The sequence below is a fragment of the Nocardioides sp. T5 genome (genome assembly GCF_048161455.1).
In the GTDB taxonomy this organism is placed as follows: domain Bacteria; phylum Actinomycetota; class Actinomycetes; order Propionibacteriales; family Nocardioidaceae; genus Nocardioides.
Genome location: NZ_CP182415.1, coordinates 3,539,763 through 3,595,665, shown reverse-complemented (window position 1 = coordinate 3,595,665; position 55,903 = coordinate 3,539,763). Strand labels below are relative to the sequence as shown.

Genomic DNA, 55,903 nt, shown 5'->3' with positions numbered 1-55,903 from the left:
TAGCCGGCGAAGGCGAAGAAGAGCAGCCCGGCTGCCTGCAGGACGCCCCAGGCCCCACCGGTGGCGGTCAGTGCGCCGACCGGCTCGGCCTCGCCCGTCGCGGCCAGCACGAGGAAACCGACGAGGACCAGCAGCGTCGCCGCCAGCAGCACCTTGGCGGCCGTCGCGGTGCGGGTGACGCCGCGCAGGTTGAGGACCGTGAACGCCACCACCGCGAGCGCTGCCAGCGCGCGCTGCCACGCCCCGGCACCGGGGGCGGCGTAGGCCGCGAAGGTCATCGCCATCGCGGCGCACGAGGCGGTCTTGCCGACGACGAAGCCCCAGCCCGCCAGGAAGCCCCACCAGGGGCCGAGGACCTCGCGTCCGAAGAGGTAGGTGCCGCCCGATGCGGGGTAGGACGAGGCGAGCTGGGCCGACGCCACGGCGTTGCAGAACGCGATCACGGCCGCGACCGCGAGCCCGGCGAGGAGTCCGCGTCCGGCGGCCTCGGCGGCCGGGGCGAAGGCGACGAAGACGCCCGCTCCGAGCATCGCGCTCAGCCCGACCACCACCGCATCGGTGGTGCCGAGTCGACGGGCGAGCTCGGGCTGGGCGCTCACGCCGGCACCTGCCACTCGACACCGCACGCACGGAGCCGGGCGCGTGCCAGCAGGAGCGTGCCGTCGGCGTCGGTGAGCGTCCGGGCGACCATCGTGCCGAACGACGTCGCGGTCGGCTCGGGTCGGAAGGCGTCGACGAACGCCTCGTCGAAGCGCCCGGTCGCGCCCAGCAGGGCGACGGCGTCGACGAAGTCGGGGCCCACCCGGGCCACCTGCTCGCGCAACGAGGCGAGCGGCTCGTCGTCGGCCGGGTCGTCGACTCCGGTCTCGCGGACCAGGGCGGTGAGTGCTGCCAGGTCTGCGACCGCCGACGTGAGCGCCGAGCGCAGGGTGGCGCCGTCGACGGGTCGGTCGAGCTCGGGGTCGGGCACCTGCCCGGCCGCGTCGACGAGGCCGGTCACGATGCGCACGTGGCGTCCTGCCATGTCGACGACCAGGTCCACGGAGTCCATCCTCCACCGTGCGGGCAGCCGCAGGCCGTCGGGTGGGTGAACGTGGGCGTCACCGGGGGCGTCGATCAGGTGGGACGTCGGGTCGGCGCGCCACTGCGACGGCAGCGCGCCGAGCTCGCGCCGGAAGGCGCGCGCGAAGACGTCGTAGCCGCGGAAGCCGGCCTCGGTCGCGATGTCGTGGAGGGTGCGGTCGGTCGTGGCCACCAGGTGGGCCGCCCGCTCGAGGACGAGGCGGTCGACGAACCTGGCGGGGGACTCGCCGGCCATCGCCCGACGCAACCGCTGGGCGGTCGTGTCGGTCGTGTCGGTCGTGTCGGCCGTGTCGCCCGCGTCGTCCCGGACGGCTCGCTCGACGAGGTCGCGGAGGTGGTCGGCGGGAGTCGGCACGCGACGCACGCTAGCGGTGGCCGCGGACACCCCGGCGACGTCGGCGTACGACGTGGCTAGGCTGGCGCTGACCCAGGACGTCCCCTCTTCAGGAGCTCTGCCATGTCGATCATCGCTGCAGTCGGTGCCCGCGAAATCCTCGATTCGCGCGGCAACCCCACCGTCGAGGTGGAGGTGTTGCTCGAGGACGGAGCGTTCGGACGCGCGGCCGTGCCCAGCGGCGCCTCGACCGGCGCCTTCGAGGCGGTGGAGCTGCGCGACGGTGGCAAGCGCTACCTCGGCAAGGGCGTGCAGAAGGCCGTCGACGGCGTCATCGACACGATCGCCGGCGCGGTCGTCGGCCTCGACGCCGACGACCAGCGCCTGATCGACCAGACGATGCTCGACCTCGACGGCACCGCCAACAAGGCCAAGCTGGGGGCCAACGCGATCCTCGGCGTCTCCCTCGCCACCGCGAAGGCGGCCGCCGAGTCGGCCGGGCTGCCGCTGTTCCGCTACGTCGGCGGACCCAACGCCCACCTGCTGCCGGTGCCGATGATGAACATCCTCAACGGTGGCTCGCACGCCGACTCCAACGTCGACGTGCAGGAGTTCATGATCGCCCCGATCGGCGCGGCGACCTTCCGCGAGGCGCTCCAGCAGGGCGCGGAGGTCTACCACGCCCTCAAGGCCGTGCTGAAGAAGAAGGGCCTCTCGACCGGTCTCGGCGACGAGGGCGGCTTCGCCCCGAACCTCGAGAGCAACCGTGCCGCGCTCGACCTGATCGCCGAGGCGGTCAAGTCCGCCGGCTTCGCCCTGGGCAAGGACATCGCGCTCGCGATGGACGTCGCCGCCAGCGAGTTCTTCGACAAGAAGTCCTACACCTTCGAGGGCAAGAAGCTGAAGAGCGACGACATGGTCGCCTACTACGCCGACCTCGTCGCCAGCTACCCGATCGTCTCCCTCGAGGACCCGCTCGACGAGGAGGACTGGGACGGCTGGAAGGCCATCACCGAGAACCTGGGCGACCTGACCCAGATCGTCGGCGACGACCTGTTCGTCACCAATGTCGAGCGCCTCCAGCGCGGCATCGACGGCGGCCAGGCCAACGCCATGCTGGTCAAGGTCAACCAGATCGGGTCGCTCACCGAGACCCTCGACGCCGTCGAGCTCGCCCACCGCGCCGGCTTCCGCAACATGATGAGCCACCGCTCCGGCGAGACCGAGGACACCACCATCGCCGACCTCGCCGTCGCCACCAACTGCGGCCAGATCAAGACCGGTGCACCGGCGCGCTCGGACCGCGTCGCGAAGTACAACCAGCTGCTCCGCATCGAGGACGAGCTGGGTGACGCGGCTCGCTACGCCGGACGGGGTGCCTTCCCGCGATTCGGCGGCTGAAGCAGGCAGACTGGGCGGCATGCCTTCCCAGCGCCGTACGCCTCGGGGCGGGCCCGGAGGGTCGCGCGGTCCGAGGCAGGGCTCCAGCACGCACCCCGGCTCCCGCGGCTCACGGCCGCGGGGGGCCGGGACGCGTACGTCGTCCTCCCGCACCGCGGCGCCGGTCGCCGCGTCCGTGCGTCCGGCCGCCCCGCGCAGCACGGCGCGTCGACCGCGGTTCACCGGTCGCGCCGCGGTGCTGGTCCTGGTCCTGGCGGTGCTGACGGTGTCCTACGCGTCGTCGCTGCGGGCCTACCTCCAGCAGCGCTCCCACATCGGCGACCTCAAGGCGCAGATCGCCGAGCGCGAGGCCAGCATCAACGACCTCGAGCGGGAGAAGAAGCGGTGGGACGACCCGGCCTACGTCAAGGCGCAGGCACGTGCGCGGTTCGGCTACCTGATGCCGGGTGAGGCAGGGTTCGAGGTCATCGGCCCCGACGGCAAGCCCCTCGAGGCGCAGGCATCGCTCAACGACCCGGACGACGTGATCAAGACCGTGCCCAAGGCCTGGTGGACCGCGGCCTGGGAGTCGATGGAGCTGGCCGGCAACCCGCCCCCGCCCGACCAGGAGCCGGTCGACCTCATCGACGGGACGAAGCAGTGAGTGACGACGAGACGCCCCGCGACAACCCACGCATCGACGCAGCCGACGAGGCCGTGATCCGCGCCCAGCTCAAGCGGCGACCCCGCGGCATCGACTCGATCGGACACCGGTGCCCCTGCGGCAACCCCGACGTGGTGACCACCGAGCCGCGGCTGCCCAACGGCACGCCGTTCCCGACGACCTTCTACCTCACCTGCCCCCGGGCGGCGTCCCGCATCGGCACCCTCGAGGGCACCCACGTGATGAAGGAGATGCAGGAGCGGCTCGGCACCGACGAGGAGCTCGCGGCGGCCTACCGCACGGCGCACGAGCGCTACCTGGAGTTCCGCGCCGAGGTGGGGGAGCGGGCCGGGCTCGACGTCCCCGAGATCGACGGCATCAGCGCGGGTGGCATGCCCGACCGGGTCAAGTGCCTCCACGTCCTCGCCGGCCAGTCCCTCGCCATGGGGCGCGGGGTCAACCCGCTCGGCGACGAGGTCCTCGACCGGCTCGGCGACTGGTGGGCGTCGGGGCCGTGCGTCGAGCGTCCCCCTGCTCCATGACGTGCTGCACGATGACCCGATGAGCACCTCCGAGACGACCGTCGCGGCCATCGACTGCGGGACCAACTCCATCAAGGTCCTGATCGGGACCGTGCGCGAGGACGGACAGCTCGACGTCGCGCTGCGCGACTCCCGCGTCGTACGCCTCGGGCAGGGCGTCGACCGCACCGGCGTGCTGGCCGAGGAGGCGCTGGAGCGCACATTCGCGGCGATCGACGAGTTCGCCGAGGTGCTCCGCGACCACGGCGTCCCGCCCGAGCGGCTGCGCTTCTGCGCCACGTCCGCCACCCGCGACGCCAGCAACTCAGCCGTCTTCGCCGAGGGCGTACGCCGTCGGCTGGGCATCGAGCCGGAGGTGCTGTCCGGCGACGAGGAGGCCGCGCTGGTCTACGCCGGCGCCATCGCTGCGCAGGTCCCGATGCCGCCCGAGCCGGTGCTCGTCGTCGACATCGGCGGCGGGTCGACCGAGCTGGTGCTGGGCCACGGTGACGACCGGCAGGCGGTGTCCATGGACATCGGCTCCGTCCGGCTCCACGAGCGCCACCTCCACGGTGACCCGCCGACCGCCGAGGAGGTCGCGGCCTGCGTCGCCGACATCGACCGGCACCTCGACGACTCCGGCATCCCGCTCGGGCGGGCCCGCACCGTCGTCGGCACCTCGGGCACGATCAAGACCCTCGCGTGCGGCGTCCTGGGCCTGGCCTCCTACGACCGCGAGGCCTTCGACGGCGCCGTCCTGCCCAACGCCGCCACCGCCTCCTACGTCGCCGACCTGCTCGCCATGACGGTCGAGGAGCGCCGGGCACTGCCCTACATGCACCCCGGCCGCGCCGACGTCATCGGTGCGGGAGCCCTGATCTGGGCCCGCATCCTCGACCGGGTGCCGGGCCTCGACCACGTCGTCTCCGAGGCCGACATCCTGCACGGCATCGCGGCCGCGATCGCGCGATGACGGGGCCGGTCCTCCTTCCGCACCCGGTCGTCGGCGGGGCGTTCACCAGCCCGGTCGCCCCGGGTGCCGGGTGGCCCGACGACCCCGGCGCCCCCGACACGCCCGTGGCGCGCGACGCCGACGACGTACGCCGTCTCGCCCACGACGTCCCGCTGGCCGAGCTCGACGCCCGGGTGAGCGTGTGCTCGGCGTGCCCGCGGCTGGTGGCGTGGCGCGAGGGCGTCGCGGTCGAGAAGCGGGCGTCGTTCGCCGACCAGCCCTACTGGGGGCGTCCGATCCCGGGCTGGGGCGACCCCGAGCCGTCGCTGCTCGTCGTCGGGCTGGCCCCGGCGGCCAACGGCGGCAACCGGACCGGCCGGATCTTCACCGGCGACCCGAGCGCCGACTGGCTGTTCGCGAGCCTGCACCGCACCGGGTGGGCGGTGCAGGACACCAGCGAGCACGCCGGCGACGGGCAGCAGCTCGTCGGGGCCCGCATGGTGGCCACCGTGAGGTGCGCACCTCCGGACAACAAGCCGACCGCGGTCGAGCGCGACACCTGCGCGCCGTGGATCGCCGCCGAGCTGGCGCTGCTGCCCACCGTTCGCGCGGTCGTTGCGCTCGGATCGTTCGGGTGGGACGGTGCCGTGCGCTCGCTGGTCGCGGCCGGGGCGCCCGCGCCGCCCAGGCGGCCGAAGTTCGCCCACGGCGCGGAGGTGGTGCTGGGTGACGTCACCCTCCTCGGCTGCTACCACCCCTCGCCCCACAACACCTACACCCGCCGGCTCACCCGCGAGATGACCGACGAGGTCTTCACGCGGGCGCGGGCGCTGGCCGGGCCGGGGCGCTGACACGGGCGCTGCCACAATGGCGGGGTGACCCTCCATGCCATCACCGTCCTCGGCCACGACCGTCCCGGCATCATCGCCGAGACCACCGACAAGCTCGCCGGACTGGGCCTCAACCTCGAGGACTCGACGATGACCCTGCTGCGCGGTCACTTCGCGATGATGCTCGTGTGCGAGGGCGCGGCGCCCGACGCCGAGATCGAGCAGGCCCTGGCGCCCCTCACCGCGGACGGCAGCCTCACCGTGACCGTCCGGGAGGTCCCCGCCGAGCACGCGGAGGCCGGCGCCGGGACCTCGTGGGTGCTGTCGGTCCACGGCGGGGACCGTCCCGGGATCGTGTCGGCCGTCGTCGCCGTCATCGCCGGTGTCGGCGGCAACATCACCGACCTCACCACCCGGCTCGCCGGTGACCTCTACCTGCTCGTCGCCGAGGTCGACCTGCCGGCGGACGCCGACGCGGCCGCCGTCGAGGACGAGCTGGCACGCGTCGCCGCCGACCTCGGTGTGGGCGTCACGCTCCGCCCGGCCGACACCGACGAGCTCTGAGCGCCACCGTCATGGCCGTCAACACCCGGGTCCTGGAGTGGACCGAGACCGACCTCGGCGTGACCGGGGAGCAGCGCGAGGTCGTCCGCGCGCCCGCGGCCGTGCTCTCCGCCGTCGGCGAGACGGTCGACCCGACCTCGCCCGACGTCGTACGCCTCGCCGCCGACCTCGTCGCCACGATGCGGGTCTCGCCCGGGTGCGTCGGCCTGGCCGCGCCCCAGGTCGGCGTGGGCGCCAAGGTGTTCTGCGTCGACGTGTCCGAGCACCCCAAGACCCGCGGGCACCACGGCACCTTCGTGCTCTGCAACGCCGAGGTCGTCTCCGGCAGCCGCAACGAGAAGGCGCGCGAGGGGTGCATGTCGGTCCCCGACTTCACCGGCGACGTCAAGCGCCCCAGCCGGATCGTCGTACGCGGCCAGCTGCCCGGCACCGGCGAGGAGGTCGAGCTCGAGACCGAGGCGTTCGAGGCGCGCGCGCTGCAGCACGAGATCGACCACTGCGACGGGCTGCTCTTCCTCGACCGCGCGGCCGGGGCGCACGCCGTCTACGCTCGGAAGACCTACCTCTGACCTGCTCGCAGGTCACCGCCCCGGTATCCCAACCGGTAGAGGAAGCGGTCTTAAAAACCGCACAGTCTGGGTTCGAACCCCAGCCGGGGCACCGAGCGCGTGGGGAACGAGCTGCAGCCTGATCGGTCGGATCGGCATGCGTCTGGTTCCCCAGCGGGCGCGGGCCATCCGCTGCGTACATCCTGAGAAGTTGCTGTGACGGGAACAGCGCGCCGCCGGCCCACGTTTGAAGTGGTGTCACCCCGGCTAGAGTGAGGTGACGCACCCGGGCGCCGTCACTGACGGCGTCGACCCTCCGGAGGTTCCGGAGGCGGCCTCCAAGGAGAGACCATGAGAAGCAACAACCCTGTCTTTGCCCGTTCCGAGGAGTTCAACCGAGCCTCTTCCAACTCCTACGGCAACCAGACCTACGCCGCTGGTGGCTCGTCCTACCCCGGCTACGGCGACACCGGCACCGACCCCTCGCAGTGGGGCACCGGCACGCCCGGGCAGGTGGACCAGGGCCGGATGACGGTCGACTCGGTCGTCCAGAAGACCGCCATCTCGGTCGCCCTCGTCTTCGCCGCGGCCTTCGCCACGTGGTGGTGGATCGGTGACGTCACCGACAACGCCGACCTGGGACAGGTCGGCATGCTGGCGATGCTCGGTGCCGGCGGCGCGTTCCTGCTGTCGCTGGTGAACTCGTTCAAGCGGATGATCAGCCCGGCCCTGGTGATGGCGTTCGCCCTCGCCGAGGGTGTGGCGCTCGGCGCGATCAGCGCGCTGTTCGAGGCCCAGTACCCCGGCATCGTGATGAGTGCCGTCCTCGGCACGTTCGCCGCCTTCGCCGGCACCCTCGCGGCCTACAAGTTCCTCAACATCAAGGTCGGCGACAAGTTCCGTCGCGGCGTCATTGCCGGCATGTTCGGCATGGTGGGCCTCGGCCTGCTGTCGCTGGTGCTCAGCCTCTTCGGCATCCAGTCGCCGCTCTACGGCAACGGCCCGATCGGCTTCCTCTTCGCCCTGGCCGGCCTCGTGCTCGGTGTGTTCATGCTGATCCTCGACTTCGACTTCGTGGAGAACGGCGTTGCTGCCGGCCTCCCCGAGCGCGAGTCGTGGCGCGCGGCCTTCGGCCTGACCGTCAGCCTGGTCTGGATCTACACCAACCTGCTGCGGATCCTCGCGATCATGCGTGGCGACTGACCCACCTGCCACACCGCACCACCCCGCCGGCCCGCTCGAGCTCAGCTCGCGCGGGCCGCCGGCATTTCAAGGCAGTGGTGCCAAGCAGGTGCCAGCGGTGAGCCAGGCAGGTTCTGGGCGGGCAGAACCTGCGTCACTCACCGCCGACGGGGGTGGAGGCCGAGGCGGGGGCGTCGTCGCCGGTCTCCTCGTGCTCACCGGGCGACTCGGCGTCGGTGGAGGGACGGCGGCGACGGTGGCGCAGCTCGACCCAGCGTCCGCGGAGGCCGCGCTGGGTGCCGCCGACCTCGGTGCCGTCGACCTCGGTGCCGGGCGTACGGGCGGCGCGCACGGCCGCGGCCGCGACCGGGAGGATGCCCTCGCGGCGGCGCGGCTCCGGGACGGCCTCGTCGGCGGGCAGGAGGTCGAGGGCTGCGAGGCAGGAGGGGATGAGCACCGACGAGAGCTGCTTGTAGCCGTCGGCGGACGGGTGGAAGCGGTCAGGACCGAACAGCAGGGCGGGGGCGGCGTCGAACTCCGGGCCGAGGATGTCGCCGACGGACACCGACCGGCCGCCGTTCTCCACGACGGTGATGGTCTGCGCGGCCGCGAGCCGGCGCGACCACTCGCGCGCCACCTGCTTGAGCGGCTGGGGGATGGGCCGGATCGTGCCGAGGTCGGGGCAGGTGCCGACGACCACCGCGATGCCCTCCTCGCGCAGGCGTCGTACGCCCTCGGCGAGGTGTCGGACCGACGCCGACGGCAGCACGGTGTGGGTGACGTCGTTGGCGCCGATGAGGACGACAGCGAGGTCGGGGTGGGTGCCGAGGGCGGCGTCGACCTGCTCGGCCAGCGCGCTGGACTGGGCGCCGACGACCGCGAACGAGCGCAGGTGCACGCGACGGTCGGCCTGGGCCGCGACCCCGGTGGCGAGGTGGGCGCCGGTGGTGTCCTCGACGCGGTCGACGCCGTAGCCGGCCGCGGAGGAGTCGCCGAGCAGGGCGATCCGGATGGCCGGGCCCGGCCGGCCGCGGCCGTACCAGCCCGTCGCCTGCGGAGGTACGTCGGTCGCGTTGCCGATCAGCCGCCGCGCGATCTTCGCCTCGGCGACCAGGACCCCGTAGAGCCCGGCGCCGAGCACGGAGAGTCCGCCGCCGCCCAGGGCGGCGGCCGATGCCAGCTTGCGTGCTGCTCCAGTTGCCCCCACGGCCCCGATGCTACGCAACCGGCAGTGACGGCTACGGACGAGTAGACGGCTAGATTGGCCGGGTGCAGTACGTGAACTCGCTCCTCGACCTGATCGGCAACACCCCGCTCGTCCGGCTCAGCCGGACCCTCGACCTCCCCGGAGCCGACGCAGGCGGCGACGCCGACGGCCCGCTGGTCCTGGCGAAGGTGGAGTACCTCAACCCCGGCGGCTCGGTGAAGGACCGCATCGCGTCGCGGATGATCGAGGCCGCCGAGGCCTCGGGCGAGCTGCAGCCCGGCGGCACGATCGTCGAGCCGACCTCCGGCAACACCGGCGTCGGGCTCGCGATGGTGGCCCAGCAGAAGGGCTATTCCTGCATCTTCGTGTGCCCCGACAAGGTCAGCGAGGACAAGCGCAACGTGCTCAAGGCCTACGGCGCCGAGGTCGTGGTCTGCCCGACCGCCGTCGCGCCGGAGCACCCCGACTCCTACTACAACGTGAGCGACCGGCTCTCCAAGCAGCCCGGCGCCTGGAAGCCCGACCAGTACTCCAACCCGCACAACCCCCGTTCCCACTACGAGACCACCGGTCCGGAGATCTGGGAGCAGACGGAGGGGAAGATCACCCACTTCGTCACCGGTATGGGCACCGGCGGCACGATCAGCGGGGTCGGGCGCTACCTCAAGGAACAGAACCCTGACATCCAGGTCATCGGCGCCGACCCGGCCGGCTCGGTCTACTCCGGGGGCACCGGTCGGCCCTACCTCGTCGAGGGCGTCGGTGAGGACTTCTGGCCCGAGACCTACGACCGGGGCGTGGCCGACCGCGTCATCGAGGTCTCCGACGCCGACTCCTTCGCCTTCACGCGCCGTCTCGCGCGCGAGGAGGCCATGCTGGTCGGCGGCTCCGCGGGCATGGCCGCCTTCGCCGCCCGCCAGGTCGCCCACGAGCTGGCCGCCGAGGGACGCACCGACGCCGTGATCGTCGTCCTGCTCCCCGACTCCGGTCGCGGCTACCTGACCAAGGTCTTCAACGACGACTGGCTCGGACAGTACGGCTTCGCCACCGGCGCACAGGCCGACCACCGCACCGTCGGCGAGGTGCTGCGCGGCAAGTCGGGCCAGCTGCCCGACCTGGTCCACACCCACCCGGGCGAGACGATCGCCGAGGCCGTCCACATCCTGCAGGAGTACGGCGTCAGCCAGATGCCCGTCGTCCGCGCCGAGCCCCCGATCGTGGCGGCGGAGGTCGCGGGGTCGGTGTCCGAGCGCACGCTGCTGGACGCCCTCTTCGCCGGCACCGCGAAGCTGACCGACCAGGTCGAGGACCACATGTCGCCGGCCCTGCCGACGATCGGCTCGACCGAGGCCGCGGCCGACGCCGTGCACCTGCTCGAGAAGGCCGACGCCGTGCTGGTCCACGAGGACGGCAAGCCCATCGGCGTGCTGACCCGGCAGGACCTGCTCACCTTCGTGGCCGCCTCGTGAGGCGCCCCGGCGTGAGGCGTGCCGCGACCGCGCTGGTCGTCCTCGCCTGCCTCGGTGCGCTCGGCGCCTGCGGCGACGACGGCGGCGACGGCGCGAGCACCGATCCGGTCGAGGTGGAGGTCGGCAAGGCCTTCACGTGGAACGGCTTCGCCGTCGAGGACGGCTGGGAGCTCACGGCGATCGAGCGCTCGGTCAGCATGGAGGAGGTGGTCACCCCGGAGGTCAAGGGCACGATCAAGAACACCTCCGACGAGGAGCGGGCCGCGCTGTTCGAGATGGTGTTCTCCGCAGACGGCTCCGAGCTGGCGACGGTCAACTGCTCGGCCCGCAAGATGCTCCCCGACCAGTCGCAGCAGTTCGTCTGCCCCGGCCTCAGCGCCACCATGCCCGAGGACTACGACGCGGTCGTGGTGCAGGAGTACGGCCGAGACACGACCTCCAGCTGACGTGGGGCCCCGACATGGGTGACCTCTCCGTCGAGGTCATCCTCTTCCTGGTGCTGGCCGCGCTGGCCGCGGGCTTCGTCGACGCGGTGGTCGGTGGCGGCGGCCTGATCCAGCTGCCGGCCCTGCTGCTCGGCCTGCCGGGTGCGTCGGTGGTGCAGATCGCGGCGACCAACAAGCTCTCCTCGTTCTGCGGCACCTCGATCAGCGCGGCGACGTACGTCCGGCGCATCCGTCCCGACCCCCGCACGTTCCTGCCGCTGATGGTCGCCGCAGGGCTGGGTTCGGCCGGCGGCGCCCTCGTCGCCTCGATGCTGCCGCGCAGCGCCTTCGACCCGATCATCCTGGTCGTGCTGGTGCTCGTCGGTGCCTACGTGTGGTTCAAGCCGAGCGTCGGCGAGCTCACCAACCTGCGGTTCCAGGGCGGTCAGCACCTCAGCGCCGTCGTGGTCACCGGGCTGGCGATCGGCTTCTACGACGGTGCGATCGGGCCGGGGACGGGATCGTTCTTCGTCTTCGCGCTGGTGGGCCTGCTCGGCTACAACTTCCTCGAGGCCTCCGCCAAGGCCAAGCTCGCCAACTGGGCGACCAACCTGGCCGCGCTCGCCGTCTTCATCCCGCAGGGCGCGGTCATCTGGGACCTCGCCCTGGTGATGGCCGCCGCCAACGTGACGGGCGGCTACGTCGGCGCCCGGACAGCGATGGCGCGCGGCGCCCGCTTCGTGCGCGTGTTCTTCCTCGTCGTCGTCGCCGGGTTCGTCGTCCGGCTCGGCGGCCAGCTGCTCGGCTGGTGGTGACGGTAGCCTCCACCTCGTGGGAGCGGTCTCGGCAGTCGACGGGTTCCAGCGGCGGCACCGGGTGCTCGGCTTCCCGATCGCCGTCGTCTACAAGTACTTCGACGACCAGGGCCCCTACCTCGCGGCTGCGCTGGCCTACTACGCCTTCATCGCGATCTTCCCGCTGATGCTGCTCGGCACCTCGATCCTGGGCCTGTTCCTGCGGGGTGAGCCCCAGTGGCAGGAGAGCATCCTCAACTCGGCCCTGGCGCAGTTCCCCATCATCGGCGACGAGCTCGGCCGTCCCGACGGGCTCCAGGGGTCGGTCGGTGGTGTGGTCATCGGTGCGCTCGCAGCCCTCTACGGAGCGATGGGCCTCGGCCAGGCCCTGCAGAACACGCAGCACGTGGCGTGGTCGGTGCCGCGCAACAGCCGCCCCAACCCGTTCTACGCGCGCGTCAAGACCCTGCTGCTGCTCCTCACCGCGGGCCTCTCCCTGCTCGCGGTGACGGTGGTCTCGACGATCGCGACCACGACGGACGTCTTCACCGAGCTGATCGGCGGCGGCCTCAAGGCGCTGCTCCCGGTCCTGACGGTGCTGGTGGTCGGCACCGGGCTGACCTACCTCTTCCGCTTCGCCGCCACCGGCCAGCACTCCTTCTGGCGGGCGGCGCCGGGCGGTTTCACGCTCGCCGTCCTGTGGCAGCTGCTGCAGATCGGCGGCGCGGCGTACGTCGACCGCGTGCTGGTCAACACGTCCTCGATGACCAAGACCTTCGGGCTCGTCCTCGGCCTGATCGGCTTCCTGTGGATCGGCGCCGTCATGGCCGTGCTGGCCACCGAGGTCAACGTGGTACTGGCGCGACGACTGTGGCCGCGGGCGCTGCTCACGCCCTTCACCGACAACGTCCAGCTGACCGTGGCCGACCGTGAGGCCTACGCCCTCTATGCCCGCATGCAGCGGCACAAGGGCTTCGAGAAGGTGATGGTCCAGTGGGACCCCGGTCCGGCGGAGCGTCCAGCGGACGACGCAGCCGAGGAACCGGCCGAGGACCCAGCCGAGTCGCAGCGACCGGCGTGACGTCCTACCTCACCATCGCCCGCGACGCCACCGCCGAGGTCGAGGACCGCGGCTCCCGCTTCCTGTGCACGCTGCGGCGGGTCGAGACCGAGGAGGACGCCCGCGCCCTCGTCGCCGCGCTCCGCCGTGAGCACGCGGACGCCCGGCACCACTGCTCGGCCTTCGTGCTGGGCCCGGACGGGGCGGTCCAGCGCTCGTCCGACGACGGTGAGCCTGCGGGCACCGCGGGTGCACCGATGCTGGACGTCCTGCGCGGCGCCGGGGTGAGCGACGTGGCCGCCGTCGTCACCCGCTGGTTCGGCGGCACCCTGCTCGGTGCCGGCGGCCTGGTGCGCGCCTACGGCGACGCGGTGCGCGCGGCCGTGGCACAGGCCGGCCTGCTGCGTCGCACGCTGCTCACCGAGCTCGCCCTGGAGCTCGACCACGCCGACGCCGGCCGGGTGGAGGGGGAGCTGCGCTCACGCGGCGTCGTCGTCCTCGACGTGGCGTACGACGCCCGCGTGCGGCTGCTGCTCGCGGCGGCGCCCGACGAGGTGGGCCGGGTGGGTGCGGCGGTCGCGGCCGCAACCGCGGGGCACGGCCACCTCGAGAGCGTCGGGGAGCGCTGGACCGACGCGGTCAGCTGACGCAGGCCTGTTCGCTCACGTGGCGTCGACGTAGCACCACCGGCCGGCACGTTGCTCGAACCTGCTGACCTCGTGCATCTCCCCGCCCTCCCAGGTCGCGACGAACTCGACGGTGTCGCCCTCCGCGGCCAGTACCCGGAGCCCGGTCCAGCGGGTGGCGGGGTCCGGGCGTACGTCGTCGGGCCGGGTGCGCGGGTGCCAGGTGCGGAAGAGGTGGTCGGCGTCCCCGGTGACGAAGGCGGTGTAGCGCGAGCGCATGAGCCGCTCCGGCGAGGTGGCCTGCGCGACGTTGGCGAGCAGCGGTCCGCAGCAGGCGTCGTACGTCTCGCCGGTCCCGCAGGGGCATGGCGTGGAGAACACGGGGCGACGATATCTGGCGCCGTTTGTGTTGCGGTGTAATCATGTAATACATGAAAACAGATGAGAGCCGTCGCGGTCGCCGCGGCGGGTGGCAGGTCGCCGACCTGCCGGACGCCTCCGACGCGTCCGAGTGGTTCCACGGGCGCCTGCCCGAGGCATGGTTCAGCGCGGTCGACGTCACCGTCGACCGTGAGGAGATCCTGGTCGTCGGCACCTTGGTGGTGGACAGCTCGGCCGACGACGTCAGCGCAGCCGAGGCCGAGGGCCGCATCGGCCGCTTCCGCTCCGAGACCAGGGCCGAGCGCATCGAGATCGCCCGCGAGGCCCAGGCGCGCTACGAGCGCAAGGTGTCGTGGGGGGTGCGGCTCGGCGACACCGAGGCGCTGTTCACCCATGTCGCCGCGCCGGTGATGACCCGGCTGCGTCAGCCCGAGCGTCGCGTGCTCGACACCCTGGTCGACGCCGGCGTCGCCCGGTCGCGCTCCGACGCCCTCGCGTGGTCGGTGCGCCTGGTCGGGCAGCACGCCGACGAGTGGCTCGGCCAGCTGCGCGACGCCATGGCGGAGGTCGACAAGCTGCGCGGCGAGGGTCCGACCCTCTGACCCACCCGGTCCGTCCGACGGTCGCGTAACTCGATGGCGGGGCCGCTCGGCGCCTCGATAGCGTCCCCGCCATGACGATCGCGCGGCCCGAGCCGACCTACCGCAACGACGAGGTCGGGATGCTCCGCTCGTTCCTCGACCACTACCGCGCGACCATCCGGCTGCAGGCGAGCGGGCTGACCGACGCGCAGCTCGACCAGCCGCTGCCGCCGAGCGACCTCACCCTGGGCGGGATGCTCGCGCACCTCGCGTTCGTGGAGGACTACTGGCTCTCCTACAACCTCGCCGCCCACGACCCGTCGCCGCCGTGGGACACCGCCCCGTGGGCCGACGACGCCGACTGGGACTGGCACATGGCCGCCGGTCGGTCCCACACCGAGCTCGACGCCCTGCTCGTCGCGGCGATCGAGCGCTCCGATGCATGCCTCGACGCCGCCCTGGCCGAGGACCCTGACCTCGGCCGGGTCGTCGCGCGCCCGCGACCGCCCGAGAAGGGCGAGACCGCCACCCTGCGCTGGGTGCTGGTCCACATGGTCGAGGAGTACGCCCGCCACGCCGGTCACGCGGACCTCGTCCGCCAGTCCATCGACGGCGCGACCGACGTCTAGTTCTCTAGTTCTCTTGATGCAGGCAGAGCATGTTGCCGTCCGGGTCCTTGAACCACGCCGCCTTCTCGGCGCCCATCACGCACACGTGGTCGACGGTCGTGAGGTCCGGCAGGTCGTAGTCCTCGAAGACGACGCCGCGCCGCTCGAGGTCGCCGATCTCGCCCGTGATGTCGTCGACCTCGAAGCTCATCGCGGTGCTCTCCGACGGACGGCTCTCGGGACGGGGGAGCAGCACGAGCGTGGAGCCGCCGTCCAGGGCGTAGAGGGCGCTGCCCTCGTCGTTGGTCCCGGTGTAGTCGAGCCCCAGGGACTCGGTGTAGAAGGTGCGGGCGCGGTCGACGTCGGTGACCGGCATCATCATCGCGACCGGGCGGTGCGTGAGTGACATGGGGTGCCTCCCTCTCGGCTGGTCACCCCCAGTGTGCGCCTGCCGAGGCGGGGTCGGGAGACTGCTCCAGACCGGTCGGACGGACAGGAGCACGAGATGGGGATCAGGGCGGCGACCGAGGCTGACTGGCCGGCGATCTGGCCCTTCTGGCGCGACATCGTCGAGGCGGGCGAGACCTACGCCTACCCGCTCGGTGCGACCTCGGACCAGGCCCGCGGCTGGTGGTTCGACGGCAGCCGGGTGACCGTCCTCGAGGAGGAGGGCCGCGTCCTCGGCTCCGCCAAGATGGGGCCCAACCGCCCGGGCCGTGGCGCCCACGTCGGCACGGCGTCGTTCATGGTCGACGCGGGTGCACGGGGTCGCGGCGTCGGTCGGCGCCTGGCCGACGACATGGTCGCCTGGCACCGCGAGCAGGGGTTCGCCGGCATCCAGTTCAACGCGGTCGTCGAGACCAACACCGCCGCGGTCCGGCTGTGGCAGGACCTCGGATTCGCGATCGTCGGAACGGTGCCCGGGGCCTTCGAGAGCGCGCAGCACGGCCGGGTCGGCCTGCACGTGATGTACCTCGACCTGGGCTGATCCCTGCCGGATGCGGCGCATTCGGGCTCGCGTCTGGTGGAATGGCCCTCATGGCCGACCCGATCCGCGTCTACCTCCTCGACGACCACGACGTCGTGCGTGAGGGCCTGAAGTTCCTGCTCGAGCAGCAGGAGGACATCGTCGTCGTCGGTCAGTCCGCGACGGCGACCGAGGCCACCGCCCGCATCCCCGCCATGCGCCCCGACGTCGCCGTGCTCGACGCGCGGCTGCCGGACGGCTCGGGCATCGAGGTCTGCCGTGCCGTCCGGGCGGTCGACCCCTCGATCAACGCGCTCATCCTGACGTCGTACGACGACGACGAGGCGCTGTTCGCCGCGATCATGGCCGGGGCGTCGGGCTACGTGCTCAAGGAGATCCGCAGCTCCGACCTGGTCACCGCGGTGCGCCACGTCGCGTCCGGTCGTTCCCTCATCGACCCCGCGATGACCGCGACCGTGCTGGAGCGGATCCGCAACGGTCCCGAGACGCCGGACGAGCTGGCAGCGCTCACCGACCAGGAGCGGATCCTGCTGGGCCACATCGCCGAGGGCCTGACCAACCGGCAGATCGCCGAGCAGATGTTCCTCGCCGAGAAGACGGTGAAGAACTACGTCTCGAGCATCCTCGCCAAGCTCGGGCTCGAGCGGCGCACGCAGGCGGCCGTGCTGGCCTCCAAGCTCCTCGGCGGGGCGTCTCGCTGAGCCGTCCCTCGGGTTAGGGACCTAGGTCCCGGCGACGCGGTGACCGGCGACCCTGCTGCCGCCAGCGTGGCCGCGGGACTCTGGTGGTGACCCAGAAACCCCACTCACCGAGGAGGAGATGACGATGAACGTCATCCACCGCCAGCACCACATCAGCGCCGAGGGCGTCACCACCTCGGAGACCGAGGAAGTCGCCCGCCCCGGCTTCACCCGCGCCCTCGCCACCCTGCGGATCGCCTTCGGATTCACCTTCCTGTGGGCTTTCCTCGACAAGACCTTCGCCCTGGGCTTCAGCACCGGAGCGCAGTACGCCGAGGACGGCTCCCGCGCCGGGATCGACTTCATGGCCCAGGACGCCGCCTGGCTCAACGGAGGCAGCCCGACCGAGGGGTTCCTCACCTTCGGTGTCCCCGTGGACAACCCCTTCCACTCCTTCTTCACCTCGCTCGCCGGTCAGGCGTGGGTCGACTGGCTCTTCATGATCGGCCTGCTCGGCATCGGCGTGACCCTCCTGCTGGGGGTCGGGATGCGGATCGGCACCGCAGCCGGCGCTCTCATGTACGCCTTCATGTACGCCGCCGTGCTCCCGCTGGAGAACAACCCGGTCGTCGATGACCACCTCATCGGCGTGATCGTGATGGTCGTCCTCGCCCTCGGCGCTGCCGGCACCACGTGGGGGCTGGGTCACTGGTGGAACCGCACCGGACTGGTACGGAAGTACCCCGTCCTGCGATGACACCAGGCCCTCACCGGACCCGGCGCCCTCCCGGCGCCGGGTCCTCTGGCGTGTCCGCCCCCTGACTGGCCGCCCCCGCCGGGCTCAGTGCAGCGGGACCCGCCACACGAGCACGGTGCCCCGCTCGCCGACGCGGGAGACCTCGAGCGTCCCGCCGAGGTCGTCGGCGCGTCGGCGCGCGTTGCGCAGGCCGCTCTCGGAGACCTCGTCCGGCATGCCGACGCCGTCGTCGGCCACCCGCAGCTCGAGGCGGTCGCCCACCACCCCGACGTCGACCTCGGCGCCGTCGGCGAGGGCGTGGCGGGCGACGTTGGACACGGCCTCCCGGAGCACCGCGAGCAGCTGGGCGCCCAGTGCGGGCGGGACGGCGGTGTCCACCGGCCCGGAGGTGCGCACGACCGGCGTGAACCCCAGCACCGGGACGTACTCCTTGACGAGCTTGCGGATCGCGGCGCGGAGCGAGTCGCCGCGGCGGTCCTGGAGCTCGAAGATCGTGCCGCGGATCGCCTTGATCGTGTCGTCGAGGTCTGCCACCGCCTTGTCGAGGCGCTCCGCGAGAGCGCTGCCGCCGGTCATCGCCGCGACGCCCTGCAGCTGCAGGCCCGTCGCGAAGAGCCGCTGGATCACGATGTCGTGCAGGTCGCGCGCGATCCGCTCGCGGTCCGAGATGAGCGCCAGCTCCTGGCGGTCGGCCAGCGCCTGGGTGCGGTCGAGGGAGAGCGCCAGCTGGTCGGCGAACCCGGCGAAGAGGTCGCGCTCCTCGACGTCGAGCAGGCCCGACCCGGGCTGGGCCACGGCGACCAGCGCGGAGACCGGCGCGAGGTGCGACCTCAGCGGTACGACGACGAGGGGGAGGTCGTCACCACCGGAGGTCGTCACCACCACCGCCCCGCCGCCCGCCTCGAGACCGGGGCGCGCGTCGGCGAGGAGGGCGGCAACCCGGGCGTCGTCCGCGGCGAGGTCCGGGGCGACGCTGAGCGTGTCGTGCTCGGGACCGAGCGAGGACCAGAGCGCCACGGCCCGCGCGTGGGCGACCTGGCGCGCCGTGGAGACGATCAGGGGGAGCACCTCGTCGAGGTCGACCGGCGGCTGGAGCAGCTCGGCGAGCTCGGCCGACGCCTCGAGCCACTGCCGCCGCCGCTCGCTCAGCGCGAACGAGCGCGCGTTGCTGATGACGTAGCCCGCCGTGCGGGCCAGCTCCTCGACGAGCTGCTCGTCGGCCTCAGTGAACGGGCCTCCGCCGGCCTTCTCGGTCAGGTAGAGGTTGCCGAAGACGGTACCCCGGATCCGCACCGGCATGCCGAGGAACGACCTCATCGGCGGGTGGTTGGGCGGGAACCCCACCGACGAGGGATGGGCGCTCAGGTCGGCGAGTCGCAGGCCGGACGGGTCCTCGATGATGACGCCGAGGATGCCGCGTCCTCTGGGCAGGTCGCCGATGAGCGAGCGGGTCCGCTCGTCGACACCGGTCGTGACGAACTCGACCAGCTCGCCGTCGCTGCCCAGCACGCCCAGTGCGCCGTACCTCGCACCGGTCAGCGCGGTCGCCGCCTCGACGATCCGCGTCAGCACGCTGGCGAGGTCGAGGTCGCTCGAGATCGCCGTGACGGCCTCGAGCAGGGAGCGGGCGTCGGCGTCGAGTGGGGAGGGCGAGGGGTGCGTCACGCGCACCAGTGTGCCGCTACGCGAGCCTCTGCACGGGGAGGTGCTCCCACGGGTCCCACCCGCCGCCGAGCTGGCGGCCGGTCACCTCGGTCCACGGGATGCGGACGACGAGGTTGCGCTGCCCGGTCGCCCAGGGGCGCGGCTCCCAGTGCCGGGCGATCTCCCCGAGCTCGTCCTGGTCGTCGACGAAGGACCCGCGACCCCGCACCACGACGCTCCAGCCACGCTTGAGCTCGTAGTCGAACTGGTCGACCTCGAAGCACAGCTGCGCGCCACGGCCGTAGGTGCCGAGCAGGCTGTAGGCGGTGGTGCGGATGAGGATCGACTCCCCGTCGACGGCGTAGTTCACCGGCACGATGTGCGGTCCCGTGGGGGTCCCGACCGCGACCCGACCCGCGACGCCGGCGTTGAGCAGGCGCGCGCAGTCCTCCCGGGAGAGGTCGTGGGTGGTGTGCATGGAAGCCTCCTTCAGCTCGTCTCCCAGCCTGCGCTCCGCAGCAGCGCGATCAGCAGGGCCGAAGGTCCCGCGCGGCAGGGTCCGGAGTCGCGTGATCGACGGGGCCGCCGGACTTCGAGCGCACTCGACGTTGACGGGCCGGTCTAGCGTGGAAGGCGTGACGGACGTGGACCAGATGCACCCAGCCCCCAGCACGCTCGGCCAGCTCCGGGAGAGCGGCCACCAGCTCAAGCCCCTGCGCCAGGAGCTGCGCGACAACCTGCTCGCACGGCTGCGGGACGGCGAGGACCCGTGGCCCGGGCTGCACGGCTTCGCCGACACCGTGATCCCCCAGGTGGAGCGGGCGCTGATCGCGGGCCACGACATCGTGCTGCTGGGCGAGCGCGGCCAGGGCAAGACCCGCCTCCTGCGTTCGCTGGTCGCGCTGCTCGACGAGTGGACGCCGGTCATCTCCGGCTCCGAGCTCGGTGAGCACCCCTACGAGCCGGTCACCGTCACCTCCCAGCAGGCGGTCGCGACCTACGGCGACGACCTGCGCATCTCGTGGCGCCACCGCGACGAGCGCTACGCCGAGAAGCTGGCGACGCCGGACACCTCGGTCGCCGACCTCATCGGCGACGTCGACCCGATGAAGGTGGCCGAGGGGCGGCACCTCGGCGACCCGGAGACCATCCACTTCGGCCTCATCCCGCGCAGCCACCGCGGCATCGTCGCGATCAACGAGCTGCCCGACCTGGCCGAGCGCATCCAGGTGGCGATGCTCAACGTGATGGAGGAGCGCGACATCCAGATCCGCGGCTACGTGCTGCGGCTCCCGCTCGACGTCCTCGTCGTGGCGAGCGCGAACCCCGAGGACTACACCAACCGCGGCCGCATCATCACCCCGCTCAAGGACCGCTTCGGCGCCGAGGTCCGCACCCACTACCCGCGTGAGGTCGAGCAGGAGATCGCCGTCATCGAGCAGGAGGCCGACCTCGTCGCCGAGGTGCCCGACTACCTCCTCGAGGTGCTGGCACGCTTCACCCGCCACCTGCGCGACTCCCAGTCGGTCGACCAGCGCTCGGGCGTCAGCGCGCGCTTCGCGATCGCCGGGGCCGAGACGATCGCGGCCGCTGCCCTGCACCGCGCCACCACCCAGGGCGAGGACGAGGCCGTCGCACGCGTCGTCGACCTCGAGACCGCCGTCGACGTGCTCGGCGGCAAGATCGAGTTCGAGACGGGCGAAGAGGGACGCGAGAGCGAGATCCTCACGCACCTGCTGCGCACCGCCGTCGCCGAGACGGTGCGCGCACACCTCGCCGGCATCGACCTGCGGCTGCTGGTCGAGGCCATCGAGGAGGGAGCGATGGTCAGCACGGGGGCCCGTGTCGGGGCGCGTGACTTCCTGGGCGGCCTGCCGGCGCTGCCGCCCACCGGTCCGGGCGAGTCCGACCTCTACGACGAGGTGTGCGACCGGCTCGGCGCCACCAACGACGGAGAGCGGGCCGCTGCGCTCGAGCTCGCGCTGGAGGGGCTCTACCTCGCCCGTCGGATCGGCAAGGACACCGATGCCGGTGAGACCGTCTATGGCTGATCGCTGCAAGGGGGCGCTGCGATGAGCAGGTTCCGCAAGTACGACGGGGGCGACCCGCTCGCCCCGCCGGTCGACCTGGCCGAGGCGCTCGACGCCATCGGGCAGGACGTCATGGCCGGTTACGCGCCCGAGCGCGCGATGCGCGAGTTCCTGCGGCGCGGGGGCACCGACCAGGCCGGGCTCGACGAGCTGGCCCGCCGGGTGGCCGAGCGACGGCGCGAGATCCTGCAGCGCAACGACCTCGACGGCACCATGCGCGAGGTCCGCGAGCTGCTCGACCGGGCCGTGCTGGCCGAGCGCGGGCAGCTGGCCCGCGACATCGCCTTGGACGACGGCGACCGCGCGTTCCGTGAGCTCATGCTCGACAACCTCCCCACCTCCACGCCGGCCGCGGTGAGCGAGCTGTCGTCGTACGACTGGCAGTCCTCGGAGGCGCGCGAGGCCTACGAGGAGATCAAGGACCTCCTCGGCCGCGAGCTGCTCGACCAGCGCTTCGCCGGCATGAAGCAGGCGATCGAGGGTGCCACCGAGGAGGACCGGCAGGCCGTCTCGGAGATGCTGTCCGACCTCAACGACCTGCTCGAGAAGCACGCCTCTGGTGGGGTCACGGACGAGGAGTTCGCCGACTTCATGGACAAGCACGGTGACTTCTTCCCCGAGCAGCCGAAGGACATGGACGAGCTGCTCGACTCCCTCGCCCAGCGTGCTGCCGCCGCCCAGCGGATGCTCAACTCGATGACGCCCGAGCAGCGCCAGGAGCTGATGGAGCTCTCCCAGCAGGCCTTCGGGTCGCCCCAGCTGATGGAGCAGCTGGCCCGGATGGACGCCAACCTCCAGGCCCTGCGACCCGGTGAGGACTGGTCGGGCTCGGAGAGCTTCGAGGGCGATCAGGGCATGGGCCTGGGCGACGGCACCGGGGCCCTGCAGGACCTGGCCGAGCTCGACGCGCTCGCCGACCAGCTCGCCCAGTCCCACCACGGTGCGCGGATGGACGACGTCGACCTCGACGCGCTGGCGGGGCAGCTCGGCCCGGACGCGGCCGTCGCCGCGAAGACCCTGCAGGAGCTCGAGCGGGCGCTGCGCGACAGCGGCTACCTCAAGCGGGGCTCCGACGGCGAGCTGCGGCTCTCGCCCAAGGCGATGCGCCAGCTCGGCAAGGCGCTGCTGCGTGACGTGGCGGAGCGGATGAGCGGACGCGCCGGCGCGCGCGAGACGCGTACGACGGGACTCGCCGGAGAGCCGTCCGGCGCCACCCGGCGGTGGGAGTTCGGCTCCACCGAGCCGTGGGACGTCCCTCGCACGATCACCAACTCGGTGCTCCGGGGAGGTGCGTCGCCGGTGCGCATCCAGGTCGACGACATCGAGGTCGTCGAGACCGAGGCCCGCACCCAGGCCGCCGTCGCGCTGCTGGTGGACACGTCCTTCTCGATGGCGATGGACGGCCGCTGGGTGCCGATGAAGCGCACCGCGCTGGCGCTGCACCAGCTGGTGCGCTCCCGTTTCCGCGGCGACGACATCCAGCTGATCGCGTTCGGCCGGCACGCCCAGGTGATGGAGATCGAGGAGCTGACCGCCCTGGACGCCCGGTGGGACAAGGGGACCAACCTCCACCACGGGCTGCTGCTCGCCAACCGGTTCTTCCGCAAGCACCCCAACGCCCAGCCCGTGCTGCTCGTCGTCACCGACGGTGAGCCGACCGCGCACCTCGAGCCCGACGGCGACGTGTGGTTCTCCTACCCGCCGCACCCGCTGACGATCGCCCACTCCGTCCGCGAGCTCGACGCCGCGGCCCGGCTGGGGGCTCAGACGACGTTCTTCCGGCTCGGCGAGGACCCCGGGCTGGCGCGCTTCATCGACTCGATGGCGCGCCGGGTCGACGGCCGGATGGTGAGCCCCGAGCTCGACGACCTCGGTGCCGCGGTGGTCGGGTCCTACCTCGGCTCGCGCGGTCCCGCCTCGTCCTACCGCGAGCACTTCGGCGACTGGTACGGCGGCGGGCGGGGCTCCTGGGTCTAGGAGCCCGCTGCCTCCAGCATCCGCAGCAGCTCGGCTCCCATGTGCTCGATGACGACGTCGAGGGCCTTCTTCGGACGCACCATCACGGTGAAGTCGACGATCTGCCCGTCCTCGTCCCACGTGATCATGTCGATCCCGGAGACGTCGAGGCCACCCACCTCGGTGCTGAACTGGAGCACGGCCGAGTCGTCACCGAGCCACTCGCGCTCGTAGGTCAGGTGCGGCCCGAGCACCGTGAACGCGGCGGTGAGGTAGCCGACGACCGTGTCGCGGCCGACCTGCGGCGTGTGCACCGCGGGGCTCCGGAAGACCGCGTCCTCGGCGATGAGACCCGGCAGGCCGGCGGGGTCGCGGCTCTCGACGACGGCGTGCCAGCGGGCGAGGGCGGCGGCTGCATCCATGCGCGTCATCAGTCCTCGGCGAACCCCGGCAGCGACTCCTCGAGGATCTCGCGGAAGGGCACGCTGGCACCGAGCTGGCTGAGCAGGCCCACGGCCCCGAGCCAGGTGCGGTGGATCAGGAGGTAGGACGACGGGAGGTTGAGCTTGGTGGCGAGGGTGAAGGTCTCGGAGCGGGGGTCGTTGACCCGCTCGAACTGCTCGCGCATCCACTCGCGGGTGAAGGTGAAGCGCTCCTGGTCGGCGGGCTCGACGAAGGGAGCGAGGTAGGCGAGCAGCAGGGCCGGGTCGACGTCGATGCGGTCCTTGATGAAGCCCTCCTCGCGGAGCCCGGCGACCAGCGACTCCTCGTCCGACTCCAGCGCGATGCGGATGAGCCGGCCCATCGCCTCGGGCAGCTGGCCCTGGGGCAGCCGCGCGACGGCACCGAAGTCGAGGACGCCCAGCTGGCCGAGCCCCCCGTCGGGGCCGGGGATGACGCGGAAGTTGCCCGGGTGGGGGTCGGCGTGGAGCATGCCGGTGCGCCGCGGCCCCTCGAAGAGGAAGCGGACGAACAGCTCGCCGTAGTGGTCGCGCTCCTCCGGCGTGCCGTCGCGGATGACGTGGGCGAGGGAGTAGGCGGAGTCCATCCACTCGGTCACGAGCACCTCCGCGCCCACGGCGACCACGGCGGGGACCACGATGGAGGGGTGGTCGGCGAACGCCTCGGCGTACGCCGCCTGCGCCTCCGCCTCGAGGTGGTAGTCGAGCTCGTCGGCCGCGCGCTCCTGCAGCTCGGCCACGAGCGGCTTGATGTCGATGCCGGGGAAGACCGGCGCGACCCCTCGCGCGACGCGGGCGATCTGGCGCAGGTCGGACATCAGCGCGTCGCCGGCGCCGGGGTACTGCACCTTCACCGCGACGTCGCGGTCCTCGGCGGAGTCGACCGCGAGGTCGCGCCAGCGCCCCCGGTGCACCTGGCCGATGGACGCGGCCGCGGTGGGAGCGCCGTCGAGCCAGACGAGCCGCTCGGACCAGTCGTCGCCGAGGTGGGCGGCCAGCTGCTCGCGCACCGTCGCGGTCGGCATCGGGGGAGCGGAGTCCTGCAGCGCCGTGAGGTGCTCCCGGTAGGGCGCGCTGACCTCCTCCGGCAGGGCCGACTCCAGCACGCTGAGCGCCTGGCCGAACTTCATCGCTCCGCCCTTGAGCTCGCCCAGGGTGCGGAACAGCTGTTCGGCGGTGCGCTGCTGCACCTCGGTGAGCACTGCGTCGGCGGGCTTGCCGCCGAGCCGCTTGCCCAGCCCGACCGCCTGCCGCCCGGCGTACCCCAACGGGAGCGCGGCCAGGCGGGCCGTGCGGGCTGCGGCCTTGCGCGGGAGGTCGGTCATGCCTCCCATCATCACCGATGCCCGGTGAGGCACGCGTGACCTCGCGCGAGCCGCCTCGTTGGAGAAGGCAACGAACTCCGACACTCGGGAGGACCACCCGTGCGACCCAAGACCCTTCTCGCCTGTGCGGCGAGCGTGCTGGCCGCCACTGCGACCTTCGGGGTCGGCGCGACCGCGCCGGCCGCAGGCCAGGCATCCGCACCCGCCGACCAGGCTGACGTCTCCGACTTCCTCGCCCAGCAGCTGACCGGGCTCAGCGGCACGACGACCGTGATGGTGCACGGCACCTCCATCACCGCGGCCCGTGAGGCCGTCGCGGCGACCGGGATGCGCAAGGCCGGCGAGTTCACCCGCATCGGGGTCGTCATCGCCGACGCCACCCGCAGCCAGGTCGAGGCGGTCCGCGCCCGGAGCGGCGTGACCTACGTCGAGGGCGGCGCGCAGCCGATCGACTTCTTCCAGGAGACGTCCAACACCGCGACCCGGGGCGCCGAGGCGGCCGCCACCCTCACCGGTGCCGACGGCACGCCGCTGACCGGTCGGGGCGTGAGCGTCGCGGTCATCGACTCCGGCGTCGACCCGACCCACCCCTACTTCGAGGAGGCCGACGGCTCGAGCGCCGTCGTCGCCAACCTCAAGGCCCTGTGCGAGCCGCTCACCGAGACCTGCTCGGTGCAGCGCGTGCCCGCTCTCGTCGACACCGACACCCTCTCGGTCGGGGGCCACGGCACCCACGTCAGCGGCATCGTGGCCGGTCGCCCGACCACGCTGACCGACGGCGGCCGGCTCCAGGGCGCGGCCCCCGGCGCCAAGCTCGTCTCGATCTCGACCGGTGCCGGCCTCGTGATCCTCGGCGCCGACTCCGCCCTCAACTGGGTGCTCGAGAACCACGAGGCGCCGTGCGGGGCCGGCGTACCCGCGTCGACGTGCCCGCCGATCAAGGTCACCAACAACTCCTACGGTCCCTCGGGCGGCGGCGCGTTCGACCCCGAGTCGGCGACGGTCAAGCTCCAGCGTGCCCTCGCCGCCGAGGGTGTGGTCACGGTCTGGGCGGCCGGCAACGACGGCGGCGACGGCTCGACGAGCCTGACCAACCCGCCCGGTCAGGACCCGACCGGCGGCATCCTCTCGGTCGCCTCCTACTACGACCAGGACACCGGCACGCGTGAGGGAGTCGTCTCCGACTACAGCTCGCGCGGCCTCGCCACGGACGCCTCGACGTGGCCCGACATCTCGGCGCCGGGGGAGAACATCACGTCCTCGTGCCGCCTCTACCTCGCGATCTGCTCGACCGGCCTCGACGTCCGCAACGGACCCGGCGCGCTCGACCTGGGCACCTTCAACACCATCAGCGGTACGTCGATGGCGGCGCCGCACGTCGCCGGCATCGTCGCGCAGCTGTTCCAGGCCGACCCGACGGCGACGCCCGCGGACATCGAGCGGGCGCTCAAGGTCTCGGCCCACCCGTTCGCCGACGGGGCGGCCTACGAGTCCGGACCGGTCGGCGCCACGTCGTACGACAAGGGTCACGGCCTCGTCGACGTCGTGGCGGCAGTCGCGGCCCTGGGCTGAACCAGACCCTCCGAGAGGGCCGTCGCGCGACAGGGGTGCGACGGTGCGAGGCGGGCAGAGGCCGTGGGGTCTTCCGCCCGCCTCGGTGACCGTCTCGACGGTCACCGGTTGCTGGGAAGGTGGGGGCATGGAGATCGAGTTCGCCGGCGAGGTGGTCGAGTGGCGCGGCCCGGCGCCGTACGTCTTCGTGGTGCTCCCGCCCGATGCGGCCGACCTCGTCGAGGAGGTGAAGGCCGACGTCGTCTACTGGGGCGTGGTGCCCGTCCGTGCGTGGATCGGTGGCACGGAGTTCACCACGGCCATGTTCCCCCGCGAGGACACGTGGTTCCTGCCGCTCAAGGTGGCCGTGCGGCGCGCCGAGGACGTCGATCTCGGTCAGGTCGTCGAGGTGCGGCTCTCCGTCGGCCGGTAGTCAGGCTCGGCCGGTGGTCAGGCTCGGCCGGTGGTCAGACGACGGCCGGCACCACGCGGGCGCGCCGGAGCGTGAGGTAGAGGCTGAGCGCGACGTAGTAGACGACGTAGGCCACCGAGACCGTCAGCCACAGGGTGCTGGGGTCGGGGAGCTGGGCGACCAGCACGGCGTAGCCCACCAGCCAGAGGCAGGTGAGGGCGAGCGTGGTCGACTGCAGCGTGGACGTGCGGGACGGGTAGACGTAGCCGACCGGGACGAAGACGAGCACCGCGCACACGAGCAGGACGACGGCGACGGCCGTGGTCGGCAGGTCGAGGACGACGATGTAGAACGCTGCGATGTTCCAGTAGCTCGGGAACCCCAGGAAGAGGTGGTCGTCGGTCTTGGCGTCCACCCGGCAGAACTGGTAGGCCGAGGCGACCAGCGGGATCACCGCGAGGATCGTCGCCGGGGTGCCCTCGCCGAGGTAGCCCGCGCTCCACAGCAGCAGCATCGGCATGAAGGCGTAGGTGATGTAGTCGACGATGTTGTCCAGGAGCGCTCCGTCGAACGACGGGGCGTGCCGCTTGACCTGGACCCACCGCGCGAGCATCCCGTCGGTGCCGTCCACCACCATGGCGACCAGGAAGAGCCACAGCGCCCGGACCGTGTCGCCCTCCATGACCGCCACGAACATCAGGAACGCCAGGACGACACCGGAGGCCGTGTAGGCGTGCACCAGCCATGCGGCGGCGGTGCGTCGGTGCTGCGTCAGGGCAGCCACGCGGCTCCTCGGTCGGGCGGATCGTGCGGGGAAGGCGGATCATGCCAGACGGAGGTGCGGTCGGATGCAACCTCGGCGCGCGCTCTCGCGTCTCTGTGGGTACGACCCCGTCCGGGGCCCGACACGAGAACGGACCAGCACGATGCGTACCACCATCCTGAGCGCCGCGACCCTGGCGGTCGCAGCCCTCGCCCCGACCCAGCTCCCGGCCAGCGCCGACAGCATCGGCGTGTCCGACCCGAAGGACCTCGGCCACGGCGCCGACCTGCGGTCGGTGGAGGTCAAGCACGGCGGCCGCAACGTCGTCATCACCACAACGCACAGCGACCTGGTCGAGTCCTTCCGGTCCGGTTCGTCGGGCGCGGTGTTCCTCGACACCGACCGCTCGCACGCCGGCCCGGAGTTCGTCTTCTCCGGCGGCTACTTCGTCGGCACCGACTACGCGCTGCTGGCCACCGGCGGCTTCGCGACGTCCGCGTGGAACGGACCGGTCGACGGTTCCTACGGGATGCGGATCGACTACGACACGGACCAGGTGCGGATGCGGATCTCCCGGACCGTGATGGGCGCCCCGGACGAGGTCCGGGTCGCCGTACGCGTCGCGGGATCCCGCCCGGACGGCAGCAGCACCAAGCGCGACTGGCTCGGTGCACCACGGTCCTTCACCGAATGGGTGGCCGCACGCTGACGTGGGCTGCTACACGACGACGCGAACCTCTTGGGGCCACCCGCATCCCTCGGCGACCCGTCCCGCCCAGTAGCGCGCGGTCTCGATGTCGGGGACGTCGATGACCGTGATCCCGCCGAGCTGCTCCGTGGTCTCGGTGTAGGGGCCGTCGGTGATCGTCACGGTCCCGCTCGTGGCGTCGGCGCTGAAGGCGTCGCTCATGTCCTCCTCGAGCCCGCCGGCGAACACCAGGATGCCTGCGTCCTCCATCTCCTTGACCACGGCCTTGCTCGGCTCCACGCGGGTCTGGAACCACTCGGCCGGGTGGTCGCCGACCCACTGCTGGTGGAAGTAGATGGCGTACTGCGTCATGTCGCTCCTCCTCGCGGCCGCCCCGTGCGGCCCGTCACCACTCTGACGGACGAGCGGGGCCCGGATCGACAGCCACCGCTCGGCGGTAGGTAGTGCGGTGATCCTGGTCCACCGGGTGGACCACGGCCACCGCGCAAGCGATCAGGCCGGGAAGGACACCCCGGTGTTGGCGTGGCAGCGGTAGCCGAAGGGGTTCTTCGCGAGGTACTGCTGGTGGGGGTCCTCGGCGTAGTAGTACGGCGTCTCGGCGGCAGGGCGGATCTCGGTGGTGATCTCGCCGAGGCCGCGGCGGGCCAGCTCCTCGCCGTAGACCTTGGTCAGCTCGCGGGCGGTCTGCTCCTGCTCGGGGGTGGTCCAGTAGATCGCCGAGCGGTACTGCGTGCCGACGTCGTTGCCCTGGCGCATGCCCTGCGTCGGGTCGTGGATCTCGAAGAACTTCTTCACCAGGTCGGCGTACGACACCCGCGCGGGGTCGAAGACGATGCGGACGGCCTCGGTGTGGCCGGTGTGGCCGCTGCACACCTCGTCGTAGGTGGGGTGGGGCGTGCTGCCGCCGGCGTAGCCGACGGACGTCGACCAGACGCCGGGGACCTGCCAGTAGATCTCCTCGGCGCCCCAGAAGCAGCCGAGGCCGAGGATCGCGACCTCGTGGCCGTCGGGGACGTCGTCGCTGACGACGGGCGTGTGCAGGACCACGTGCTCGCCCAGGGTCCACGGCTGCTGCTCGCGCCCCGGGAGCGCCTGGTCGGGGGTGGGCAGGGTGGTGGGCTTGCCGAATCCGAACATGGCTCCATTGTCGCGCGCCGCGCAAGTCGGCCTACGTAGGACTACGCGGTCTAGACGTCGTGCTGTCACCGATGCGCCCTCGCGATGACGGGAGGACGGTGAGGAGATCAGCAACACTCTCCGAAGGGAATCGTCATGTCTTCACGTCGAACGGTTCGGCACCTCCTGGTTGCCGTCCTCGCCGGGGTCCTGGTCGGGGGCGGCCTCATGGCCGTCACGCCGGCCGGAGCCGAGATCAGCAGTGCCGTGGCCACCAACTGGAAGAAGATCTGGAACAAGGAGCTCAAGCCGCAGGCCGACAAGCGCTACTACACCAAGAAGAAGAGCGACAACAGGTTCCAGCCGAAGGGCTCCTACGAGACCGCCGGCTCGGGCTACACCAAGGCCGAGACGTACTCCAGGGCCGAGGCCGACGCGAAGTACCAGCCCAAGGGCAACTACGCACTCAACGGCTCGTCGTACACCAAGGCCGAGAGCGATGGGAAGTATGTAGCCTCCAACGCTCTCGTGCGGGGGACCTACCTCGTCATCGGCGACTCCTCGTTCCAGTCGATGTCGGGCTCCTTCGGGGTGAGCTTCGCGAGTGCCCCCACGGTGCACCTCATCCCCAGCGGTGGGCTGGTCCCGAACGGGTGCTCGGGCACGCCCTCGGCGCCGAACGCCGCGCCCGGAAACCTCTGCATCTTCGAGACCGGACGGGTGAACGTGTCGAGCGTCATCGTGGCCAACGCCGCAGGCTCCGGCAACACCGCCGATCCGTTCGGCTTCTTCATCCAGGTCGCCAAGGGTGGCGGCGCAGGTTTCGGCTACAGCCGCGGGAGCTGGGCCGCTCGTCCCCCCGCCGCCGGCATCGTCTCGCCGGCCGCGCGGGCTGACGGGGCCGACGCGCCCGCGAGCGGAGGGTCGACGCTCGCACCGGGGGAGCCGCGGGGCGCGATCCAGTGACGAAGGGTCCTAGAGTGCTGGGGTGACCCAGGAACGTGCGAACAAGGCCGGGTTCGAGACGCGTGCGATCCACGCCGGCTACGAGCCCGACGCGATGACCGGGGCGGTCAACCCGCCCATCTACGCCAGCAGCACCTACAAGCAGGACGGGGTGGGCGGTCTGCGGGGCGGCTACGAGTACAGCCGCTCCGCGAACCCCACCCGTACGGCACTGGAGGGCGCGCTCGCTGCGGTCGAGGACGGCGAGAAGGGGTTCGCCTTCGCCTCCGGCCTGGCCGCCGAGGACACCATCATCCGGGCGCTGACCCGCCCCGGCGACCACGTCGTCATCCCCGACGACGCCTACGGCGGCACGCACCGCCTCTTCGACAAGGTCGCCAAGGTCTGGGGCACCGACCACAGCTCGGCGTCCGTCGCCGACACCGACGCGGTGGCCGCGGCGATCGAGCCCGGCCGCACCAAGCTGGTCTGGGTCGAGACGCCCACCAACCCGATGCTCACGATCGGCGACATCGAGGCGCTCGCCACCGTCGCCCACGACGCCGGCGCGCTGCTCGTGGTCGACAACACCTTCGCCTCGCCGTACCTCCAGCAGCCGCTCACGCTCGGTGCCGACGTCGTGGTGCACTCGACGACCAAGTACGTCGGCGGGCACAGCGACGTCGTCGGGGGAGCGGTCGTCGTGCGCGACCTCGAGCTCGCCGAGAAGGTCGGCTACCACCAGAACGCCATGGGCGCCGTCGCCGGCCCGTTCGACGCCTTCCTCACCCACCGCGGCCTCAAGACCCTCGGCGTACGCATGGACCGCCACTGCGACAACGCGGAGCGGATCGTGGAGTTCCTCGACGGCGACCCGCGGGTCGCCGAGGTGATCTACCCCGGTCTCGCCGCCCACCCCGGCCACGAGGTCGCCGCGCGGCAGATGAAGCGCTTCGGCGGCATGATCTCCTTCCGCGTCGCCGGCGGCGAGGCGCAGGCTCTCGCGGTGTGCGAGCGCGCCGAGGTCTTCACTCTCGGCGAGTCCCTCGGCGGCGTCGAGTCCCTCATCGAGCACCCCGGCCGGATGACCCACGCCAGCGTGGCCGGCACCGACCTCGAGGTCCCCGCCGACCTGGTCCGGCTCAGCGTCGGCATCGAGACCGCCGACGACCTCGTCGCCGACCTCGACAGGTCCTTGGGCTGACACGTGGACGAGGCACCCGACCCGCGCTACCTCCTGGCCAACGAACGGACCCTCCTCGCCTACGAACGCACCGCGATCGGTCTGGTCGTGGCGGCCGTCGGCGCCCTCAACCTGCTGGAGGGGACGTGGCCCAACGTCGCCCTGGGAGTCGCCCTCCTGCTCGCGTCGGGAATGACCGCCGTCGTCGGGTGGCACCGCTACCGCCAGGCCGAGCGGGCGATCCGCTCGGGCACCGACCTGCCGACGGGGATCGGCGTGCAGGCCGTCGTCCTCGCCGTCATCGCGATCATCGTGGTGGCCGCCCTGACGGTGCTGGTGTGACCGCGGTCGTCTGCGTGGACTTCGGCTCGACGTTCACCAAGGCCGCCCTGGTCGACGGTGGGACCGGGCATCTCCTCGCGACCGCGAGCCACCCGACCACCCTCCCTGACGCCGCCGGGGTCGGCGACGTCCTCGACGGGTACGACGCCTGCCTGGCCGCGCTCGCCGAGCAGGACCCGCGCGCCCTCGACGCCGACGTGCTCGCCTGCTCCAGCGCCGGCGGCGGGCTGCGGATCGCGGTCGTCGGCAACGAGGAGCTGGTGACGGCCGAGGCCGGGCGCCGGGTGGCGCTGTCGAGCGGCGGCAAGGTCGTGCTCGTGCTGCACGGCGGCCTCGACGCCGCCAAGCACGACGAGCTGCGCGCCGCCGAGCCCGACGTCGTGCTCCTGGTGGGCGGCACCGACGGCGGCAACGCCGAGGTGCTCGAGGGCGACGCCCGTTTCCTGGCCGAGGTGCCGTGGTCGGGCCCGGTCGTGGTGGCCGGCAACGTCGAGTCGCAGCCCCTGGTCGCCGAGCTGCTCACCGGATCCGGCACCCCGCACGTCCTCGCCGACAACGTCGTGCCCCGCATCGGCGTGCTGGCGCCCGACGGCGCGCGCCGCGCGATCCGCGAGATCTTCCTCAGCCACGTCATCGGGGGCAAGCACCTGAGCAGCCGCACCGACGCCCGCGGCCGCACCTTCACCGCCATGGTGCGCGGCGCGACGCCCGACATCGTGCTCACCGGAGTCGAGCTCCTCGCCCGCGGCCTCGACGACCAGCACCTCGGGGCCGGTGACGTCGTGGTCGTCGACGTCGGCGGCGCGACCACCGACGTGCACAGCGTCGTCGAGCTCGACCCGGAGGACAGTGGCCTCGCACGCGAGGTCGTCGCCACCACGCCCGTGACGCGCACGGTCGAGGGCGACCTCGGCATGCGCTGGTCGGCGGTCTCGACGGTCGAGGCCGCGGGCCGCCACGACCTGCAGGCGGCCGCCGTACGACGTCGCGCGCGGCCCGACCTGCTTCCCGACAGCTGTCCTGACCCGGCTGCCGAGCGCGAGGCCGACCTGGACATCGCCGCGGCCGCCGTCCGCATCGCCCTCGAACGCCACGCCGGCCGGAGCAGAGTGGTGGTGAGCCCCGAGGGCCGCGTGGTCGAGCGCAGCGGCAAGGACCTCCGCGAGGTCGACCTGCTGGTCGGCTCGGGCGGCGTGCTGCGCCACGGCGGCCCCGACGCCGTACGCCGTGTCCTGGCGCCGGCGACCGGCGACGCCTTCGAAGGGGGCTGGCAGCTCCCGCGCGATCCGCGGGTGGTCGTGGACCACGACTACGTGCTCGCGGCCGCCGGCCTGCTGGCCGAGGAGCACCCGGTCGCCGCACACCGTCTGCTGGGTGGTCTCCGGGCCGCGGGGGATCGGTAGCGTGGCGGACGTGAGCGACCAGGACAGGCCATCGTCCGACGTGCCGGGCGAGACCGACGCGGAGACGGGTCGTCGGCGACTCTTCGCCGCCCTCGCCCGCGAGGAGGACGGTCTGGCCGAGCGCATCGTCGCCCAGTGGGCCCAGGGGCGCGCCGACCGGCGGAGCGAGCCGGCGTTCGCCACCGGACCCTCCAACTTCAGCCGCGCGCAGGTGCCGTGGGGTCTTGACCTGGCCGCGGCCTGGTCCTGGCGGTTGATCGTCATCGTGGTCGCGATGCTCGGCCTGCTGTGGACGATGCGCTTCTTCGCGGTGATCACCCTGCCGATCGCCGTCTCGCTGCTCCTCAGCGCGCTGGCCACGCCGATGGTCATCTGGCTCCGGCGGATCGGGGTGCCCCGCGGCCTCGCGACCGGCGTCGTCATGCTCCTCGGCATCAGCACGGTGGCGTTGCTGCTCACCTTCGTGGGCCAGCAGGTCGCCCAGGGGGCGAGCGACCTCGCCGACTCGGTGGTCACCGGCCTGGACCAGGTCCGGGAGTGGCTGCGCACCGGCCCGTTCCACGTCTCGGACTCCCAGCTCGACGGTTACATCCAGCAGGTCCAGTCCGCCGTCTCCGGCAGCACGGGCGCCGACGGCATCCTCACCCGCGCCACGGAGGTCGGCACCGCCGTCGGGCACGGAGTGGCGGGCTTCTTCATCGTGCTGTTCTCCACCTACTTCTTCCTCGCCGACGGTGAGCGCATCTGGTCGTGGCTGGTGCGCATCGCCCCCCGCGCCGCACGCGAGCGCGTCGACGCCTCGGGTCGCGTCGCCTGGGTGTCGCTGACCCAGTTCGTGCGGGCCACGGTCCTGGTGGCCCTCGCGGACGCGATCGGCATCATGCTCGTCGCCTGGTTCCTCGGCGTGCCGTTCGTCGTCGCCATCGGCGTGCTGGTCTTCCTCGGCGCGTTCGTGCCGATGATCGGTGCCACGATCGCCGGTCTGGTGGCGATCCTCGTCGCGCTGGTCGACCAGGGGCCGTGGACCGCGCTGCTCATGCTCGGCGGCGTGATCCTGGTCCAGCAGATCGAGGGCCACATCCTCCAGCCGTTCCTGATGGGCCGCTTCGTCTCGCTGCACCCGCTCGGCGTCATCGTGGCGATCGGCTGCGGCGTCCTCGTGGCCGGCATCGCGGGGGCACTCGTCGCCGTACCCCTCGCCGCGGCGGGCAACGCCGTCGCGCAGCACCTCGCCTCCTACACCGAGGTCGGTGACGACGACCCCGATGACGCGCTCGACGAGGACATCGCCCCACCGCCCAACGAGGGCGACCAGATCCACGACGACAGCCCGCTCGCGGCCCCGGCAGACCCCGACGACGACCGCGACGACCGCGACGACCACGACAAGGACCCGTCTTGACCGAATGCTCCCTGGCCGACATCCTCGCCGCGCGCGAGATGCTCGAAGGCATCACGGTGACCACGCCGATGGAGGAGTCGCGATGGCTCTCCGCGCTGGTCGGCGGACCGGTCTCGCTCAAGTGCGAGAACCTCCAGCGCACCGGCTCCTTCAAGTCCCGTGGCGCCTACGTCCGCATCGCCCGCCTCTCCGAGGAGGAGCGGGCCCGCGGTGTCGTCGCCGCCTCGGCCGGCAACCACGCGCAGGGCGTCGCGCTCGCGGCCACGACCCTCGGCATCACCTCCACCGTCTTCATGCCCGAGGGCGCGCCGATCCCCAAGGAGAAGGCGACCCGCGGCTACGGCGCGGACGTCGTCTTCGAGGGCCGCTACCTCGAGGACTCGCTCGCGGCAGCGCGGCGGTTCGCCGAGGAGACCGGGGCCGTCCTGATCCACCCCTTCGACCACGTCGACATCGTCGCCGGCCAGGGAACGCTGGGCCTCGAGGTCCTCGAGCAGGCGCCCGACGTACGCACGGTGCTGGTGCCGACCGGCGGGGGCGGGCTGCTGGCCGGGGTGGCGATCGCGATCAAGGCGCTGCGTCCCGACGTACGCGTGGTGGGCGTGCAGGCCGAGGGCGCCGCCGCCTACCCCGGGTCGCTCGCTGCCGGACAGCCCGTGGCGCTCGAGTCGATGAGCACGATGGCCGACGGCATCGCGGTCGGCCGGCCCGGTGACATCACCTTCGCGGCGGTGCGCGACCACGTCGACGAGATCGTCACGGTGTCCGAGGAGTCGCTCTCCCGCGCGCTGCTCGCGCTGATCGAGCGTGCCAAGCAGGTCGTCGAGCCTGCCGGCGCGGCCGCGGTCGCGGCCATGCTCGACAACCCCACAGGCTTCGAGACCCCCGCCGTCGCCGTGCTCTCCGGCGGCAACATCGACCCCCTGCTGCTGAACAAGGTCATCCGCCACGGCCTCGCCGCCGCTGGACGCTACCTCTACCTGCGCGTGTGCATCCCCGACCTCCCCGGCGGCCTGGCCTCGCTGCTCACTGAGATCGGCGCCGAGGGCGCCAACGTCCTCGAGGTCGCCCACGAGCGGCTCTCCCCGTCCCTGACCCTCCACGAGGTCGAGGTGCGCATCCAGCTCGAGACCCGCGGTGAAGCGCACGCCGAGCACCTGATGGAGCGCCTGCGCGAGCGGGGCTACCGCGTCGACACCTGAGCGACGTACGCCCTCGGGGCGCCCGGAAACGCCGAGGAGCGGTGAGCCAGACATGTTCTGCGGCTGCAGAACCTGCCTCACTCACCGCTCCGGCGGTGGTCAAGGTGATGCTCAGGCCTTGTAGGGCTCCGCGTCGACGACGGTGACGGTCAGCTCCTTGCCGTTGGGCGCGGTGTAGGTGACCTCGTCGCCCTTCGACTTGCCGTTGATCGCGGCACCCATGGCCGACTCGGGGGAGTAGACGTCGAGGGTGTCGCCCTCGGAGAGGTTCTCCCGGGCGCCGAGGAGGAACTTCTCGGTGTCGCCACCGCCGAAGTCGATCGTGACGACCATGCCGGGCTCGACGACGCCGTCGTCGGGCGGGGTCTCGCCGACCTCGGCGCGGCGCAGCATGTCCTCGAGCTGGCGGATCCGGGCCTCCTGCTTGCCCTGGTCCTCCTTGGCGGCGTGGTAGCCGCTGTTCTCCTTGAGGTCGCCCTCGTCGCGCGCGGAGGCGATCTTCTCGATGATCTCCTGGCGCTTGGGGCCCTTGAGGTCGTCGAGCTCGGCCCGCAGCTTGTCGTAGGCCTCCTGGGTCAGCCAGATGGTGCCCTGGTCGGTCATGTCGATGCTCCTGCTCACGTGGTACTGGATACGGGTGTGCCTCAGCGCGCCCGCATCGGGTCGGTGGTGTCTTCCGTCCGATCGGAGTCGGCGCGGCGACAGACATCGGCCAGCGCACCCGGACGGGCAGAACGATCAGGTTAGCAAGCCCGCGGCAAAAGCGCAGGCTGACGGCTCAGCGCGGGCGCGGCTGGTCCGGGGTGGTGCACCCCAGCTTCTCGACGGACGTCGCGCGGCGCTCGGTGCGGATGACCACCTCGTTGACCCCGTCGACGGGGGTGAAGGCGAGCTCCCCGACGGCCGTCTTGTCCTCGGCCAGGGCGCGTACGCGGCAGCTGGCCTCGACGCCGTCGGCGAGCACGACGTCGACGCGCGCCTCGACCTGGTGGTCGTCGGTGACCTCGAAGGTGACGACCTCGGAGCGCACGTCGGGGCTGCCGTGGAACCACGCCGTCCAGCCCAGCCAGGTGAGCCCGACGACGGCCAGGAGGACCGCCAGCCCGACGGCCGTGGGACGCCGCCACCGCGCGGGTGCGCCGTAGCGGTCGGCGAGGTCGGTGGTCACGCACAGAAGCGTAAGCGGGGACTCCTAGACTGCGGACCATGGCCCAGCCCCCCGCAGACCGGCCCCGCGCCGGCCTCCGACTCATGCACGTCCACGCCCACCCCGACGACGAGTCGAGCAAGGGGGCAGCGTCCACGGCGAAGTACGTCGCCGAGGGCGTCGACGTCCACGTCGCCACCTGCACCGGCGGCGAGCGTGGCTCGGTGCTCAACGCCAAGATGGACCGCCCCGAGGTCTGGGAGAACATCACCGAGATCCGCCGCGAGGAGATGCACCGCGCTCGCGACATCCTCGGCATCCGGCAGGACTGGCTCGGCTTCGTCGACTCGGGCTGGCCCGAGGGCGACCCGCTGCCGCCGCTCCCGGAGGGCTGCTTCGCCCTGGTCCCGCTCGAGGAGGCGACCGAGCGCCTGGTGCGGCTGATCCGCTCGTTCCGCCCCCACGTGCTGACGACGTACGACGAACGCGGCGGCTATCCGCACCCCGACCACATCCGCTGCCACGAGGTCTCCGTCGCGGCCTACCACGCGGCCGGCGACCCCGAGCGGTTCCCCGACGCCGGGGAGCCGTGGCAGCCGATGAAGCTCTACTACCACCACGGCTGGAGCTGGGCGAAGACCAACGCCCTCCACGAGGCGATGCTGGCCCACGACCTCGAGTCGCCCTACACCGAGCGCCTCGCGAAGTGGGAGCGCGAGCCGGAGTGGGACGACCGGATCACCACCCGGGTGCCGTGCGGGGACTACTTCGGGGTGCGTGACCAGGCGCTGCTCGCGCACGCCACGCAGATCGACCCCGACGGCATGTGGTTCGCGATCCCGCGTGAGATCCAGCAGAAGACCTGGCCGACCGAGGACTACGAGCTGGTCGAGTCGACCGTGCCGAGCACGTTCCCCGAGGACGACCTGTTCGCAGGGATCCCGACACCCGCTCCCTGACAGGTGGGTGGGACACTGGGGGCATGCTCGACCTGCTGATCATCGCTCTCGTGGACGACCCGACGCCGAAGGACACCGAGGTCAAGGCCGGTCCCCTCGGCTTCGCGGTGTGGATCTTCATGATCCTCGCGGTCGTCGTGATCGCCTTCAGCCTGGTCAAGCAGCTGCGCAAGGCCCAGGCGGCCAAGGACGCCGGCGTCTACGGCGACGAGCCTGTGCAGAAGGACTCCTCCGCCACCACCGACGAGCGCTGACCGACCTCAGCTGCCGCTCGTCGGCCCTCCCCGTCCGGGCAGCCACCAGTTCCACTGCCCCAGCAGCGTCATCGACGCCGGCAGGAGCAGGCCGCGCACGATCGTGACGTCGAGCAGCACGGCCACGGTCATGCCGACGCCGATCTCCTTGACCGCGATGAGCTCGCCGAGCGCGAAGCCGAGGAAGACGATCCCGATCGCGACGGCGGCGAGGGTCACGACCGGCCCCGAGGCGGTGATGCCGGTGAGCACGGCCTCGTCGTTCAGCGCTCGCAGGTCGGCGGGTCCGTCGCGCTTGCGCCGCGGTCGCGCCAGGGCCTCGTCCCACGCCTCGCGGATCCGCGCGACGAGGAAGACGTGGTAGTCCATCGACAGCCCGAACGCGAACATGAAGAGCAGCAGGGGAGTGGTGACGTCGAGGGCGCCCCACGAGTCGAACCCGAGCAGCGACGACCCCCAGCCCCACTGGAAGACCGCCACGACGACACCGAGCGTGGCGCAGAGGGAGAGCATGTTGAGGGCGACGGCCTTGATCGGTACGACGACGGAGCGCGTCAGCCGGCCTAGGAGCAGGGCCGTGAGCACCGCGACGACCAGGATCGCCCAGGGCGCCCGGTCCGCGAGGGCGTCACGGGTGTCGACCAGCTCGGCGGTGGGCCCGCCGACCAGCACGTCCACCCCGAGGTCGGCGGCGCGCATCCGGCGTACCAGGTCCTGCACCTTCGGGCCGTCGTAGTCGCCGGCGGCGTCGGGCTCGGGCTCGACCAGCAGCTGGCTGAGGTCGCCGGGCACGGGGTCGAAGAGCAGCACGTCGACCACGCCCGGGATGCCGGCGAGGCCGGCCATCGCGTCGGCGGTCTCCTGCGAGCTGAACTCCGCCTCGACCAGCACCGTGATCGGGGTCTCGTCCTGGTCCGGGAAGCCCGCCTCGATGGCGGCCTGCGTCAGTCGCGGCTCGCTGTCGCGGGGCAGGGTGCGGGCGTCGGAGTTGCGGAGGTCGAGGGCCAGCAGGGGGGTGCTGAGCAGCAGCAGCAGGGCCGTGCACCCCAGCAGGACCGGCCACGGGCGTCGCTGGGCGAGTCGCGCCAGCCGCGGCAGCAGGGCGTGGGCGCTGGGGGTGCCCCCCAGGAGCCGTCGCGGCGCAGGGGCGGGGATCCGGGCGTGCGAGACCGCGACCAACGCCGGGGCGAGGGTGAGGCCGGTCAGCGTCGCGCCCGCCACCGCGACGAGACCACCGACCGCCATCGGTGAGAGCACGGGGTCGCGGAGCACGAGCAGGCCTGCGAGCGCCGTCGCGACCGTGAGGCCCGAGACGAGGACCGTACGTCCCGAGGTGGCCAGCGTGCGGCCCAGCACCTGGCCGATGTCGGTGCCGGGTGATGCCGCTGCCCGCTCCTCCCGGAAGCGGCCGAGGACCAGCAGCGCGTAGTCGACGGCCAGGCCGAGGCCGAGGAGCGTGACCACGTTGACGGCGTACTCGCTCACCGGGGTCAGGCGGGCCATGCCGGCCAGGGCCAGCAGAGCCACGCTGACCGAGCCGAGCGCGGTGACGACGGGCAGCAGGCCGACGACGAGCCCGCCCAGGGCCAGGGCCAGGACGACGAGCAGCACGAGGACCGCGATGCCCTCTCCGCGGGCGGCGTCCTGCACGGCCTGCTCGCCGAACGCCTCCTCGGCGAGCAGCGGGCCGCCCACCAGCACCTCCGGCATCCCGACGAGCTGCAGGGTCTCCTCGATCTCGGCCGCCGCGGCGAGGGCACGGTCCCGGTCCACGGTGTGGTCGATCTCGACGGTGACGATCGTGCCGTTGCGGTCGGGCCTCACGAGGTCCTGGGCGCCGGTGGTCCACGGGTCGCGCACCTCGACGACGTCGGGCAGGTCGCGCACGTCGTGCAGCACCCGGGTCGCCTGGTCGATCAGGTCGACGCTGTAGATGTCGGCCCCCGAGAGGACGGCGACCACCAGCTCACCCTCCGGGTCGGCGTCCTCGAGGAGCTGGGCCACCTGGGCGGACTCGGCGTCGTCGCGCAGCGGTTCGGGGGCCTCGGCCACGTCGAAGACCGAGCCGCCCAGCACCGCGCCGAGCACGACGAGCGCCGCCCACGTCGCGAGGACCGGGCGTCGCCACCGGTGCAGCAGCCGTCCCAGGTCGTCGAGCACAGGCGTGACTGTAACGGGGGTCACCTCTTTTGCCGAACGGCAAGCAAAAGTTGTTCACAAACCGCCGGATGCGACCTAGGGTGAGGGGAGTCACATCACCCCCCGGCGTGCGTCCCTGCCGTCGGGTCACCAGGAGGTCCAGGTGTCGAAGTCCTTGTCCAACCCCCGACCGCGCGCAGACGACGCGCGGTCGCGCCGCAGGTCGCGCATGGGCGCCGCGGTGCTGGCCACCTCGGTGGCCGCCAGCCTCGCCGCCGTGACGCCCAGCGCGTCGGCGGTCCCCGCCGGCGACGAGCCCGGCGTCACCATGCGTGCCTTCCAGCTCGGCCAGCCGATCTCGGAGCTGTGCACGCTCAAGGCCGGTCAGACGCCCAACGTCGACCAGCTCAAGCAGACCATCGACTGGCGCACGCCCGCCGACTTCGGTGGCCTGCAGGACAACTTCGTCGTCGAGGCGCTGGCCACCCTCAGCGTGGAGACCACAGGCACCTATGAGTTCCGCCTGACCAGCGACGACGGCTCCCGGCTCCAGATCGACGACCAGGTCGTCGTGGACCACGACGGCCTGCACGGCGACACCGCCATGACCGGCAGCTTCACGCTGACGGCCGGCACCGAGCACGCCCTGGACCTCGACTACTTCGAGGCCGGTGGCGGCGAGCGCCTCACCCTCGAGTGGATGCCCCCGGGGTCCAGCGCATTCAGCGTCGTCCCCAGCTCCGCCCTCAGCACCGAGGCCGACGTCACGCGGGTGACCGCGCCCGGCTTCAAGCAGTGCGAGGGCCAGGAGGACTCGGCCGGCGACGGGCTGCAGCTCGACTCGGTCAACCCTGCCTACGACCTCGTCGACCTGCGTCCCGACGGCTTCGAGCCGCAGGTCACCGGCCTCGAGTGGGACGGCGACGACCTGCTCGTCCTCACCTGGGGCGGCAACGGCAACGACCAGGGCAACGTCGAGCTCGGTGAGCTCTACCGGCTGGAGGGCGTCAAGGACGCCGCGTCGCCCGGCGACGTCACGCGGACCCTGATCGCCGAGGGGCTCAAGGAGCCGCAGGGCATCAAGGTCGTCGACGGCGACATCTACATCTCCGAGAAGACCGGCCTGATCAGGCTGCTCGACGACGGCGGCGACGGCGTCTTCGAGGGTCGCGACGAGATCGTGGACTACCCCTTCGACGGCAACTTCCACGAGTTCGGCTTCGGCATGCTCTACGACGAGGCCGCCGACCAGTTCCACGTCAACCTGTCGGTCTCGATCAACCTCGGCGGCGCGACGACCGTGCCGCAGGGTTCGTACGACCGCGGCACGCACATCACCATCGACCGCCAGGACGGCACCATCGACTACGTCGCCGGTGGCCTCCGCACCCCGCACGGCATGGGCTGGGGTCCGAACGGCGAGATCTTCGTGACCGACAACCAGGGCGCCTGGCTGCCCGCCAACAAGCTCATCGAGATCAAGCCCGGCGAGTTCTACAACCACTTCACCACCGAGCCCGACGGCACTCCCGGGCGCTTCGACGGTGAGCCCGTGACCAAGCCGGTCCTGTGGATGCCGCAGAACGAGATCGCCAACTCCCCGAGCACCCCGATCGTCGTCGAGGAGGGTCCCTACGCGGGCCAGCTGTTCATCGGCGACGTGACCTACGGCGGCCTGCAGCGCGCCGACCTCGAAGAGGTCGACGGCGCCAAGCAGGGCGCGCTCTTCCGGATGACCCAGGGCCTCGAGGCCGGCGTCAGCCGCGTGCTCGCCGGTCCCGACGGCTCGCTGATCGTCGGTGGGCTCGGCGCCGGCGGAAACTGGGGCCAGACGGGCAAGCTCCGCTTCGGCCTGCAGAAGCTGGACCTCACCGGCGAGACCCCGTTCGACATGGCGTCGATGGACGTCGTCGAGGGCGGCTTCGAGATCGAGTACACGCAGCCGCTGTCGGCTGCGACGCTGGAGGACCTCGCGTCCAAGTACGAGGTCGAGCAGTGGCGCTACCGCCCGACCGCGCAGTACGGCGGCCCCAAGCTCGACGAGGAAAGCCTCACCGTCACCAGCGCGGTGGCCAGCGAGGACGGCCGTACGGTCACCCTCCAGATCGACGGCATGAAGCCCGACCGGGTCGTCCACGTGCGCTCCCCTCGCCCGTTCGAGTCCGCCTCGAACGAGACGCTGTGGAGCACCGAGGCCTGGTACACCCTCAACAGCTACCCCGGCTACGTCGCCGAGGAGCCGGAGCCCGCTCCGGACGGCATCTACGAGCTGGAGGACGGCGAGCTCACCGGCACCGCCGGCATCGACACCGAGCACGCCGGCTACACCGGCTCCGGCTTCGTCGACGGCATCCAGACCGTCGGCTCGGGCACCACCGTCGAGGTGGTCGCGCCTGGGGCCGGCGACTACGAGCTGCAGATCCGTTACGCCAACGGTCCGAACCCGCAGCCCAACCAGACCAAGAAGATGAGCCTGTACATCGGTGAGGAGCGTCAGCAGATCGAGCTGCCTCCGTTCGCCGACTGGAAGACGTGGGGCACGTTCACCGTCCCCGTCACGCTGCCGGCCGGCGCCACCCGCGTCGAGATCGTCTACGAGCAGGGCGACGACGGCAACGTCAACCTCGACCACGTCAAGCTGGTCGACCCGACCGCGGGTCGCACCGAGGCCGAGGACGGCACGATCACCGGTGACGGCAACCGCGTGCAGACCGAGCACGCCGGCTACAGCGGCTCCGGCTACGTCGGCGGCTTCGAGAACGACGGCACCGCGGTGACCTTCGACGTGACCGCGGCGGAAGCCGGGTTCCACGCCTTCACGCTCGGCTACGCCAACGGGCCCAACCCGCAGGCGAACCAGACGAAGCAGATGTCGCTCTATGTCAATGACGTCTTCGTCAAGAAGCTGGCGCTGCCGCCGGGCGACTCGTGGAAGACCTGGCTCACGTTCCAGGACCAGGTCGAGCTGCGGGCCGGTGCGAACGTCATCAAGATCGCCCGTGACGCGGGTGACAACGGCAACGTCAACCTCGACTACCTCGATCTCGGGGATCGCTCGGCCTGCGCGCCGGGCGAGACGCCGACCGCGGACGACGAGTTCGACGGCGACGCGCTCGACACCTGCCGCTGGAGCACGATCCTCAACAAGACGTCGAACGGCGTCGCGGTGTCGGACGGCCAGCTGCGCATCAACGCCCAGGCCGGCGACCTGTCCGGTGGTGCGGTCGACGCGAAGAACATGGTCCTGCAGGACTCGCCTGCCGAGGGCCCCTGGGCCGCCACCACGCAGCTCACGATGACCGGCACCGACGACTACCTCCAGGGTGGTCTGGTCGCGTGGACCGACGCCAGCAACTACGCCAAGTTCGTGGCGATGGAGCGGCCCGAGGGCAACTGGGTGCTCGAGCTCGGTCGCCGCATCAACGGCGAGATGGTCTACACCAACGCCGACCTGCCCGACGGCGCCGCTCCCGACGACCTGCAGCTGCAGATGGTCTCGACCGGCACCGCGATCCAGGGCCGCTGGTCGGTCGACCAGGGTGAGACGTGGACCTCGATGGGGGCGGGCTACCCCGCCACCGGTCTTGTCGAGCCCAAGATCGGCGTCGCCGCCTACAACGGCACCGGCAGCCAGGTCGGCGCGTTCGACTGGTTCCGCGTGAGCGGTGACCCGGTCATCGAGCCGGACACCTGCGAGGCGACCACCGCCGACCCGGGCTACCGGACGCTGTTCGACGGCACTGCTGAGAGCCTCGAGGACTGGAACATGGCCGGCCCCGGCCTGTTCACCCGCGAGGCCGACTGCACCCTCATGACGCACGGCGGCCTCGGCCTGCTGTGGCACTCCGAGCCGCTGGAGGGGGACTACTCCCTGCAGCTGGACTGGAAGCTCACCAAGGACGACAACGGTGGCGTCTTCGTCGGCTTCCCGGACCCGGGCACCGACCCGTGGGTCGCGGTCAACCAGGGCTACGAGATCCAGATCGACGCCACGGACGACCCCGACAGCACCACCGGCGCGGTCTACAACTTCCAGTCGGCCGACCTCGAGGCCCGCGACGCGGCCCTCAACCCGGTCGGGGAGTGGAACCACTACGAGATCCGGGTCGAGGGCAAGCGGATCCGGATCTACCTCAACGACGAGCTGGTCAACGACTTCACCAGCACCGACGACAACCGGCTGAAGTGGCCCAGCTACATCGGGCTGCAGAACCACGGTGGCGGGGAGAACGTCTTCTACCGCGACGTCCAGGTCAAGGAGCTCGCCGACCCGGAGAACGTGCCGGCCGAGGTGACCGTCACCGCTCCGGCGGAGGTCGAGACGGGCAAGACGGCTGAGGTTGTGGTCGAGGTCGGTTCGGCTGCTGAGGCGGCGCCGACGGGTGAGGTGGTGCTGTCGGTCGACGGCACCGACCTGCCCGCGGTGGAGCTCGAGGACGGGAAGGCGACCTTCGAGGTCGGCCCGTTCGCCGAGGCGGGGACCGTGGAGCTGGTGGCTGAGTACGCCGGCGACGTGGCCACCGACCCGGGCCAGGGCACCGCTCAGCTGAAGGTGGTGGAGGCGCCGACGACCCCGCCGGGTCCGCCGACGACCCCGCCCGGTCCGCCGACCACCCCGCCTGGCCCGCCGACCACTCCGCCCGGCCCGCCGGTGCCGCCGGTGCCGCCGGTCGACACCCCCGCGGTGGGCGTGGCCAAGGGCGGAAAGGTCGATGCGACGAAGAACCGACGCAAGGCGAAGCTCACGCTCCGCTGCGGTCGGGTGGACTGCGAGGGCAAGGTCGTGCTCAAGACTCGTGGCAAGAACGGCAAGCGCCTCGGTGCCGGCTCCTTCGACCTCGACGTCCGTGAGAAGGACAAGGTCACCATCAAGCTCAACAAGCGCGCACGCGCCAAGCTGGGCAAGAAAGCGTCCGTGAAGGCGGTGCTGGTCGTCCGCTTCGAGGACGGCAGCACCCAGCGAGTGAAGGTCCGCCTGAAGCGCTGATCCGCACCACGTAGTTCCCGACGGCCCGTCCTCCCACCGGAGGGCGGGCCGTCGTCCGTCTCGGGTACTGGCTCAGCGCCTGACCACGCGGACCAGGCAGTCCCAGGCCGTACGCCGCTGCTCACCGCCGTGGCCGTCGTCCGCGGTGACCTCGCGGGCGACGCGCTCGGCACGCAGGACCTCGACGCCGAGGTCGGCCAGGTCGCCGACGACGTCGTCGGCGGTCATCAGCACCTCGGGGTCCTGCGGACCGCCGGTCCCCTCGGCGAGGTTGGTCGCGTCGTGGGCGACCAACAGGAAAGTCCCTCCCGGACGCAGCATCTCCACCGCGTTGCGGACCGCGCGGCGTCGGTCGGCGCCCGGCACCTGCAGGTAGGCGACCACGACCAGGTCGACCGGCGCGGGTGGTCGCCACGTCGTCGCGTCGGCACGCACCCAGGTCACGTCGAGGCCCCGAGGATCGTCCGCGGCCAGCCGCGCGCCCTTGTCGAGGGCGACCTGCGAGAAGTCCACCGCGGTGGCCGACCAGCCGCGCGAGGCGAGCCAGATGGCGTTGCGGCCCTCTCCGGCCGCGAGGTCCACCGCGGTGCCCGGAGGCAGGTCGGCGAGCTCGGCGGCCACGAACTGGTTGGGCTCGCGCGACCAGACCAGGTCGCTGGCGGCGTAGCGCTCGTCCCAGGCGTGTGCGTCCATGCCCATCAGGGTAGGCCCGGGAGGTGCCCTCAACCCATGGCCACCAGGTGGAGCACGCGGGACTCCTCCGGGTGCATGACGGGCAGCGCGATCCCCGAGGCCGCCAGCACGCGGCCGCCCAGCTCGGCGCCGTCGGCGGACCAGCTGCCGGACAGGTCGGCGCCCACCCCTCGCGGCACCTCCTCGGTCAGCCGGTAGCGCCGGTCCGGGTCGAGGCCCGTGAGCCTGAGGGGCGCCGGGTGCTGGGTCGACGTCGCGGCCACGGTCGCGACGACGTACCACGCCTCCGAGCGGTCGTCGGCCACGATGCCGGTCACCATGACCGCGGGGTCGGGGTGGTCGGGGTGGACGAGGGTGCCGGTGCCGATGAGGGGCCGGACGCGCTTGTGCAGCTCGATCCACTCGCGCAGCTCGGCGAGGGTGGCCTCGTCGAGGCGCGAGACGTCCCACTCGATGCCGAACCAGTGCAGCAGGGCGGTCGCGGCGCGGTAGCGCAGGGTGTGCGTACGCCCGGTGGTGTGCGCCGTCGGTCCGCCGACGTGCGAGCCGATCAGCTCCGGCGGCACCAGCAGGGAGGTCCAGCGCTGGAGGTGCTGGCGCTCGAGGGCGTCGATGGTGTCGCTGGGCCAGATGCGGTCGGTGCGGGCGAGCACCTCGGCGTCCACGCGTCCGCCGCCCGAGGCGCACGACTCGATCTCGAGCCCGTGGTGCGCCTCTCGCAGCTCGTCGAGCAGCCGGTAGAACGCCCGCGTCTGCCCGTGCACGGCCGGGCGGCCGTCGTGGAAGGCGTCGGTGAGGTCGCGGTTGTGGTCCCACTTGAGGTAGGCGATGTCGAGCTCGTCGAGCAGCGCGAGAAGGGCGGCGCGCAGGTCGTCGTACGCGTCGGGGTCCTGCAGGTCGAGCACCTGCTGCTGGCGCCACTCCGGCGGGGCGGTGGCCCGGCCGCGCAGCACGCGCTCGGGGTGGCGGCGCGCGGTCTCGGAGTCGAGGTTGACCATCTCCGGCTCCACCCACAGGCCGAACTCCATGCCGCGGCTCTTCACGTGCTCGACGAGCGGGCCCAGTCCCTGCGGCCAGACGTCGGGATCGACCGTCCAGTCGCCGAGGCCGGCGGTGTCGTCGCGGCGGCCGAGGAACCAGCCGTCGTCGAGGACGAAGCGCTCGACCCCGACGGCTGCCGCGGCGTCGGCGAGCTCGGAGAGCCGCTCGAGGGAGTGGTCGAAGTAGACCGCCTCCCACGAGTTGGCGATGACCGGCCGCTCGGTGCGGGCCCGCGGCGTGACCGCGCGGAGGTGGGCGTGGAACCGGTGGCTCATCGCGTCGAGGCCGCGTCCCGACCAGGAGCCGAGCACCCGTGGCCCGTCGTAGGTCTCACCGGGAGCCAGGACGACCTCGCCGGGGCCGAGCAGCTCACCCCCGCCGAGCAGGCACTCTCCCTCGGGCGTGCGCTCCGCGTAGTGGGTGTGGTTGCCGCTCCACGCGGTGTGCAGGGCCCACACCTCGCCGGTGCCGAACGTGAATCCGGGGGTCCCGGCGACCATCACGAGTGTGGCGTCGTGACCGGTGCGGCCGCGGCGGGCGTCGCGTCGGTGGGTGCCCTGGACCCAGGGGTGCCGCTGGGGGGTGCGCTCCTTGCACCACCGGCCGGTCAGGTCGAGCAGCTCGGTGGCGTGGGCGCCGACGGGCAGGGCGGTCAGGACTGAGGCGAGGTGGAGGTCGCCGTCGGCGGTGTTGGTCACCGACGTCCGCGCGTGCAGCAGCCCGGCGTCGTCGAGCAACAGCCTGACCCGGACGGACCAGCCCGCCTCGTCGTCGTTCGACGTGCAGGCGATGCTGCCGTCGCCGTCGCCGTGCAGCTCCCAGGCCACGAGGCTCGGGGTCGCCGCGCGCGTGGTGCCGCCGACGCGGTGGCCGGACAGGGCCGGCGTACCGGCGTAGCCGCGCGTGGAGTCGGGTACGAGGCCCGTCGCCCGCGGCCCGTCGAACGCCGAGTGCGAGGCGCCGGGGCGCCGGGCCGTGGTCAGCCCGGTCAGGTCCGCCGCGCCGAGGTCGCCGAGTGCGGCGCCCCAGTGCACGATGCGCGGGATGCCCTGGTCGTCCCGGGCCAGCACGAGGCTGACGCCGCCGTTGGTCAGGTGGACGGGATCGTTGCTCATGCCTGGCCTGCCGTTCCGAGGTCGTCGTCATCGTCGACCGGGTCCACCACGACTGCCCATGATGACGTTCGTCCTCGCCCGGTTCAGCTACCGCTCGATGCTCATCATGCTCGGCGTCCTCCGTGGCTGCCAACCTGTCTCGCGGTGCTCTTCGCGCTGCAGGAGCGGTTCGTCCCAGGCCTCAATCCGGGTTCGACGAAGGGCTGACCTGGTCCCCGACGGTGCGCGCGTGCGGCCGACCGGGGTCGTCGTACGACGGCTCGACCTGGCCCGCCCGCAGCGCCTCGAGCTGGGCGCACACGGCGGTGCCGTAGAAGAAGGCGATCGACGAGAGCAGCGCCCAGAGCAGCAGGGCGAAGATGCCGGCAAGGGGGCCGTAGACGGTGCCGAACGACCCGCTGAACGAGACGTACGCCGCCAACCCTGCGGTGGCCATCGCGCTGAGCACCACGGCGATGCCCGAGCCGAGCGCGAGCCAGGACAGCGCCGGCTGCCGGCGCCGCGGCGCGTGGTCGAGCAGCACGGCGATCGCGAAGACGAGCAGTGCGATGCCGATCGGCCAGCGCAGGCCGTTCCACCAGTCGACCGCGCTGTCGGACCAGCCGTAGTTCTCCGCCATCGCGTCGCCGAGGGCTCCGCCGCCGACGATCATCACGAACCCGACACCGACCGGGCCGGCGAGAACCGCCGTCAGCACCGCCGCCCGGCCGTACTTGTGGAGCGCCTTGCGGTCGCGGCGGATGCCGTAGATGCGGTTGGCGCCACGCTCGACCTGCGCCATCGCCGTGGTCATCGAGACCAGCGCGAAGCCCAGGCCCAGGACGAGGGCGATCTCACCGGCCGCCTCGGAGGCGTCCGACTCGTCGACGGCCGAGCTGAGCGCGTCGCCGTCGCCGGAGCCGGGGGAGAGCGAGTCGACGACGTGGGCCACGACCGCGGCCGGGCGCTCCTCGTCGATGTCGGAGGCCAGGCCGGTCAGGGCGAGGAGGAAGGGGACGACGGCGAGGCACGCCTGCAGCGCGAGGGCACGGGAGTTGGTGAACCCGTCGCCGTAGCGGAACCGTACGAACGACTCGACCACGATCTTCCGCAGGCCGTGCTGGCGCGCGAGGTGCCAGGCGTCGAGCGCGTCCAGCTCGTCACCGTCCATCTCGGTGGTGACGGGGACGGTCCGCGCGGTGGTCATGGGCGCACCCTAGGGCGCGTCACCCCGCGGCACCGACGCCGGTCCGCGGCCCGGTCCGTGGTCGGCACCGGCTGCCTCCACGACGGCAGCGACGGCGGCGTCCACGTCAGGAAGGGCGTGCATCTCGGCTGCGACCTCCCTGGCGCGTCGGAGCATCGTCGCGTCGGCCAGGACCGCTCGCGCCTGCCGCGCGACCACCGCGGCGGTCGACGTCGCGGCGTCGAGCGTCGCGGCGACGCCGAGCTGCTCGGCCCGCATCGCGTTGTGGGGCTGGTCGGCACCGAGCGGGAGAAGCAGGGAGGGCAGCCCATGGGCCAGAGCGGCCATCAGGCTGCCCGAGCCGCCGTGCGAGACGACCAGGTCGACGCCGGGCAGCACCTCGGCCTGCGGCACGAACCGTTCGACCCGGACGTGCGGCGGCTGGGGTCCGAGGTCGTCGGGGTCGAGGTCGCGACCGACCGTGGCCACCACGTCGACGTCGAGGTCGCCGAGACCGGCCAGCAAGCGCTCGAAGAGGTCGCCCGAGCCCTTGTTGAAGATGGTGCCGAGCGTGACGTAGACGCGTCTCCTGCCCGTGCCGCGGCGCGGGCGGGCGGCCGCCGTCGACCGGTAGTAGGTCGGGTGCACCTGCAACGGCGACTCCGGGCTGCGGAAGGAGGGAGCCGCGTCGGACAGCACCAGTCCCGACGTCAGCCGCGTCAGGTCGGGGTCAGGTGCCAGCCCGTGCTCGGCTCGTACGGCGTCGAGCTCGGGAGCGACCAGCTCGGGCCGCACCAGCAGGCCCGAGGCCAGCACGAGGTGGGTGGCGACCGGGACGGCCAGCAGCTCCGCGGCGATCGTCGTGCCGAGGTCGGTCTCGTCCCGGACGACGACGTCGGGCCGGAAGTCCTCGATCGCACGCGGCACTGCCTTCGCCATCCGTCGGGCGCCCCGCGACGCGAAGTTCTGGGCGAACTCGACCTCGGTCGCCCGGGCGTCGACCGGTTCGAGCGGCCCGACGTCGCGACTGCCGGGTGCTCCGCCGTGGTGCGGCGCCTCGCTCGTGGCGTAGGCACGGAAACCCGCCTCCTCGATGCGGGGGACCAGGCCGCCGGAGCCGGCGATCGCGACCTCGTGGCCGGCTGCCCGTGCCGCGCGGGCGAGTGGGAGGAGCGGCGCCAGGTGACCGAGCCCGCCGACGAACGTCACGAGGATGCGCATGGTGCGTCGCACCCTACGCAGGCGCGCCGGGGCTCTGCCCGGTGCACGGTGCAGGCAGTTCGCGCAGCGTCAGGCGGACGTGAGCGTGGGCGGACCTCCGGGAGCCGCGAACTGCCTTCACGGTGTCGCTCATGGCGCGTGACGCTGTCGGTCGGCCGCGCCAGACTGGGGGAATGAAGGCTCGGGAGCGCGTGGGGTCGATGGCCAGGCAGGTGGCGGTGGAGCCGCGGCGGTTCTACGACGGCGGCACCCTGCCGAGTGCCGCGGGTCCGGGTGAGCCGCCCGACCCCGGCTCCGACCCCCGCATCGTGCTCGAACGGCACACCGAGGAGGGCGTGGAGACGTTCGCGCTGGAGCGGCGGCTGGCCTACAGCGACCGGCACCTCGGCGAGCTGCTCGTGCCCTCGCGCGCCGACTTCCGCACCGACCTGACCTCGGTGCCCGCCCTTTTCACGTGGCTGGTGCCCAAGACCGGCGCCCACCTGCCGGCCGCGCTGCTGCACGACGCGCTGGTGGCGGGTCGCGGCGACCCGATGTCCTACGTCTCCACCGAGGGGCACGTCGTGGACCGCGTCGAGGCCGACCGCGTCTTCCGCGACGCGATGGCCGACACCGGCACGGGGGTGCTCCGGCGCTGGATCGTCTGGTCCGCCGTGACCGTCGCGACGATCTTCGTGGGCCGGTCGGTGCCGTGGTCGCGCGCGAAGCACTGGTCCTACCGGGTGGCCGCAGCCCTCACGATCGCCTCGATCGTCTACCTCGGCTGGAGCGCGACCAGCGACCTGTTCGACCGGTCGTGGGTGGGCACCGTCGACGTGCCGTGGATGGGCGACCGTCCGTGGTGGGTCGAGCTGGCGGGCGGGTTCGCCGGCGCCGTCGTGCTGCCGCTGGCGCTCAGCCTGCTCTGGGGACGGCTCCGGGCGGCGGGCGCGATCGCCGGGGTGATGCTGGCGGTGCTCCTGCACGTGACCGTCGGCCTGGCCATGATCGCCGCGACCTACCTCGTCCTCGAGCGGCTGGCGCGCCGCGCACCGCTCGCAGCGTGGGCGCTGGGCGGCGTCGTCGTGGCCGCCTCGCTCGTGGTGTTCGCCGGGCTCAGCCTCGGTTGACGCCGATCTGCGCGAGCCACCGCGCGGCGAACGTGTCCGACGGCAGGTCCTGCGTGACGAGCTGGAAGCCCGTCCGCGAGGCCACGACCACCAGTCCGAGGGCGACGGCGGTCACCACCATGCCGTTGACGTTGCGCGGGAACCGGCTCGGCACCGTCCGCACGCGGTGCCACCCGCCCACGAGGCCGGCGGTGACGATGGCGGAGACCACGCTGGCGAAGGCGGCACCGAGCACGGTGCCGAGCAGGTCGAGCCGGCTGATCAGGATCGCCGACGTCGCGGCGGCAGTGGCGCCGGCGACGAGCTGCGGGAGGCTCAGGTCGAGGAAGGGCTGGCGGGCGGGCTGGTCGGACGGGTCCGTGGGTGAGTCAGGCATCTCTCGGCGGGGGGTGGGGGACAGGGCTTCCCCCGTACGACGCCTCGCCCCGCCAGATCGTTTCCGATCGTGAGCAGCCTCACCTGCTCAGCGCAGGGAGTAGGTCGCCAGCGACACGCCGACGTAGTGGGCGGCGAAGGCGAGGATCGTGAACGAGTGGAACACCTCGTGGAACCCGAACCAGCGGGGTGAGGGGTTGGGGCGCTTGAGGCCGTAGACCACGCCGCCGAGCGTGTAGAGCACGCCACCGACCGCCACGAGCACCAGCGTCGTGACCGCGATGCCGCTGCTGAACCGGTCGGCGCCCTCCATGAACTGCGGGATGAAGAAGACGGCCGCCCAGCCGAGGGCGATGTACATCGGCGTGTAGAGCCAGCGCGGCGCGTCGGTCCAGAAGACCCGGAACACCACGCCGGCGATCGCCGCGCCCCACACGACGACGAGCAGCGTCGTACGTGCGGTGCCGTCGAGGAAGAGCAGCGCGTAGGGGGTGTAGGTGCCGGCGATCAGCACGAAGATGTTGGCGTGGTCGAAGCGCCGCAGGAACGCCCAGGTGCGCGGCGACCAGGTGCCGCGGTGGTAGATCGCCGAGACCGTGAAGACCAGCAGTGCCGAGAACGCGAAGGCGGCCGAGCCGATGCGGGTGGACGCGGTCGGGGAGAGCGCCACCAGCACGATGCCGGCGGCGAGTGCGATCGGGGCCGTGGCCGCGTGCAGCCAGCCGCGGAGGTGGGGCTTGATCTCGGCCATCTTGTCGGCCATCACCTCGCCGGCGCGCTCGACGGCGTGCTCGACACGGTCGCGAGGGGTCGTGGCTGGGGGCTCCATGCGAAGAAAATACCCGGACGGGTGTGAAGCGCGCAGCCGACTGCCCCGACTGCCCGGTCACACGGCGTCGCGGCGTTACGATCGGTGGATGGTCAACGTGAAGGACGCCGTACGACGGGTGCTCTACCCGGCCTACGAGTCCCGGGTGGTGAAGTTCCTGCCCCACGACCAGATCCCCCAGCACGTGGGGGTGATGCTCGACGGCAACCGGCGCTGGGCCAAGGCGGTCGGTCTCAACACGGCGGAGGGCTACCAGGCCGGTGCCGACAACATCCGACCGCTCCTCGGCTGGTGCGAGGAGGTGGGCGTCGAGGTCGTCACCCTGTGGCTCCTCTCGAGCGACAACCTCACCAACCGTCCGCCCGAGCAGCTCACCGGTCTGCTGAGGATCATCGAGGGCGCGGTCGAGTCGCTCGCCGAGGCCCGCCGCTGGCGGATCCACCCCGTCGGCGCGCTCGACCTGCTGCCGACCGAGACCGCGGAGCGGCTCAAGGCTGCGGAGGAGGCCACGCGCGACATCGACGGCCTGCTGGTCAACGTCGCCGTCGGCTACGGCGGTCGCCGCGAGATCGCCGACGCCGTACGCGCCCTGCTCGCCGACCACGCTGCCAAGGGCACCTCGCTGGAGGAGCTCGCCGACATCATCGACGTCGAGCACATCGCCGAGCACCTCTACACCAAGGGCCAGCCCGACCCGGACCTGGTGATCCGCACGTCGGGGGAGCAACGCCTCGGCGGCTTCCTGCTCTGGCAGTCGGCCAACTCGGAGTTCTACTTCTGCGAGGCCCTGTGGCCCGACTTCCGCCGGGTCGACTTCCTGCGCGCGATCCGGGCGTACGCCGAGCGCGAGCGCCGCTTCGGCGGCTGACCCGGCTGCCCGCAGACGTCATCTCGTCGTCACCTCGCGTTCGGGCGTGTCGCCCCGGATCGGGGTGTGGCCGGGCGTACTTTCGCCCGTATCGGCAGGTGGGGAAGCCTGCTGAACCGGGAGGAAACCTTGGGCACTCAGATGGGAGCTCTCCGGTCCGTTGAATGACATCGGGCCGGGCGAGGAGTGCGCGCGCCGACCCGCAGCAAGGGGTTAGTCGTGGCCAGCAAGACCTCACCCAGCAGCTCCGCACCGCCCGCAGCGTCCAGCAGCTCCAGCCGCCTCACGTACGTCCTCGACACGAGCGTCCTCCTCGCCGACCCGGCCGCGATCAAACGGTTCGCCGAGCACGAGGTCGTCCTCCCGGTGGTGGTGATCACCGAGCTCGAGGGCAAGCGCAACCACCCGGAGCTCGGGTTCTTCGCCCGCTCCGCGCTGCGGGCCCTCGACGACCTGCGGGTCGTCCACGGCCGCCTCGACCAGCCCGTCGCGGTCGGCGCGGAGGGCGGCACGCTCCGCGTCGAGCTCAACCACACCGACCCCGAGTCGCTGCCGTCGGGCTTCCGCCTCGGCGACAACGACACCCGCATCCTGGCCGTGGCCCGCAACCTCGCCAACGAGGGGCACCGCGTCACCCTGGTCAGCAAGGACCTGCCGCTGCGGATCAAGGCCTCGGCCGTCGGGCTGGACGCGGAGGAGTACCGCGCCGAGGCCGTCAGCAGCTCCGACACCGGCTACACCGGCATGGCCGAGCTCGAGGTGCTCGCCAGCGACCTCGACGAGCTCTACGAGGACGGCGTGCTCGACCTCGCCGAGGCGCGCGACCTGCCGTGCCACAACGGTCTCGTCATGCTGTCCGACAGGGGTACGGCGCTGGGCCGCGTGGGGGCCGACAAGCGGGTGCACCTCGTCCGCGGCGACCGCGACGCCTTCGGCATCCACGGCCGGTCCGCCGAGCAGCGGGTGGCGCTGGAGATGCTGCTCGACCCCGAGGTCGGCATCGTGTCCCTCGGCGGTCGCGCCGGCACCGGCAAGTCGGCCATGGCACTCTGTGCCGGCCTCGAGGCCGTGATGGAGCGTCGCCAGCACAAGAAGGTCGTGGTCTTCCGCCCGCTCTTCGCCGTCGGTGGCCAGGAGCTCGGCTACCTGCCCGGCTCGGAGAACGAGAAGATGTCGCCCTGGGCCCAGGCGGTGTTCGACACGCTCGGCGCGCTCACCGGCAAGGACGTCATCGACGAGGTGATGGACCGCGGGATGCTCGAGGTGCTGCCGCTGACCCACATCCGCGGCCGCTCGTTGCACGACGCCTTCGTCATCGTCGACGAGGCCCAGTCCCTCGAGCGCAACGTGCTGCTGACCGTCCTCTCGCGCATCGGCGCGAACTCCAAGGTCGTGCTCACCCACGACGTGGCCCAGCGCGACAACCTCCGCGTCGGGCGCCACGACGGCATCGTCGCGGTGGTGGAGAAGCTCAAGGGCCACCCGCTCTTCGCCCACGTGACGCTCACCCGCTCCGAGCGCTCGCCGATCGCCGCGCTCGTGACCGAGATGCTGGAGGACGTCACCTTCTGACCGACCGGCTGCGCGGTCCGACCCAGCGCTGTAACGCCGGGTTGGTGTGACTACCCACCCCGATGCATCACGGTGGGTACAGCCACCAACCCGGCGTTACAGCGGTCACGTCGTCGGTACGGGTGGGTCCGGTGTGAGCTGGTGTGACTCGTGTGACGCAAGGGACAGGGTCAGTTGTGCCGTTCGGTTTGCACGTGGTTGAACCCTCATGCAGGGTGGCCCGTGACCGTTTCGTGACCTCGGTCGTCGGCTGGATGCCGGGAGCCCCGCACCACCGCCCCGTCCGGCCGC

The 55,903-nt window shown here is 72.1% G+C and carries 55 protein-coding genes, 1 tRNA gene and 1 pseudogene (1 of these 57 running past the window's edge); 36 read left to right on the top strand and 21 right to left on the bottom strand.

Annotated features, from left to right (window positions below; genetic code table 11):
* Both ACNKF0_RS17595 and ACNKF0_RS17590 read right to left on the bottom strand, forming a co-directional pair.
* Positions 1-599, bottom strand: the start of a protein-coding gene (locus tag ACNKF0_RS17595) for an APC family permease (protein ID WP_416954157.1). Its footprint begins 643 nt before the window's first position; 599 of the gene's 1,242 nt are visible here — the first part of the coding sequence; the start codon lies at positions 597-599; the stop codon falls past the left edge of the window.
* The gene (locus tag ACNKF0_RS17590) at positions 596-1,438 is read right to left on the bottom strand and encodes a helix-turn-helix domain-containing protein (protein WP_299925623.1); all 843 of its coding nucleotides are present in this window, start codon (positions 1,436-1,438) and stop codon (positions 596-598) included. The genes ACNKF0_RS17595 and ACNKF0_RS17590 overlap by 4 nt, the downstream gene beginning before the upstream one ends.
* A gap of 102 nt (positions 1,439-1,540) precedes the next feature.
* Here ACNKF0_RS17590 and eno point away from each other — a divergent pair, with 102 nt between their 5' ends.
* The 9 genes from eno (at position 1,541) to ACNKF0_RS17545 (ending at position 8,079) form a co-directional block, all read left to right on the top strand.
* The gene (gene eno / locus ACNKF0_RS17585) at positions 1,541-2,818 is read left to right on the top strand and encodes a phosphopyruvate hydratase (RefSeq protein ID WP_299925621.1); all 1,278 of its coding nucleotides are present in this window, start codon (positions 1,541-1,543) and stop codon (positions 2,816-2,818) included.
* A 19-nt stretch (positions 2,819-2,837) separates the two neighbouring features.
* A complete protein-coding gene (locus ACNKF0_RS17580) occupies positions 2,838-3,461 on the top strand; it encodes an FtsB family cell division protein (RefSeq protein WP_416954156.1) in 624 nt (207 codons plus the stop codon).
* A 32-nt stretch (positions 3,462-3,493) separates the two neighbouring features.
* Positions 3,494-4,003: a DUF501 domain-containing protein gene (locus ACNKF0_RS17575; protein ID WP_416958576.1), complete on the top strand. Its 510-nt coding sequence runs from the start codon at positions 3,494-3,496 to the stop codon at positions 4,001-4,003.
* 19 nt (positions 4,004-4,022) lie between these two features.
* Positions 4,023-4,955, top strand: coding sequence for an exopolyphosphatase (locus ACNKF0_RS17570; RefSeq protein ID WP_416954155.1), 933 nt, complete (start codon positions 4,023-4,025; stop codon positions 4,953-4,955).
* Positions 4,952-5,785, top strand: a complete 834-nt coding sequence (locus tag ACNKF0_RS17565) for a uracil-DNA glycosylase (protein WP_416954154.1) — start codon at positions 4,952-4,954, stop codon at positions 5,783-5,785. Before ACNKF0_RS17570 ends, ACNKF0_RS17565 begins: the two co-directional genes overlap by 4 nt.
* A 24-nt stretch (positions 5,786-5,809) precedes the next feature.
* Entirely contained in the window at positions 5,810-6,328 is a 519-nt protein-coding gene (locus tag ACNKF0_RS17560) for a glycine cleavage system protein R (protein WP_416954153.1), read from the top strand.
* Between the two features lie 11 nt (positions 6,329-6,339).
* On the top strand, positions 6,340-6,897 hold the full coding sequence (gene def / locus ACNKF0_RS17555; protein ID WP_416954152.1) for a peptide deformylase: 558 nt from the start codon (positions 6,340-6,342) through the stop codon (positions 6,895-6,897).
* A 17-nt stretch (positions 6,898-6,914) separates the two neighbouring features.
* Positions 6,915-6,988, top strand: a tRNA-Leu gene (locus ACNKF0_RS17550).
* Between the two features lie 239 nt (positions 6,989-7,227).
* Positions 7,228-8,079 (top strand): Bax inhibitor-1/YccA family membrane protein, encoded by an 852-nt coding sequence (locus ACNKF0_RS17545; protein WP_416954151.1) that lies wholly within the window; start codon positions 7,228-7,230, stop codon positions 8,077-8,079.
* A 133-nt stretch (positions 8,080-8,212) separates the two neighbouring features.
* Here ACNKF0_RS17545 and ACNKF0_RS17540 read toward each other — a convergent pair whose 3' ends face one another.
* Positions 8,213-9,265: an SGNH/GDSL hydrolase family protein gene (locus ACNKF0_RS17540; RefSeq protein ID WP_416954150.1), complete on the bottom strand. Its 1,053-nt coding sequence runs from the start codon at positions 9,263-9,265 to the stop codon at positions 8,213-8,215.
* 62 nt (positions 9,266-9,327) lie between these two features.
* Here ACNKF0_RS17540 and ACNKF0_RS17535 point away from each other — a divergent pair, with 62 nt between their 5' ends.
* The 5 genes from ACNKF0_RS17535 to ACNKF0_RS17515 are packed head-to-tail and all read left to right on the top strand — an operon-like array spanning position 9,328 to position 13,660.
* Positions 9,328-10,734: a cystathionine beta-synthase gene (locus ACNKF0_RS17535; protein WP_416954149.1), complete on the top strand. Its 1,407-nt coding sequence runs from the start codon at positions 9,328-9,330 to the stop codon at positions 10,732-10,734.
* A gap of 11 nt (positions 10,735-10,745) precedes the next feature.
* Positions 10,746-11,180, top strand: coding sequence for a hypothetical protein (locus ACNKF0_RS17530; protein ID WP_416954148.1), 435 nt, complete (start codon positions 10,746-10,748; stop codon positions 11,178-11,180).
* A 14-nt stretch (positions 11,181-11,194) separates the two neighbouring features.
* A complete protein-coding gene (locus ACNKF0_RS17525) occupies positions 11,195-11,974 on the top strand; it encodes a TSUP family transporter (protein ID WP_416954147.1) in 780 nt (259 codons plus the stop codon).
* Positions 11,975-11,990: 16 nt separating this feature from the next.
* Positions 11,991-13,034: a YihY/virulence factor BrkB family protein gene (locus tag ACNKF0_RS17520; RefSeq protein ID WP_416954146.1), complete on the top strand. Its 1,044-nt coding sequence runs from the start codon at positions 11,991-11,993 to the stop codon at positions 13,032-13,034.
* Positions 13,031-13,660: a YigZ family protein gene (locus tag ACNKF0_RS17515; protein ID WP_416954145.1), complete on the top strand. Its 630-nt coding sequence runs from the start codon at positions 13,031-13,033 to the stop codon at positions 13,658-13,660. Before ACNKF0_RS17520 ends, ACNKF0_RS17515 begins: the two co-directional genes overlap by 4 nt.
* Before the next feature lie 15 nt (positions 13,661-13,675).
* Here ACNKF0_RS17515 and ACNKF0_RS17510 read toward each other — a convergent pair whose 3' ends face one another.
* Entirely contained in the window at positions 13,676-14,020 is a 345-nt protein-coding gene (locus ACNKF0_RS17510) for a YchJ family protein (RefSeq protein ID WP_416954144.1), read from the bottom strand.
* Positions 14,021-14,070: 50 nt separating this feature from the next.
* Between ACNKF0_RS17510 and ACNKF0_RS17505 the strand changes: the two genes are divergently transcribed.
* Together ACNKF0_RS17505 and ACNKF0_RS17500 are read left to right on the top strand one after the other, a co-directional pair.
* On the top strand, positions 14,071-14,622 hold the full coding sequence (locus tag ACNKF0_RS17505; RefSeq protein ID WP_416954143.1) for a hypothetical protein: 552 nt from the start codon (positions 14,071-14,073) through the stop codon (positions 14,620-14,622).
* Between the two features lie 71 nt (positions 14,623-14,693).
* Positions 14,694-15,230, top strand: coding sequence for a DinB family protein (locus tag ACNKF0_RS17500; protein WP_416954142.1), 537 nt, complete (start codon positions 14,694-14,696; stop codon positions 15,228-15,230).
* Positions 15,231-15,234: 4 nt separating this feature from the next.
* On the opposite strand, the gene ACNKF0_RS17495 is transcribed toward ACNKF0_RS17500, so the two are convergent.
* A complete protein-coding gene (locus ACNKF0_RS17495) occupies positions 15,235-15,618 on the bottom strand; it encodes a VOC family protein (protein ID WP_416954141.1) in 384 nt (127 codons plus the stop codon).
* Positions 15,619-15,714: 96 nt separating this feature from the next.
* On the opposite strand from ACNKF0_RS17495, the gene ACNKF0_RS17490 reads away from it, so the two are divergent.
* From ACNKF0_RS17490 to ACNKF0_RS17480, 3 genes are all read left to right on the top strand, one after another.
* Positions 15,715-16,197: a GNAT family N-acetyltransferase gene (locus ACNKF0_RS17490; protein WP_299925573.1), complete on the top strand. Its 483-nt coding sequence runs from the start codon at positions 15,715-15,717 to the stop codon at positions 16,195-16,197.
* Positions 16,198-16,247: 50 nt separating this feature from the next.
* Complete coding sequence (locus ACNKF0_RS17485) at positions 16,248-16,898, top strand: response regulator (RefSeq protein ID WP_299925569.1); 651 nt, start codon at positions 16,248-16,250, stop codon at positions 16,896-16,898.
* Between the two features lie 124 nt (positions 16,899-17,022).
* Positions 17,023-17,634, top strand: coding sequence for a hypothetical protein (locus ACNKF0_RS17480; protein WP_299925566.1), 612 nt, complete (start codon positions 17,023-17,025; stop codon positions 17,632-17,634).
* An 84-nt stretch (positions 17,635-17,718) separates the two neighbouring features.
* Here the strand turns inward: ACNKF0_RS17480 and ACNKF0_RS17475 are convergent, their stop codons facing one another.
* Positions 17,719-19,299, bottom strand: a complete 1,581-nt coding sequence (locus ACNKF0_RS17475) for a GAF domain-containing protein (protein ID WP_416954140.1) — start codon at positions 19,297-19,299, stop codon at positions 17,719-17,721.
* Between the two features lie 16 nt (positions 19,300-19,315).
* Positions 19,316-19,756 (bottom strand): pyridoxamine 5'-phosphate oxidase family protein, encoded by a 441-nt coding sequence (locus ACNKF0_RS17470; RefSeq protein WP_299925559.1) that lies wholly within the window; start codon positions 19,754-19,756, stop codon positions 19,316-19,318.
* 175 nt (positions 19,757-19,931) lie between these two features.
* On the opposite strand from ACNKF0_RS17470, the gene ACNKF0_RS17465 reads away from it, so the two are divergent.
* The gene (locus ACNKF0_RS17465) at positions 19,932-21,329 is read left to right on the top strand and encodes a sigma 54-interacting transcriptional regulator (RefSeq protein WP_416958574.1); all 1,398 of its coding nucleotides are present in this window, start codon (positions 19,932-19,934) and stop codon (positions 21,327-21,329) included.
* A gap of 21 nt (positions 21,330-21,350) precedes the next feature.
* A complete protein-coding gene (locus tag ACNKF0_RS17460; RefSeq protein WP_416954139.1) occupies positions 21,351-23,345 on the top strand; it encodes a VWA domain-containing protein in 1,995 nt (664 codons plus the stop codon).
* On the opposite strand, the gene ACNKF0_RS17455 is transcribed toward ACNKF0_RS17460, so the two are convergent.
* Complete coding sequence (locus ACNKF0_RS17455) at positions 23,342-23,755, bottom strand: nuclear transport factor 2 family protein (protein ID WP_416954138.1); 414 nt, start codon at positions 23,753-23,755, stop codon at positions 23,342-23,344. The two genes, ACNKF0_RS17460 and ACNKF0_RS17455, sit on opposite strands and share 4 nt — an antisense overlap.
* Positions 23,755-25,110, bottom strand: coding sequence for an ABC1 kinase family protein (locus tag ACNKF0_RS17450; RefSeq protein ID WP_416954137.1), 1,356 nt, complete (start codon positions 25,108-25,110; stop codon positions 23,755-23,757). The genes ACNKF0_RS17455 and ACNKF0_RS17450 overlap by 1 nt, the downstream gene beginning before the upstream one ends.
* Before the next feature lie 99 nt (positions 25,111-25,209).
* Between ACNKF0_RS17450 and ACNKF0_RS17445 the strand changes: the two genes are divergently transcribed.
* Positions 25,210-26,682: a S8 family serine peptidase gene (locus ACNKF0_RS17445; protein WP_416954136.1), complete on the top strand. Its 1,473-nt coding sequence runs from the start codon at positions 25,210-25,212 to the stop codon at positions 26,680-26,682.
* 127 nt (positions 26,683-26,809) lie between these two features.
* Positions 26,810-27,094 (top strand): DUF1905 domain-containing protein, encoded by a 285-nt coding sequence (locus ACNKF0_RS17440; RefSeq protein WP_299925541.1) that lies wholly within the window; start codon positions 26,810-26,812, stop codon positions 27,092-27,094.
* 34 nt (positions 27,095-27,128) lie between these two features.
* Here ACNKF0_RS17440 and ACNKF0_RS17435 read toward each other — a convergent pair whose 3' ends face one another.
* Positions 27,129-27,857 (bottom strand): CDP-alcohol phosphatidyltransferase family protein, encoded by a 729-nt coding sequence (locus ACNKF0_RS17435; protein ID WP_416954135.1) that lies wholly within the window; start codon positions 27,855-27,857, stop codon positions 27,129-27,131.
* A gap of 142 nt (positions 27,858-27,999) precedes the next feature.
* Between ACNKF0_RS17435 and ACNKF0_RS17430 the strand changes: the two genes are divergently transcribed.
* Complete coding sequence (locus ACNKF0_RS17430) at positions 28,000-28,545, top strand: hypothetical protein (protein WP_416954134.1); 546 nt, start codon at positions 28,000-28,002, stop codon at positions 28,543-28,545.
* Between the two features lie 9 nt (positions 28,546-28,554).
* Here the strand turns inward: ACNKF0_RS17430 and ACNKF0_RS17425 are convergent, their stop codons facing one another.
* Positions 28,555-28,896: a YciI family protein gene (locus tag ACNKF0_RS17425; RefSeq protein ID WP_416954133.1), complete on the bottom strand. Its 342-nt coding sequence runs from the start codon at positions 28,894-28,896 to the stop codon at positions 28,555-28,557.
* Positions 28,897-29,037: 141 nt separating this feature from the next.
* Positions 29,038-29,682, bottom strand: a complete 645-nt coding sequence (gene msrA, locus ACNKF0_RS17420; RefSeq protein ID WP_416954132.1) for a peptide-methionine (S)-S-oxide reductase MsrA — start codon at positions 29,680-29,682, stop codon at positions 29,038-29,040.
* 135 nt (positions 29,683-29,817) lie between these two features.
* Between msrA and ACNKF0_RS17415 the strand changes: the two genes are divergently transcribed.
* The 6 genes from ACNKF0_RS17415 to ilvA are packed head-to-tail and all read left to right on the top strand — an operon-like array spanning position 29,818 to position 36,138.
* Positions 29,818-30,627 carry a hypothetical protein gene (locus ACNKF0_RS17415; protein WP_416954131.1) on the top strand — a complete coding sequence of 270 codons (810 nt, stop codon included), beginning with the start codon at positions 29,818-29,820 and terminating at the stop codon, positions 30,625-30,627.
* A 22-nt stretch (positions 30,628-30,649) separates the two neighbouring features.
* On the top strand, positions 30,650-31,810 hold the full coding sequence (locus tag ACNKF0_RS17410; protein ID WP_416954130.1) for a cystathionine gamma-synthase: 1,161 nt from the start codon (positions 30,650-30,652) through the stop codon (positions 31,808-31,810).
* A gap of 3 nt (positions 31,811-31,813) precedes the next feature.
* Positions 31,814-32,131 carry a YidH family protein gene (locus tag ACNKF0_RS17405; protein WP_416954129.1) on the top strand — a complete coding sequence of 106 codons (318 nt, stop codon included), beginning with the start codon at positions 31,814-31,816 and terminating at the stop codon, positions 32,129-32,131.
* Positions 32,128-33,534 carry a glutamate mutase L gene (locus ACNKF0_RS17400; protein ID WP_416954128.1) on the top strand — a complete coding sequence of 469 codons (1,407 nt, stop codon included), beginning with the start codon at positions 32,128-32,130 and terminating at the stop codon, positions 33,532-33,534. The genes ACNKF0_RS17405 and ACNKF0_RS17400 overlap by 4 nt, the downstream gene beginning before the upstream one ends.
* 10 nt (positions 33,535-33,544) lie before the next feature.
* Entirely contained in the window at positions 33,545-34,936 is a 1,392-nt protein-coding gene (locus ACNKF0_RS17395) for an AI-2E family transporter (RefSeq protein ID WP_416954127.1), read from the top strand.
* Between the two features lie 38 nt (positions 34,937-34,974).
* On the top strand, positions 34,975-36,138 hold the full coding sequence (ilvA, locus tag ACNKF0_RS17390; protein WP_416958572.1) for a threonine ammonia-lyase: 1,164 nt from the start codon (positions 34,975-34,977) through the stop codon (positions 36,136-36,138).
* 111 nt (positions 36,139-36,249) lie between these two features.
* Here ilvA and greA read toward each other — a convergent pair whose 3' ends face one another.
* Entirely contained in the window at positions 36,250-36,741 is a 492-nt protein-coding gene (gene greA / locus ACNKF0_RS17385) for a transcription elongation factor GreA (RefSeq protein WP_416958570.1), read from the bottom strand.
* Between the two features lie 175 nt (positions 36,742-36,916).
* Entirely contained in the window at positions 36,917-37,306 is a 390-nt protein-coding gene (locus ACNKF0_RS17380) for a DUF4307 domain-containing protein (RefSeq protein ID WP_416954126.1), read from the bottom strand.
* A 38-nt stretch (positions 37,307-37,344) separates the two neighbouring features.
* Between ACNKF0_RS17380 and mca the strand changes: the two genes are divergently transcribed.
* Both mca and ACNKF0_RS17370 read left to right on the top strand, forming a co-directional pair.
* Positions 37,345-38,244 (top strand): mycothiol conjugate amidase Mca, encoded by a 900-nt coding sequence (gene mca, locus ACNKF0_RS17375; protein ID WP_416954125.1) that lies wholly within the window; start codon positions 37,345-37,347, stop codon positions 38,242-38,244.
* A 23-nt stretch (positions 38,245-38,267) separates the two neighbouring features.
* The gene (locus ACNKF0_RS17370; protein ID WP_416954124.1) at positions 38,268-38,498 is read left to right on the top strand and encodes a hypothetical protein; all 231 of its coding nucleotides are present in this window, start codon (positions 38,268-38,270) and stop codon (positions 38,496-38,498) included.
* A 6-nt stretch (positions 38,499-38,504) separates the two neighbouring features.
* Here the strand turns inward: ACNKF0_RS17370 and ACNKF0_RS17365 are convergent, their stop codons facing one another.
* On the bottom strand, positions 38,505-40,658 hold the full coding sequence (locus tag ACNKF0_RS17365; protein WP_416954123.1) for an MMPL family transporter: 2,154 nt from the start codon (positions 40,656-40,658) through the stop codon (positions 38,505-38,507).
* 142 nt (positions 40,659-40,800) lie between these two features.
* On the opposite strand from ACNKF0_RS17365, the gene ACNKF0_RS17360 reads away from it, so the two are divergent.
* Positions 40,801-45,624: a family 16 glycoside hydrolase gene (locus ACNKF0_RS17360; protein ID WP_416954122.1), complete on the top strand. Its 4,824-nt coding sequence runs from the start codon at positions 40,801-40,803 to the stop codon at positions 45,622-45,624.
* 72 nt (positions 45,625-45,696) lie between these two features.
* On the opposite strand, the gene ACNKF0_RS17355 is transcribed toward ACNKF0_RS17360, so the two are convergent.
* From ACNKF0_RS17355 to ACNKF0_RS17340, 4 genes are all read right to left on the bottom strand, one after another.
* Positions 45,697-46,317, bottom strand: coding sequence for a class I SAM-dependent methyltransferase (locus ACNKF0_RS17355; RefSeq protein ID WP_416954121.1), 621 nt, complete (start codon positions 46,315-46,317; stop codon positions 45,697-45,699).
* A 29-nt stretch (positions 46,318-46,346) separates the two neighbouring features.
* Entirely contained in the window at positions 46,347-48,473 is a 2,127-nt protein-coding gene (locus tag ACNKF0_RS17350; RefSeq protein WP_416954120.1) for an alpha-galactosidase, read from the bottom strand.
* A 181-nt stretch (positions 48,474-48,654) separates the two neighbouring features.
* Complete coding sequence (locus ACNKF0_RS17345) at positions 48,655-49,659, bottom strand: YihY/virulence factor BrkB family protein (RefSeq protein WP_416954119.1); 1,005 nt, start codon at positions 49,657-49,659, stop codon at positions 48,655-48,657.
* A gap of 9 nt (positions 49,660-49,668) precedes the next feature.
* Positions 49,669-50,859: a glycosyltransferase gene (locus ACNKF0_RS17340; protein WP_299925478.1), complete on the bottom strand. Its 1,191-nt coding sequence runs from the start codon at positions 50,857-50,859 to the stop codon at positions 49,669-49,671.
* 173 nt (positions 50,860-51,032) lie between these two features.
* On the opposite strand from ACNKF0_RS17340, the gene ACNKF0_RS17335 reads away from it, so the two are divergent.
* Positions 51,033-51,968, top strand: a complete 936-nt coding sequence (locus tag ACNKF0_RS17335) for a DUF1353 domain-containing protein (RefSeq protein WP_416954118.1) — start codon at positions 51,033-51,035, stop codon at positions 51,966-51,968.
* Here ACNKF0_RS17335 and ACNKF0_RS17330 read toward each other — a convergent pair.
* Both ACNKF0_RS17330 and trhA read right to left on the bottom strand, forming a co-directional pair.
* Positions 51,955-52,344, bottom strand: coding sequence for a hypothetical protein (locus tag ACNKF0_RS17330; RefSeq protein ID WP_416954117.1), 390 nt, complete (start codon positions 52,342-52,344; stop codon positions 51,955-51,957). The two genes, ACNKF0_RS17335 and ACNKF0_RS17330, sit on opposite strands and share 14 nt — an antisense overlap.
* Before the next feature lie 87 nt (positions 52,345-52,431).
* Positions 52,432-53,172: a PAQR family membrane homeostasis protein TrhA gene (gene trhA, locus ACNKF0_RS17325; RefSeq protein WP_299925469.1), complete on the bottom strand. Its 741-nt coding sequence runs from the start codon at positions 53,170-53,172 to the stop codon at positions 52,432-52,434.
* Between the two features lie 88 nt (positions 53,173-53,260).
* Here trhA and ACNKF0_RS17320 point away from each other — a divergent pair, with 88 nt between their 5' ends.
* Both ACNKF0_RS17320 and ACNKF0_RS17315 read left to right on the top strand, forming a co-directional pair.
* On the top strand, positions 53,261-54,040 hold the full coding sequence (locus tag ACNKF0_RS17320; RefSeq protein WP_416954116.1) for an isoprenyl transferase: 780 nt from the start codon (positions 53,261-53,263) through the stop codon (positions 54,038-54,040).
* Positions 54,041-54,325: 285 nt separating this feature from the next.
* Positions 54,326-55,612: pseudogene (locus ACNKF0_RS17315) on the top strand (PhoH family protein); the annotation flags it as partial.
* Positions 55,613-55,903: the final 291 nt, after the last annotated feature.

What these genes read in the sequence shown, in the direction of transcription:
- eno (WP_299925621.1), top strand. Translation starts at nt 1,541, where the DNA reads ATGTCGATCATCGCTGCAGTCGGTGCCCGCGAAATCCTCGATTCGCGC.
- ACNKF0_RS17580 (WP_416954156.1), top strand. Translation starts at nt 2,838, where the DNA reads ATGCCTTCCCAGCGCCGTACGCCTCGGGGCGGGCCCGGAGGGTCGCGC.
- ACNKF0_RS17570 (WP_416954155.1), top strand. Translation starts at nt 4,023, where the DNA reads ATGAGCACCTCCGAGACGACCGTCGCGGCCATCGACTGCGGGACCAAC.
- ACNKF0_RS17565 (WP_416954154.1), top strand. Translation starts at nt 4,952, where the DNA reads ATGACGGGGCCGGTCCTCCTTCCGCACCCGGTCGTCGGCGGGGCGTTC.
- def (WP_416954152.1), top strand. Translation starts at nt 6,340, where the DNA reads ATGGCCGTCAACACCCGGGTCCTGGAGTGGACCGAGACCGACCTCGGC.
- ACNKF0_RS17545 (WP_416954151.1), top strand. Translation starts at nt 7,228, where the DNA reads ATGAGAAGCAACAACCCTGTCTTTGCCCGTTCCGAGGAGTTCAACCGA.
- ACNKF0_RS17525 (WP_416954147.1), top strand. Translation starts at nt 11,195, where the DNA reads ATGGGTGACCTCTCCGTCGAGGTCATCCTCTTCCTGGTGCTGGCCGCG.
- ACNKF0_RS17505 (WP_416954143.1), top strand. Translation starts at nt 14,071, where the DNA reads ATGAAAACAGATGAGAGCCGTCGCGGTCGCCGCGGCGGGTGGCAGGTC.
- ACNKF0_RS17500 (WP_416954142.1), top strand. Translation starts at nt 14,694, where the DNA reads ATGACGATCGCGCGGCCCGAGCCGACCTACCGCAACGACGAGGTCGGG.
- ACNKF0_RS17495 (WP_416954141.1), bottom strand. Translation starts at nt 15,618, where the DNA reads ATGTCACTCACGCACCGCCCGGTCGCGATGATGATGCCGGTCACCGAC.
- ACNKF0_RS17490 (WP_299925573.1), top strand. Translation starts at nt 15,715, where the DNA reads ATGGGGATCAGGGCGGCGACCGAGGCTGACTGGCCGGCGATCTGGCCC.
- ACNKF0_RS17485 (WP_299925569.1), top strand. Translation starts at nt 16,248, where the DNA reads ATGGCCGACCCGATCCGCGTCTACCTCCTCGACGACCACGACGTCGTG.
- ACNKF0_RS17480 (WP_299925566.1), top strand. Translation starts at nt 17,023, where the DNA reads ATGAACGTCATCCACCGCCAGCACCACATCAGCGCCGAGGGCGTCACC.
- ACNKF0_RS17470 (WP_299925559.1), bottom strand. Translation starts at nt 19,756, where the DNA reads ATGCACACCACCCACGACCTCTCCCGGGAGGACTGCGCGCGCCTGCTC.
- ACNKF0_RS17465 (WP_416958574.1), top strand. Translation starts at nt 19,932, where the DNA reads ATGCACCCAGCCCCCAGCACGCTCGGCCAGCTCCGGGAGAGCGGCCAC.
- ACNKF0_RS17460 (WP_416954139.1), top strand. Translation starts at nt 21,351, where the DNA reads ATGAGCAGGTTCCGCAAGTACGACGGGGGCGACCCGCTCGCCCCGCCG.
- ACNKF0_RS17455 (WP_416954138.1), bottom strand. Translation starts at nt 23,755, where the DNA reads ATGACGCGCATGGATGCAGCCGCCGCCCTCGCCCGCTGGCACGCCGTC.
- ACNKF0_RS17450 (WP_416954137.1), bottom strand. Translation starts at nt 25,110, where the DNA reads ATGACCGACCTCCCGCGCAAGGCCGCAGCCCGCACGGCCCGCCTGGCC.
- ACNKF0_RS17440 (WP_299925541.1), top strand. Translation starts at nt 26,810, where the DNA reads ATGGAGATCGAGTTCGCCGGCGAGGTGGTCGAGTGGCGCGGCCCGGCG.
- ACNKF0_RS17430 (WP_416954134.1), top strand. Translation starts at nt 28,000, where the DNA reads ATGCGTACCACCATCCTGAGCGCCGCGACCCTGGCGGTCGCAGCCCTC.
- ACNKF0_RS17425 (WP_416954133.1), bottom strand. Translation starts at nt 28,896, where the DNA reads ATGACGCAGTACGCCATCTACTTCCACCAGCAGTGGGTCGGCGACCAC.
- msrA (WP_416954132.1), bottom strand. Translation starts at nt 29,682, where the DNA reads ATGTTCGGATTCGGCAAGCCCACCACCCTGCCCACCCCCGACCAGGCG.
- ACNKF0_RS17415 (WP_416954131.1), top strand. Translation starts at nt 29,818, where the DNA reads ATGTCTTCACGTCGAACGGTTCGGCACCTCCTGGTTGCCGTCCTCGCC.
- ilvA (WP_416958572.1), top strand. Translation starts at nt 34,975, where the DNA reads ATGCTCGAAGGCATCACGGTGACCACGCCGATGGAGGAGTCGCGATGG.
- greA (WP_416958570.1), bottom strand. Translation starts at nt 36,741, where the DNA reads ATGACCGACCAGGGCACCATCTGGCTGACCCAGGAGGCCTACGACAAG.
- mca (WP_416954125.1), top strand. Translation starts at nt 37,345, where the DNA reads ATGGCCCAGCCCCCCGCAGACCGGCCCCGCGCCGGCCTCCGACTCATG.
- ACNKF0_RS17370 (WP_416954124.1), top strand. Translation starts at nt 38,268, where the DNA reads ATGCTCGACCTGCTGATCATCGCTCTCGTGGACGACCCGACGCCGAAG.
- ACNKF0_RS17355 (WP_416954121.1), bottom strand. Translation starts at nt 46,317, where the DNA reads ATGGACGCACACGCCTGGGACGAGCGCTACGCCGCCAGCGACCTGGTC.
- ACNKF0_RS17350 (WP_416954120.1), bottom strand. Translation starts at nt 48,473, where the DNA reads ATGAGCAACGATCCCGTCCACCTGACCAACGGCGGCGTCAGCCTCGTG.
- ACNKF0_RS17345 (WP_416954119.1), bottom strand. Translation starts at nt 49,659, where the DNA reads ATGACCACCGCGCGGACCGTCCCCGTCACCACCGAGATGGACGGTGAC.
- ACNKF0_RS17340 (WP_299925478.1), bottom strand. Translation starts at nt 50,859, where the DNA reads ATGCGCATCCTCGTGACGTTCGTCGGCGGGCTCGGTCACCTGGCGCCG.
- ACNKF0_RS17335 (WP_416954118.1), top strand. Translation starts at nt 51,033, where the DNA reads ATGAAGGCTCGGGAGCGCGTGGGGTCGATGGCCAGGCAGGTGGCGGTG.
- ACNKF0_RS17330 (WP_416954117.1), bottom strand. Translation starts at nt 52,344, where the DNA reads ATGCCTGACTCACCCACGGACCCGTCCGACCAGCCCGCCCGCCAGCCC.
- trhA (WP_299925469.1), bottom strand. Translation starts at nt 53,172, where the DNA reads ATGGAGCCCCCAGCCACGACCCCTCGCGACCGTGTCGAGCACGCCGTC.
- ACNKF0_RS17320 (WP_416954116.1), top strand. Translation starts at nt 53,261, where the DNA reads ATGGTCAACGTGAAGGACGCCGTACGACGGGTGCTCTACCCGGCCTAC.